44 protein-coding genes (2 of these 44 only partly in view) are annotated in these 57,671 nt (G+C 36.8%); 16 read left to right on the top strand and 28 right to left on the bottom strand.

What is annotated here, in order from left to right; all coding sequences use genetic code 11:
- Positions 1–2,055, bottom strand: partial view of a hypothetical protein gene (locus tag EQG63_RS04080; RefSeq protein WP_129434697.1) — the beginning only. 2,472 nt of this gene lie to the left of the window's left edge; the window shows 2,055 of its 4,527 coding nt (coding positions 1–2,055); it begins with the start codon at positions 2,053–2,055; its stop codon lies off the left edge, out of view.
- Between the two features lie 11 nt (positions 2,056–2,066).
- Positions 2,067–3,749 (bottom strand): hypothetical protein, encoded by a 1,683-nt coding sequence (locus EQG63_RS04075; protein ID WP_129434695.1) that lies wholly within the window; start codon positions 3,747–3,749, stop codon positions 2,067–2,069.
- A 240-nt stretch (positions 3,750–3,989) separates the two neighbouring features.
- Between EQG63_RS04075 and EQG63_RS04070 the strand changes: the two genes are divergently transcribed.
- A complete protein-coding gene (locus EQG63_RS04070; protein ID WP_129434693.1) occupies positions 3,990–4,694 on the top strand; it encodes a LytR/AlgR family response regulator transcription factor in 705 nt (234 codons plus the stop codon).
- Positions 4,691–6,748: a tetratricopeptide repeat-containing sensor histidine kinase gene (locus EQG63_RS04065; RefSeq protein WP_129434691.1), complete on the top strand. Its 2,058-nt coding sequence runs from the start codon at positions 4,691–4,693 to the stop codon at positions 6,746–6,748. The genes EQG63_RS04070 and EQG63_RS04065 overlap by 4 nt, the downstream gene beginning before the upstream one ends.
- Here EQG63_RS04065 and dnaE read toward each other — a convergent pair.
- Both dnaE and EQG63_RS04055 read right to left on the bottom strand, forming a co-directional pair.
- Positions 6,735–11,276 carry a DNA polymerase III subunit alpha gene (dnaE, locus tag EQG63_RS04060; RefSeq protein WP_129434689.1) on the bottom strand — a complete coding sequence of 1,514 codons (4,542 nt, stop codon included), beginning with the start codon at positions 11,274–11,276 and terminating at the stop codon, positions 6,735–6,737. The two genes, EQG63_RS04065 and dnaE, sit on opposite strands and share 14 nt — an antisense overlap.
- 182 nt (positions 11,277–11,458) lie before the next feature.
- Positions 11,459–12,865: an APC family permease gene (locus tag EQG63_RS04055; RefSeq protein ID WP_129434687.1), complete on the bottom strand. Its 1,407-nt coding sequence runs from the start codon at positions 12,863–12,865 to the stop codon at positions 11,459–11,461.
- Between the two features lie 86 nt (positions 12,866–12,951).
- Between EQG63_RS04055 and EQG63_RS04050 the strand changes: the two genes are divergently transcribed.
- Genes EQG63_RS04050 through queG form a run of 4 tightly spaced genes read left to right on the top strand, consistent with a single transcriptional unit; the run spans position 12,952 to position 15,481 of the window.
- Positions 12,952–13,179 (top strand): (4Fe-4S)-binding protein, encoded by a 228-nt coding sequence (locus tag EQG63_RS04050; protein WP_129434684.1) that lies wholly within the window; start codon positions 12,952–12,954, stop codon positions 13,177–13,179.
- Positions 13,176–13,478 carry a GNAT family N-acetyltransferase gene (locus EQG63_RS04045; protein ID WP_129434682.1) on the top strand — a complete coding sequence of 101 codons (303 nt, stop codon included), beginning with the start codon at positions 13,176–13,178 and terminating at the stop codon, positions 13,476–13,478. The genes EQG63_RS04050 and EQG63_RS04045 overlap by 4 nt, the downstream gene beginning before the upstream one ends.
- Before the next feature lie 51 nt (positions 13,479–13,529).
- Positions 13,530–14,552, top strand: a complete 1,023-nt coding sequence (gene ruvB, locus EQG63_RS04040; RefSeq protein WP_129434680.1) for a Holliday junction branch migration DNA helicase RuvB — start codon at positions 13,530–13,532, stop codon at positions 14,550–14,552.
- Positions 14,553–14,554: 2 nt separating this feature from the next.
- A complete protein-coding gene (gene queG, locus EQG63_RS04035; RefSeq protein ID WP_129434678.1) occupies positions 14,555–15,481 on the top strand; it encodes a tRNA epoxyqueuosine(34) reductase QueG in 927 nt (308 codons plus the stop codon).
- Between the two features lie 79 nt (positions 15,482–15,560).
- Here the strand turns inward: queG and lepA are convergent, their stop codons facing one another.
- From lepA to EQG63_RS04010, 5 genes are all read right to left on the bottom strand, one after another.
- A complete protein-coding gene (gene lepA, locus EQG63_RS04030) occupies positions 15,561–17,357 on the bottom strand; it encodes a translation elongation factor 4 (protein ID WP_129434676.1) in 1,797 nt (598 codons plus the stop codon).
- Between the two features lie 236 nt (positions 17,358–17,593).
- Entirely contained in the window at positions 17,594–17,845 is a 252-nt protein-coding gene (locus tag EQG63_RS04025; protein ID WP_129434674.1) for a hypothetical protein, read from the bottom strand.
- A gap of 97 nt (positions 17,846–17,942) precedes the next feature.
- Positions 17,943–18,437 (bottom strand): DoxX family protein, encoded by a 495-nt coding sequence (locus EQG63_RS04020; RefSeq protein ID WP_129434672.1) that lies wholly within the window; start codon positions 18,435–18,437, stop codon positions 17,943–17,945.
- Positions 18,438–18,466: 29 nt separating this feature from the next.
- Positions 18,467–19,132 (bottom strand): GIN domain-containing protein, encoded by a 666-nt coding sequence (locus EQG63_RS04015; protein ID WP_129434670.1) that lies wholly within the window; start codon positions 19,130–19,132, stop codon positions 18,467–18,469.
- A 120-nt stretch (positions 19,133–19,252) separates the two neighbouring features.
- Positions 19,253–20,461 carry a helix-turn-helix domain-containing protein gene (locus EQG63_RS04010; protein WP_129434668.1) on the bottom strand — a complete coding sequence of 403 codons (1,209 nt, stop codon included), beginning with the start codon at positions 20,459–20,461 and terminating at the stop codon, positions 19,253–19,255.
- A 106-nt stretch (positions 20,462–20,567) separates the two neighbouring features.
- Here EQG63_RS04010 and dusB point away from each other — a divergent pair, with 106 nt between their 5' ends.
- Positions 20,568–21,545, top strand: coding sequence for a tRNA dihydrouridine synthase DusB (gene dusB, locus EQG63_RS04005; protein ID WP_129434666.1), 978 nt, complete (start codon positions 20,568–20,570; stop codon positions 21,543–21,545).
- Here the strand turns inward: dusB and EQG63_RS04000 are convergent.
- Together EQG63_RS04000 and trpS are read right to left on the bottom strand one after the other, a co-directional pair.
- A complete protein-coding gene (locus EQG63_RS04000) occupies positions 21,542–22,756 on the bottom strand; it encodes a TCR/Tet family MFS transporter (RefSeq protein WP_129434664.1) in 1,215 nt (404 codons plus the stop codon). The genes dusB and EQG63_RS04000 overlap by 4 nt on opposite strands.
- 12 nt (positions 22,757–22,768) lie before the next feature.
- Positions 22,769–23,737, bottom strand: coding sequence for a tryptophan--tRNA ligase (gene trpS / locus EQG63_RS03995; RefSeq protein WP_129434662.1), 969 nt, complete (start codon positions 23,735–23,737; stop codon positions 22,769–22,771).
- Positions 23,738–23,812: 75 nt separating this feature from the next.
- On the opposite strand from trpS, the gene EQG63_RS03990 reads away from it, so the two are divergent.
- Positions 23,813–24,574 (top strand): lysophospholipid acyltransferase family protein, encoded by a 762-nt coding sequence (locus EQG63_RS03990; protein ID WP_129434660.1) that lies wholly within the window; start codon positions 23,813–23,815, stop codon positions 24,572–24,574.
- Between the two features lie 63 nt (positions 24,575–24,637).
- Here the strand turns inward: EQG63_RS03990 and EQG63_RS03985 are convergent, their stop codons facing one another.
- The 5 genes from EQG63_RS03985 to EQG63_RS03965 form a co-directional block, all read right to left on the bottom strand.
- The gene (locus EQG63_RS03985; protein ID WP_129434659.1) at positions 24,638–26,548 is read right to left on the bottom strand and encodes an outer membrane beta-barrel protein; all 1,911 of its coding nucleotides are present in this window, start codon (positions 26,546–26,548) and stop codon (positions 24,638–24,640) included.
- Complete coding sequence (locus tag EQG63_RS03980) at positions 26,545–27,084, bottom strand: RNA polymerase sigma factor (RefSeq protein WP_129434657.1); 540 nt, start codon at positions 27,082–27,084, stop codon at positions 26,545–26,547. The genes EQG63_RS03985 and EQG63_RS03980 overlap by 4 nt, the downstream gene beginning before the upstream one ends.
- 16 nt (positions 27,085–27,100) lie before the next feature.
- On the bottom strand, positions 27,101–27,514 hold the full coding sequence (locus EQG63_RS03975) for a hypothetical protein (protein ID WP_129434655.1): 414 nt from the start codon (positions 27,512–27,514) through the stop codon (positions 27,101–27,103).
- A 95-nt stretch (positions 27,515–27,609) separates the two neighbouring features.
- Entirely contained in the window at positions 27,610–28,614 is a 1,005-nt protein-coding gene (gene recA / locus EQG63_RS03970) for a recombinase RecA (protein WP_129434653.1), read from the bottom strand.
- A 131-nt stretch (positions 28,615–28,745) separates the two neighbouring features.
- Positions 28,746–35,393, bottom strand: a complete 6,648-nt coding sequence (locus EQG63_RS03965) for a choice-of-anchor D domain-containing protein (RefSeq protein ID WP_129434652.1) — start codon at positions 35,391–35,393, stop codon at positions 28,746–28,748.
- 232 nt (positions 35,394–35,625) lie between these two features.
- On the opposite strand from EQG63_RS03965, the gene EQG63_RS03960 reads away from it, so the two are divergent.
- A complete protein-coding gene (locus EQG63_RS03960) occupies positions 35,626–36,102 on the top strand; it encodes a regulatory protein RecX (RefSeq protein WP_129434650.1) in 477 nt (158 codons plus the stop codon).
- Positions 36,103–36,108: 6 nt separating this feature from the next.
- Here EQG63_RS03960 and EQG63_RS03955 read toward each other — a convergent pair whose 3' ends face one another.
- From EQG63_RS03955 to EQG63_RS03900, 12 genes are all read right to left on the bottom strand, one after another.
- The gene (locus tag EQG63_RS03955) at positions 36,109–37,284 is read right to left on the bottom strand and encodes a beta-ketoacyl synthase N-terminal-like domain-containing protein (RefSeq protein ID WP_394343566.1); all 1,176 of its coding nucleotides are present in this window, start codon (positions 37,282–37,284) and stop codon (positions 36,109–36,111) included.
- A gap of 54 nt (positions 37,285–37,338) precedes the next feature.
- Complete coding sequence (gene bioA / locus EQG63_RS03950) at positions 37,339–38,613, bottom strand: adenosylmethionine--8-amino-7-oxononanoate transaminase (RefSeq protein WP_129434648.1); 1,275 nt, start codon at positions 38,611–38,613, stop codon at positions 37,339–37,341.
- A gap of 11 nt (positions 38,614–38,624) precedes the next feature.
- Positions 38,625–39,245 (bottom strand): dethiobiotin synthase, encoded by a 621-nt coding sequence (gene bioD, locus EQG63_RS03945; RefSeq protein ID WP_129434646.1) that lies wholly within the window; start codon positions 39,243–39,245, stop codon positions 38,625–38,627.
- A gap of 51 nt (positions 39,246–39,296) precedes the next feature.
- Positions 39,297–40,439, bottom strand: a complete 1,143-nt coding sequence (locus EQG63_RS03940; RefSeq protein ID WP_129434644.1) for an aminotransferase class I/II-fold pyridoxal phosphate-dependent enzyme — start codon at positions 40,437–40,439, stop codon at positions 39,297–39,299.
- A 38-nt stretch (positions 40,440–40,477) separates the two neighbouring features.
- On the bottom strand, positions 40,478–40,954 hold the full coding sequence (locus EQG63_RS03935; RefSeq protein ID WP_129434642.1) for a hypothetical protein: 477 nt from the start codon (positions 40,952–40,954) through the stop codon (positions 40,478–40,480).
- 79 nt (positions 40,955–41,033) lie between these two features.
- Positions 41,034–41,315 carry a F0F1 ATP synthase subunit epsilon gene (locus EQG63_RS03930; RefSeq protein ID WP_129434640.1) on the bottom strand — a complete coding sequence of 94 codons (282 nt, stop codon included), beginning with the start codon at positions 41,313–41,315 and terminating at the stop codon, positions 41,034–41,036.
- A gap of 11 nt (positions 41,316–41,326) precedes the next feature.
- Positions 41,327–42,838: a F0F1 ATP synthase subunit beta gene (atpD, locus tag EQG63_RS03925; protein ID WP_129434638.1), complete on the bottom strand. Its 1,512-nt coding sequence runs from the start codon at positions 42,836–42,838 to the stop codon at positions 41,327–41,329.
- Positions 42,839–43,018: 180 nt separating this feature from the next.
- Positions 43,019–44,569, bottom strand: a complete 1,551-nt coding sequence (locus EQG63_RS03920) for an SGNH/GDSL hydrolase family protein (protein ID WP_317125540.1) — start codon at positions 44,567–44,569, stop codon at positions 43,019–43,021.
- Between the two features lie 45 nt (positions 44,570–44,614).
- Positions 44,615–47,422: a TonB-dependent receptor gene (locus EQG63_RS03915; RefSeq protein WP_129434634.1), complete on the bottom strand. Its 2,808-nt coding sequence runs from the start codon at positions 47,420–47,422 to the stop codon at positions 44,615–44,617.
- Between the two features lie 273 nt (positions 47,423–47,695).
- The gene (gene glmS / locus EQG63_RS03910) at positions 47,696–49,543 is read right to left on the bottom strand and encodes a glutamine--fructose-6-phosphate transaminase (isomerizing) (protein WP_129434632.1); all 1,848 of its coding nucleotides are present in this window, start codon (positions 49,541–49,543) and stop codon (positions 47,696–47,698) included.
- Positions 49,544–49,553: 10 nt separating this feature from the next.
- Entirely contained in the window at positions 49,554–51,188 is a 1,635-nt protein-coding gene (locus EQG63_RS03905) for a DUF4270 domain-containing protein (RefSeq protein ID WP_129434630.1), read from the bottom strand.
- Positions 51,189–51,192: 4 nt separating this feature from the next.
- On the bottom strand, positions 51,193–52,002 hold the full coding sequence (locus tag EQG63_RS03900; RefSeq protein ID WP_129434628.1) for a glycogen/starch synthase: 810 nt from the start codon (positions 52,000–52,002) through the stop codon (positions 51,193–51,195).
- A 107-nt stretch (positions 52,003–52,109) separates the two neighbouring features.
- Between EQG63_RS03900 and panC the strand changes: the two genes are divergently transcribed.
- The 7 genes in view from panC to EQG63_RS03865 are tightly spaced (at most 44 nt apart) and all read left to right on the top strand, a layout consistent with a single transcriptional unit that may run on beyond the window.
- The gene (gene panC, locus EQG63_RS03895) at positions 52,110–52,958 is read left to right on the top strand and encodes a pantoate--beta-alanine ligase (RefSeq protein ID WP_129434626.1); all 849 of its coding nucleotides are present in this window, start codon (positions 52,110–52,112) and stop codon (positions 52,956–52,958) included.
- A 14-nt stretch (positions 52,959–52,972) separates the two neighbouring features.
- Positions 52,973–53,323, top strand: coding sequence for an aspartate 1-decarboxylase (panD, locus tag EQG63_RS03890; RefSeq protein ID WP_129434624.1), 351 nt, complete (start codon positions 52,973–52,975; stop codon positions 53,321–53,323).
- Positions 53,324–53,325: 2 nt separating this feature from the next.
- Entirely contained in the window at positions 53,326–54,288 is a 963-nt protein-coding gene (locus EQG63_RS03885) for a lysylphosphatidylglycerol synthase transmembrane domain-containing protein (RefSeq protein ID WP_129434622.1), read from the top strand.
- A 44-nt stretch (positions 54,289–54,332) separates the two neighbouring features.
- Entirely contained in the window at positions 54,333–55,631 is a 1,299-nt protein-coding gene (locus EQG63_RS03880; protein ID WP_129434620.1) for an alpha/beta hydrolase, read from the top strand.
- Positions 55,632–55,640: 9 nt separating this feature from the next.
- Complete coding sequence (gene radA / locus EQG63_RS03875; RefSeq protein ID WP_129434618.1) at positions 55,641–57,002, top strand: DNA repair protein RadA; 1,362 nt, start codon at positions 55,641–55,643, stop codon at positions 57,000–57,002.
- Positions 57,003–57,011: 9 nt separating this feature from the next.
- Positions 57,012–57,527: a hypothetical protein gene (locus EQG63_RS03870; RefSeq protein ID WP_129434616.1), complete on the top strand. Its 516-nt coding sequence runs from the start codon at positions 57,012–57,014 to the stop codon at positions 57,525–57,527.
- Positions 57,528–57,545: 18 nt separating this feature from the next.
- Positions 57,546–57,671 carry the start of a transglycosylase domain-containing protein gene (locus EQG63_RS03865; RefSeq protein ID WP_129434614.1) on the top strand. The gene runs 1,842 nt beyond the window's last position, so only the first 126 of its 1,968 coding nucleotides appear in the window; the start codon lies at positions 57,546–57,548; the stop codon falls past the right edge of the window.

The following is a 57,671-nucleotide window of genomic DNA, read 5'->3' as shown; positions in this document are numbered from 1 at the left end:
TGACGAACCGGTTTGCCAAATAAAGAAATTAGAATACCATTTTGTAGTGACTTGAGCTGTCGATTTCCCTAAATCTTGATCAATTTTAAACAATTTTGTGGTAGTATCTTCAGAACCTTTTAAATCGGCTTTGAAAGAAATCGATTTAAATTGTAAATGAAATTCCCCTTCCGAATTTTTATCGGTGTACAGTTTTACTTTATCTGTAGAAAAGGCAAATGCTTTACTGGCTGGCATATCTATAGATCCGCTTACAACTGCCCAAGTATAGGTTTTCGTTTTAGGGTAATACGTAATTGGTCGGATTTTCAAATCTTTAAACCAAACTATAGCTTCTGGTCCACCTTCCCAAAGTAATATTTTCCCTTGTCCTGCAAAAGAATCCTGATTTTTATCGGATACTTTTGTAATTTGAATTACATAACCATTAATTGCTAAGGCTTTTAGATTGACTAATTCTGAAGTATCTTCTACAAATTCAACATAATCAGGCAAACTACTGTCAATTGTTTTTCCTTTGTCTACCGCTACAATTCTCCAGGCCATCATGTTTTTTGATTGATCCACCTGAGTTTTTAAACTAAACTTAGTATCTGTAAAAGGTCCGATAGCACCATTAAAATCGGTATCGGAAAACAATTTTTCACTTACTTCATTCTTGTTTTTGATGTATTTCCATTGAATAAAGTACTCTTTAACTGTTTTTTTCTTTGAAGCGGTCCATTCATAGGTCATGTTTTCACCCCCAGAAATTTGTTTCCCGTTTATTGGTGTGATTAATTTAATTCGGTCTGTTAAAGGTGCATCTACGATTTCATACACTGAAATAGCACTTTTATCAATAATTTTATCCTGAGCATCAAGTCCAACAATACGCCAAGCTACTTTTCCATTACCCGCTGTGAAATAAGGAGGTAATGTTAGTTTGGTATCTAAACCAACTATTTTACTGGCAAACCACCCTCCTGGTTCTGCAAACCAACTTTCCGAAAGAGTATTCCAATTGGTAATTTTAACCTCTTGAGAAATCCTATCTGTAAATTGTATCTGATACTTTTTAACTGGTTGAGTAGAAGCGGTCCAGGAAAACTCCAAACCATAACTGTTATTGATTTTTTCTCCTTGAGTCGGTGTTAAAAGTTTTATAGTGTTAGCTACTGGAGTTGTTGTTACAACAACAGGCTGCACTTCTTTGTACTCAAAACTACACACTTCACTATTTCCTTTATTTTGTGTGTTTAATGGCGTTCCACTTCTTACGCCAGCAGGCAATAAGGTAACGCGCCAAGCATATTTTTTCCCTTTTTTTAATTGTGGTTGCGCCGGACCATATACAAATGAAAAGGCAGTTGTGGTTGTTTCAAAAAAAGCAGGGGTAGTTGCACTGTTCATCGCTTCGTTTGGATTACGTGTCGCAGGAATCAACTCAACAATTTTAAGTTTATACTGACTTCCGGCCGGAGCTCCAGCTGAGGGTAACCATGAAAAAATAACATTTTGAATGGTTCCAGCCATAATTGGCTCGTCACATCTTGGTGTAATTAATTGTGGTGGCGTAATTTGCTCTATACGAATTAAATTACTACACCCTAAAGGCTCTGGGCTGCTCAAGACTTGTCCAGAATTGTAATCTAAAACCTGGACACATAAGGTATAATTTCCTTCTGGAATTCCGGACCCTCTAAACAGTTCATTTTTGCTAATTCCTGTTACAGTAACCGAGTTAAATTCAAGATAATTTCTCAAGTCTAAACCGGTTAACATTTTTGACTGATACGCGGTAAGCTTTAACGGTGTAGCTGGTCTGTAATTGTCTGAAGTGGCAACTGTAATACCATTATCACCCGTAATTGTTGCTTTTAACTTTACATTGGCATTCTCGTACGACAGAAGCGTCAGCATTACTTTATTGGAACTATTCACATAATCGGGCAAATAGGTCGAATAAGGTGGTAAAACTTGCACCGTAACATTTACATTAGATGATCGCTGTGCCCAAACAAATTGCGTTAGAAGCAACAAAACGAAGTTTAAAAGTTTAAAAATATTTCTCATAATTCTCTAGTTTAAAATGTATAGGTATACCCCAAATCTATATTGTACTCCTTAAATGAAATTCCTGTGGTAGTTTTTGCTGTATTATCGAGATAAGCAGCTCTTAATGTCAATCCGTGATGGGAGTTGAAAGCATAAGTATCTTGTAACGTGATATTCAAAATATCTGCGAATTGAGCGCCGTTTAACTTTTGCTGTGTCCCATTTGCCGACAAGTTCACATTCATTTTATTCTCAAAAAAAGGTTTCGATACATTCAAACCGACCCCATTCAAGCGATTGGCATTTGCATCGGAATCGAAAATGGAAAGCAGGTAATTCACTCCTACCATAAATCCAGATTTATTAAAAATGAAATTGCTATTATAGTTCAAATTATCCACTTGATATTCTGTTAGTTTCGCAGTATTGGGGTTTTTATCAGTCATCCATTGACGGTTCGCCATCAGCGTATGGAAATGGGTTAATTTTTCCTTTACGAAAGTCAATCGCGGCATCAAAACCATATTTTGAGACACATACGATTGTTGTGTAGCTTGATTAGGAATCTTCAATCCTTTTCCTTGCTCGCCCGAAAAGTTCGCATACATGGCATTCAAACCAAATTTTTCGGAAATCGTCCAATCGATTCCCATGTTCCCAATAAAACGCTTGGTCGTAAATGACTTTTTATTCATCAAATTATCGCGTTGCTGACCTGCACTACTTGAAATTTTCAGCTTGTTTTTGAATAAATAAACTGAAGGTTCTAAAGTGATATTTTCGACATCAGTCTGAAAATAATACGCTCCCATACTTTGGAAATCAGGTTCTACACGACGGTATTTCCCTTTAATTTTATAGGTTTTCTCCTCATATCGTACTTCCGTTTGGTAGGCGTTATACCATTGCGTTGAAGTATTGACGTTTAATAATGACTTGTATTTTTCTAGAGTCAAATTTTCATTTTCTCCGAATCCAATAGCATTCACATCTCTGGTATACAAACTAGAAGCTACATCAAAATCCCAAAACAAATGATTGGTAAACTTCATTTTGGAAGAAACCGCTGCCACTATATTTTCACCAGCCAATACTTCTGATTGCTTCGGAATGGTTCGCAACGAATTTTTATCATCCTGTCCTTTAAGAAAAATCAAATCTACATGACTTGTTTCGGTGCCATACCCTAATTTCATGGCGTACCCTATTCTTTTATAAGAAGGCGTAATTGCTTCTGGTGAAGTTAAATCCTCCTCAACCGCTCGATTTAATCTTCCGTACAGCGCACCAAATCGGAATTTCCCCGGATTCAATTCTACACCTACTCCCATAGCCGTTTGTCCAGCCCAAGAAAAGGGAGACCAAGTCAAATTGGTATACCCTAAATGCACTTTGGCCCATTTATAACTTGGGCTAATGCAAAACTGATTAAACGGTTGACGGAAGGAACGCTCTTGTTCGCTTACCGTAAAAGAAAATGGAATTTCTATTCCATACAATTTTAACATTGGACTTCCGGTTACATACCAAGAAAAATCTTTTCGCCTCGGATCCAGACCATTGACATTGTAATACGATCCGAAAACAGAAAAAGTACCAGTTAACTCCACCGGTTTTTGTTCTGCAATATTTTCCAGGTCTTGTGAAAACAATTTTGAGCTAATTCCGCAAGAAAAAAGAAAAAGGACCATTATCCATTTCATCTCTTTCATAATTTTTTGTTTGTTTTGATTCAAAAAAATCGACAAAAAGCAAATAAATCCGATGAACGACATTTTTTATAAGTATCAGTGTTTATAAGACTTAACAATTGCTTTTAACAAAATTTTAAGCCAAATTTGCGGTAGGTTTTTGTTCTAAAAAAACACCGATATACAAACGACATTAAAAATAGACGAACGACTTTTTTACCGTATTTCTATTTTTTATATATTTAAAGAGAAACTAAGTTTATGAAGCAAATTAATTGCATCATTGTTGACGATGACGAGATAGACAGACTAATGACAATTTCCAATGTCCGGAAATTTCCTCAATTCAATTTGATTGGGGTGTTTGACAATGCAAAGGAAGCGTTGGAAGTTATCGCCAAAGAAAAAATAGACGTTTTGTTCTTGGATATAGACATGCCTGAATCGAGCGGATTTGAAATTCGGAAAAGTGCCTCTAAAATCCCCGTTTGTGTTTTTATCACGGCCCATCCTGAACATGCTGTAGAAAGTTTTGATTATGAAACGCTTGATTTTATCATTAAACCCCTAAAAAGCGATCGTTTCAAAAATACAGTAACCCGAATCGAAGAATTTTTGGAAATCAAGCAAAAAGCAGAATTATTCGAATCCAGTATTGGTGGGGACACCATATACATAAAAGAGGGTCATGAACAAACTAAAGTCAAACTTCATGATATCCTATATCTAGAAGCCCTTAAAGACTACACGTTGGTGGTTACTCCACAAAAAAGACATTGTGTGCTATCTAGTATTGGCACTTTATTGAAAGAAACTCATTTTCAGTCGTTTGTTCGAGTGCACAGGAGTTTTGCTGTACAAAAACAATACGTAAAAAAAATAAGTTCCCAGGAAATTGAACTAAACAATAGCATTTCAATTCCTGTAGGAAGAAGTTATAAGGATAATTTAAGCTTGATCGCATGAGAAAAATCGTCTTGATTTTACTCTTTCTCCCTTTATTCAATTTCGGGCAAATCCGAAGCAAGGAAATCATTCGCTTGTTAGAAGAATGCGAAACCATCAAAAAAAATGAAAACTACCGAGATCTGATTGCTGTGGCGAACAAAGGGATTTCACTATCCAAAAACGACACTTATCTACTCGCCCGATTCAATTTTTACAAAGCCTATGGTTTTGAATACGATAACAATCAGTATGCAAAAGCCATTCCTTTTTTTGAAGCCTCTTGGAAATATGCCAAAACACATCAGAACTTAAAAGAAGAAACTTTAGCCATTATGCGCTTGAGTTATTTGTATTATTCTACTAAACAATTTCAAAAAAGAGAAGACCTTATCAAATACATCAAACAGATTCTAGACACCACTCGAAATGTGTATACACAAGGTATCTTGAATGGAAGTTTGGGTGAATATTACCTAGACAAATCTGAAATCGAACCTTTTATTGGCTACAAACTCAAAGCCATCGAATACCGAAAAAAATTTCCAAAAGATGATGCCAGCAACATTGTCAATATTGGCATTTCGTATTCTCAAATTGGACAAGCGTATATCAAGATGAAACAATTCGACAAAGGAATTGAATATTCAAATTACGCCAAACCTTATATGACAGAATCCCCTAATTCCTTGGCTTTTTTATACAATGACTTTATAAAATGTTATACAGGAAAACAGAATCTGGACAGTATAACCAAATATTACAAAAGCATTTATAAGTTGGTCTCCAAAGAAGATTCATTGCATATCAGTGTCAGCTCGGCCAACCGCTACATGGCCGAATATTTCATTGCCAAAAAAAATATTTCTAAAGCTTCCTTTTTTGCTCTAAAAGCCCTTCGATTTGCCGAAAAATCGAATGACGACGAAATTTTAATGGAAGCGCGGGTAACACAAGGAAAATTGCTTTTCAAACAAAAACAATTTGAAAAAGCCATTGAAATTTTAAAGCTAGCCGCTACTCATGCTTATGAATTTGACAAAAACTCTTTCATAATCATCAATCAATTATTATCCGAAAGTTATTCCCAAATTGGTGATTGGGAACAAGCCTTCAAATACCAAAACATTTATACTAAAGCCAATGAGGCTATGCTAAACGAATCGGCAAAACAAACCATAGCGAATGCCGAAGCCAAATTTCAAAACCGAAACAAACAAGAGAAAATCAACTTACTATCCGCCGAAAATAAAGTCAAAAATTTAGAAATTGAAAACACCAGAAAAACGCAAATTTATCTTGGTTTTGGCTTTTTATTGTTACTAACAATTGCTGGTTTGTTGTATCGTCAAAATAGAAGTCGAAAAAAAACCAATCAAAAATTGGAAACCTTAAATTCAGAATTGGATTTGGCCAATAAAAGTAAAGTGCGCTTTTTAAATATTTTAAACCATGATTTACGCGGTCCAATTGCCAACCTGATCGGATTTCTTCATTTACAAGAAAATCATCCCGAATTATTAGATCAGGAAAGTGAAAAAAGATTAAAGCAAAAGACCACAGAAGGTGCAGAAAACCTTTTATCTTCAATGGAAGATCTTCTGTTGTGGAGCAAAAGTCAAATGGAAAATTACAAACCACAACCTAAAGAAGTGAATGTTAACTCGTTATTTTCGGATACCGCCAAACATTTCTTCAATATTGATAATATAGCGATTACCTATCACAATCCACAAAATATCGAACTCTATACCGATGAAAATTATCTAAAAACCATTCTTCGAAATCTGACGGGAAATGCCATCAAAGCATTGGAAAAAACAGAAAACCCAAGCATAGAATGGAAAGCGTATACCGCCAACTACAAAACCTATTTATCGATTACTGATAATGGTCCTGGAGGAAATAACAATCAATTTAAAGCTTTGTATGACGACACTCAAGTCACCGGAATAAAAACGGGCTTAGGTCTTCATTTGATTCGCGATTTGGCTAAAGCCATAGATTGTGAAATCACTTTAGAAACACAAGAAAACAAAGGAACTACTTTTATCCTTTGCTTTAATTCAATTTAAAATTCAATTGCATTTTTTCTAATTCCTGTAGCAGTTCACTCGAAATTTTAATTTTTAGTTTGCGACTGTTCATCGAAATTTTATTCACCACACGGGTTTCTTCTACTTCGGTTAACACCGCTGGTAAACTTTCTGGAACTTCTTCGCTATTTTCTTCATTTGTTTCTCCCACTGCATCCTCTATCATTTCTTCCAATTCAACGGGTTCCGAAGCGATTTCAATTTGCTTTTTAAAAGTCTCTAATTCCATGATTTCAAAGGAAACGGTATTGTCGCCTTTATTGGCTTCAAAAACCGAATTTAATCGTGCAATTAAATCTTCACGCAAATCTTTTATATCCAAATGGATCACTATTTTTTTGGCAAAACTCGTCAATACATCGGCTAACATTTTGGCTTCCAAAAACTGCATTCTTGGATCACTTTTTTTGCCGGTTTCTCGATTCAACCATCCGTCTTTTACATTAATTTTGAAGAAAACGAACTGATTTTGCACTAAAAAGTGTCGGAATTTTAAGTATTCTTCATCAAAAATTCGGAATTCAAAACTTTCGTCATAGCCTTCCAAATTGAAGGTTGCCCAGCCTTTTCCGTTTTTAGCGGTACGGTGTTGTACATTGGAAACAATTCCTCCAAAAGTCAGGTTTTTGCCTACAAAAGGTTCCAGATTTTTTAAAGAATCTAATTTGGTATTGCAGAAATATTTCATTTCAAATCGGTAATCATCCAACGGATGTCCTGAAATATAGATACCGACCACTTCTTTTTCTCGAGCCAGTTTTTCCATGGTATGCCATTCTTCACAAGGCGGAACCATTGGTTCTGCAATTTGCACTTCCGAAGCATCTCCAAATAAACTGACTTGTGAAGAGTTTTCATTTTCTTGTGATTTGGCACCGTATCGCATCGCTTTTTCCAAAAACGTAATATTATCACCATCATGATGAAAGTATTGCGCGCGGTGTGTATTCGCAAAACAATCGAAACCACCTGCCAAGGCTAAATTTTCAAAAGCTTTTTTATTCGCGGCACGCAAATCGATACGCTTGGCCAAATCGAAAATCGATTTATAAGCCCCTTCTTTTCTTTTTTCAACAATCGTATTTACAGCACCTTCTCCTACTCCTTTTACGGCTCCAATTCCGAAACGAACGGCGTAATTTTCATTCACCGTGAATTTATAATACGATTCGTTTACATCAGGTCCAAGCACCGCTAATCCCATACGTTTACATTCTTCCATAAAAAACGAAACCGATTTGATATCGTTCATGTTATTGGAAAGTACTGCGGCCATATATTCTGCTGGATAATGCGCTTTTAAGTAAGCCGTTTGATACGCAATCCAGGCATAGCAAGTCGAGTGCGATTTATTGAAGGCATAACTCGCGAAAGCTTCCCAATCCTTCCAGATTTTTTCTAAAACGGTGGCATCGTGACCTTTTTCTTCGGCTTGTGCGATGAATTTAGGCTTCATTTTATCTAAGACAGGCTTGTCTTTTTTACCCATCGCTTTACGTAAAACGTCGGCATCACCTTTTGTGAAACCAGCCAACGATTGCGACAAAAGCATTACCTGCTCTTGGTATACTGTAATTCCGTAGGTTTCTGCTAAGTATTCTTCACAAGCATCTAAATCGTAGGCAATAGGTTCTAATCCATTTTTTCTACGAACGAAAGACGGAATATATTCTAAAGGTCCCGGTCGATACAAGGCATTCATCGCAATTAAATCTCCGAAAACCGTAGGCTTCAAATCCTTTAAATATTTTTGCATTCCAGGCGATTCGTATTGGAAAATCCCTACCGTTTCACCACGTTGGAACAATTCGTATGTTTTTTGATCGTCAATTGGGAAGGTATCCGGATCGAGCTGAATTCCAGTACGATACTTCACTAATTTGACGGTATCTTTTATCAAGGTTAGGGTTTTCAGACCCAAGAAGTCCATTTTTAATAATCCCGCGCTTTCCGCCACCGAGTTATCAAACTGTGTCACGTACAAATCGGAATCTTTCGCCGTCGTTACGGGAACGAAATTGGTAATATCATCGGGCGTGATAATCACTCCACAGGCATGAATCCCCGTATTTCGAAGCGATCCTTCCAATACTTTTGCTTGCTGAATGGTTTCTCCCGAAAGTTCCCCTTCGTTGGCAATTGCGATTAATTCTTTTACGCGGTCAAATTCATCCGAACGCAAAGCTTTTTTGACATCTTCCTCCTTTTCAGATAAGAAACGGGCCAAATTCCATTTGGACGGCATCATTCCTGGAATCAATTTCGCAATTCTGTCGGCTTCAAACAATGGCAAATCCAACACACGAGCAGTATCTCGAATGGCCGATTTAGTTGCCATTTTACCATAAGTAATAATCTGCGCTACTTGATTTTTTCCGTATTTATTGATTACGTAATCCATCACACGACCACGACCTTCATCATCGAAGTCGATATCGATATCGGGCATGGACACACGATCCGGATTTAAGAAACGCTCAAAAAGCAAATCGTATTTAATCGGGTCGATGTTGGTAATCCCTAAGCAATACGCCACAGCCGAACCTGCCGCCGAACCACGGCCTGGCCCCACGGATACATCCATTTTTCGGGCTTCGGCAATGAAATCTTGCACAATTAAGAAATAACCCGGATAGCCCGAATTTGAAATGGTCAACAACTCAAAATCCAATCGTTCTTGTATCTCAGGCGTAATTTCTCCATATCGTTTTTGAGCACCAACCATGGTCAGATGTCTCAAATACGCATTTTCCCCTCGAACGCCACCATCCACCTCATCTTCTGGGACTAAAAACTCATCGGGAATATTGAATTTAGGAAGTAATACGTCTCTGAATAACGAATAGGCTTCCACTTTATCAATAATTTCTTGAATCGTAATTATCGCTTCCGGCAAATCGGCAAAGAGCTTTTTCATCTCATTTTCCGACTTGAAATAGTATTCCTGATTCGGTAAACCATAACGATAGCCACGACCTCGACCAATTGGTGTCGCTTGCTTCTCCCCCGAATCTACACAAAGTAGAATGTCATGCGCGTTGGCATCTTCCTTGTTGGTATAATAGGTATTGTTAGTCGCAACGAGTTTGACTTGATGTTTTCTGGCAAAAGCAATAAGGGTTTGGTTTACGCGATTTTCATCTTCTTGATTGTGACGCATGATTTCGAGATAGAAATCGTCTCCAAATTGTGATTTCCACCACAGTAAAGCTTCTTCCGCTTGGTTTTCGCCAATATTTAAAATCTTACTTGGAATTTCTCCGTAGAGATTTCCAGATAAAACAATAATGTCTTCTTTGTATTTTTCAATAATTTGCTTGTCAATTCTTGGCACATAATACTTCCCTTCCGTGTAAGCAATGGATGCCATTTTTATCAAATTTTGGTAGCCATTTTTATTTTTTGCCAACAAAACAATTTGATACCCGTTGTCTTTTTGCGTTTTGTCTTGATGATTGTTACACACATAAAATTCACAACCTACAATCGGTTTTATTTCCGTTTCCGTAGGTGGATTTCCATTAGCGATTGCTTCTTCGTTTTTGGCTTTGGCCACTTTGTTGTGATTAAAAACCGCACTCACAAAATGAAAAGCTCCCATCATATTTCCGATATCGGTCATAGCAACGGCTTTCATTTTGTTTTTTGCTGCTGCTGCCACTAAATTTGGAATAGCAATGGTCGATTGTAATACCGAAAATTGCGTGTGATTGTGTAAATGCGCAAAAGAAGCGTGTGCTAAATCCTTGATGTCTTCTTCCGAAACTGGAAGGACAACTTCTTCTTCTTGGATTTGTTGTAAGCGTTTGCGAATTTCATCGGAAGCCGCTTTCAGATTAATGTGTTTTAATCCGATTAACTGTATTTCTTGTGGATTATGCTCTCGAAAATTAACGAAGTATTCCTCCGTAACATCAAGTTCTTCTTTGGTAAAGACCTCTCGCTTGATCAATTCAAGAAAACAACGGGTGGTTGCTTCCACATCGGCAGTAGCATTGTGCGCTTCTGCAAAAGGTTGGTTGAAAAGATACTGATGTAATTCGGTTAAGGTTGGCAATTTGAATCTTCCACCACGACCTCCTGGCAATCTTAATAATTCTGCTGTTACTTCAGTACAAGTGTCTAACACTGGCATTTTGACCATGTCGGAACCAATTCCCGCACGATGAAATTCACAACCCATGATGTTGACGTCGAAACCTACGTTTTGACCAACGATATATTTGGTTTTGGAAAGTGCAATATTGAATTTTTCGAGAACTTCCTGCAAGGAAATTCCTTGTTCTATGGCTAATTCGGTAGAGATACCGTGAATACGCTCGGCATCATAGGGAATATTAAATCCTTCCGGTTTGACCAAATAATCTTGATGCTCGATAAGATTTCCCATCTCGTCGTGCAATTGCCAAGCAATTTGTATACAACGCGGCCAGTTATCGGTATCGGTAATAGGTGCCGACCAACTGCGTGGTAATCCGGTGGTTTCGGTATCAAATATTAAATACATCTATCTCGTAATTAGGCAAAAAGGCAAAAGCCGTTAGTAAAAATAACAACTTCCCAAAAGTACGTTTTAGATGTGTAGAAATCAAAAATTGTTGTTAACAAATCGACACTTTTGAATAACAAAAAACAGGTCAAAAGCAGCTTTAAAAGTTGTTTTTGACCTGTTTAAATTACTATTCGAATCTATTCTTTTCCTTTTGTAAGGTAATACACTGGAATTCCGGCCAACATAATTAACACACCCCAACCACAAGTACTGGTTCTGTCTATCAACAAGGCCACACAAATAGCAATCGCTACAAGAATATACAAAGCTGGCAAAACAGGATAAGCAAAGGCTTTGTATGGACGCACAGCATCTGGCATTTTTCTTCTTAAAATAAAAATTCCGTATATCGTTAAAATGTAAAAAATAATTACAATAATCATTACAAAATCCAATAAGTCCCCATATTTCCCTGTCAAACACAAAACAGAAGCCCAAACACATTGTATCCACAATCCCCAGCCGGGAACACTTGCTTTATTTAAGTTCGCTGCTTTTTTGAAGAACAAACCATCTTTAGCCATAGTATAATACACACGAGAACCCGCCATAATCAAACCGTTATTACAACCAAAAGTTGAAATCATGATCATTACCGCAATGATAACCGTTCCGGTTGGTCCAAAAATATGTTCAGAAGCTACGACAGCAACTCTATCCGAAGGCGCAAAGGCAATTTCTTGCAAGGGCATTACTGCCAAATACATCACATTCGCTAAAACATAAATGATACTCACAATTAAAGTCCCAAGAAACAAACTCAACCCAACATTGCGTTCCGGATTTTTAATTTCCGCAGAAATAAAAGTCACACCGTTCCAAGCATCACTTGAAAACAAAGAGCCTACCATCGAAGCCGCTATAGCTGATAATAAAGCAAAACCCCCTATTTCACTCCAAGTATTGGTGTCTTTATTAAACGACTGTGCCGTCCAAGCATTGGCCCAATTGGCATCCCAAACATCACTTTTCGCCGCCATAAACAACCCAAATACAATCAATCCGAAAAGCGAAGCGATTTTAGTTATGGTGAATATCTTCTGAATGATTTTTCCATTTTTTACCCCGCGACTGTTGATGTAGGTCAGAATTACAATTGTCACAATTGAAACCAACTGTGCCGCGCTTAACTTGAACGAGCCTGCTTCAAAGAGAAAATTATTTTCACTAAACGCGGGAATTAGATACGCCGCAAATTTGGAGAAAGCTACTCCCACAGCCGCAATCGTTCCGGTTTGAATTACTGCAAAGAAACTCCATCCGTATAAAAAAGCAATCAATTTATTATAGGCTTCTTTTAAATACACATATTGTCCACCCGCTTGAGGAAACATCGAACTTAATTCGCCGTAACTTACTGCAGCGGTCATGGTAATCAACGCAGACACAATCCATATTAACAACAACCAACCGGCACTTCCCACATTTCGGGTAATATCGGCACTTACTATAAAAATACCTGAACCTATCATGGAACCTACTACTAGCATCGTTCCGTCTAGTAAGCCTAATTCGCGTTTAAAATGTTGTTTTTCCTCTTGCATAATTTTTTAGTTAGTTTCGATAAAGATATAAAAACATCATTTATATCCCATTTTTTTGTAATTTTAAGATGAAATACTTTTTAGTTATGGAAAATACAAAAGAATACACCAATGGAGAGGTTACTATTGTTTGGAAGCAAGCGTTATGTACCCATTCGGCCAATTGTGCACGTGGCTTGGCTTCTGTTTTTAAGCCGAAAGAAAAACCTTGGATTCATCCACATGGCGCCACATCCGAAGAAATTATCGAACAAGTTGCTAAATGTCCTTCAGGAGCCTTAACAGCCTATTATAACAAAGACAAAAAAGAATGAGTACTACAGAAAATCAACTGATTTTAAATCAAGAAAAGAAACGTTTTGAATTAGAAGTAGAAGGTAAAATCGCTTTTATTGAATATATTTTGAACAACGAAAACATCATGTTCTTGACCCATACCGAAGTTCCAATTGGACTAGAAGGCAAAGGAGCTGGCTCGGCGATTGTTTTGAAAACCCTCACGTATATCAAGGAAAAAAAATACACCCTAGCCCCGCTTTGTCCGTTTGTAGCGGCTTATGTGAAACGTCATCCCGAATGGAAAACTATTCTGGCAAAAGGGTTTAATGTTTAATTTAGCGTTTTTAGAATCTGCAAACTAAGCACTTTCTTCTATCTTTGCTACATGAATGAAAATTTAAACCCAAATAAAGAGCGTTTTTCTTCTGAAGAAGTCGATATCGAAAAGGCCTTGCGTCCCCTTTCGTTTGATGATTTTTCTGGGCAAGAACAAGTTTTGGAAAACCTAAAAATATTTGTCCAAGCTGCCAATCTTCGTAATGAAGCTTTGGATCACACCCTGTTTCACGGTCCGCCGGGATTAGGAAAAACCACTTTGGCTAATATTTTGGCTAATGAATTGGGGGTTGGAATTAAAATCACTTCTGGTCCTGTTTTAGACAAACCCGGAGATTTGGCTGGCCTATTGACCAATTTAGAAGAACGGGATGTTTTGTTTATCGACGAGATTCATCGACTAAGTCCGATTGTGGAAGAATATTTGTATTCGGCCATGGAAGATTTCAAGATTGACATCATGATTGAATCGGGTCCGAATGCGCGTTCGGTTCAAATCCACTTAAATCCGTTTACATTGGTTGGAGCAACCACAAGATCGGGGCTTTTAACCGCTCCAATGCGTGCTCGTTTCGGAATTCAGAGCCGTTTGCAATATTATAACACCGAACTGTTAACGACTATCGTACAACGAAGTTCTTCCATTTTAAAAATGCCAATTACCATGGAAGCCGCGATCGAAATTGCAGGCAGAAGTAGAGGTACACCTCGTATCGCTAATGCTTTGTTACGCCGTGTTCGTGATTTTGCTCAAATTAAAGGAAATGGTAAAATTGACATTGAAATTGCTCGTTTTGCTCTAAAAGCCTTACATGTCGACGCACATGGTTTGGACGAAATGGACAATAAAATCTTAACTACGATTATTGACAAATTTAAAGGAGGACCAGTTGGCCTAACTACATTAGCCACTGCTGTTTCTGAAAGTGGCGAAACGATTGAAGAAGTCTACGAACCTTTTTTAATTCAAGAAGGATTTATCATGCGAACTCCTCGCGGTAGAGAAGTTACCGAAAAAGCCTATCAGCATTTGGGAAAAATTAGACCTAATATTCAAGGGGGACTGTTTTAAAAATGATACAGCATAAAGAGAAATACACGCAAATAATAAAAGCCGAATCCAAAAGACTCGGCTTTCTTTCTTGTGGGATTTCTAAAGCGGGTTTTTTGGAAGAAGAAGCACCGCGATTGGAAAATTGGCTGAACCATCAAATGCATGGTCAGATGGCCTATATGGAAAATCATTTCGACAAAAGACTCAATCCTACATTACTAGTTGACGATTCGAAAAGTGTGATTTCATTATTACTCAATTATTACCCTGCAGAAGTACAAAATCAAGATTCTTATAAAATTTCCAAATACGCCTACGGACAGGATTATCATTTTATCATCAAAGACAAACTCAAAGATTTATTGCGATTCATTCAAACCGAAATTGGCGAAGTCAGCGGAAGAGTGTTTGTCGATTCGGCACCAGTTCTAGACAAAGCTTGGGCAGCCAAATCGGGCTTGGGTTGGATTGGTAAACACAGTAATTTATTGACCAAACAAGTCGGTTCCTTTTATTTTATTGCCGAATTGATTCTTGATTTAGAATTAGAGTACGATCACGCAACTACCGACCATTGTGGCTCTTGCACCGCCTGCCTAGATGCTTGCCCCACTCAGGCCATTGTGGCACCGTATGTCGTTGACGGAAGCAAATGTATTTCCTATTTCACCATCGAACTGAAAGACAATATTCCGACAGAAATGAAAGGAAAATTGGACGATTGGATGTTTGGTTGCGATGTTTGTCAAGACGTGTGTCCTTGGAATAAATTTTCAAAACCACACAACGAACCACTTTTTAATCCCAACCCTGAAATTGTCTCTTTTTCGAAAAAAGACTGGGAGGAAATCACCGAGGAGGTTTTCAAAAAAGTATTCAAAAATTCGGCCGTAAAACGAACAAAACTAGAAGGATTACAACGAAATATCAGGTTCTTAAAAGAATAAAACTAGCATATCTTTTAAGACAAAACAAAACCCAACAACTTTCGTCATTGGGTTTGCTATATCTAAATCGTTAAAAAGCTTAATCGTTCAGTTTTAATACTGCCATAAATGCTTCCTGTGGAATTTCTACATTTCCAACCTGACGCATACGCTTTTTACCTTTTTTCTGTTTTTCCAATAATTTACGTTTACGCGAAATATCTCCACCATAACATTTAGCGGTCACGTCTTTACGCAAGGCTTTAATGGTTTCACGAGCGATAATTTTAGCACCAATCGCCGCCTGAATCGGAATATCAAACTGTTGTCTCGGAATCAATTCACGCAATTTTTCAGTCATTTTTTTACCAATATTATAGGCGTTGTCTTCGTGAATTAAGGCTGATAATGCATCTACCGTTTGTGCATTCAAAAGCACATCCAGTTTCACTAATTTCGACGTACGCATTCCAATCGGAGTATAATCAAACGAAGCATACCCTTTCGAAACCGTTTTCAATCGATCGTAGAAATCGAATACGATTTCCGCCAACGGCATGTCGAAGTTTAGCTCTACACGCTCGGTCGTTAAATACGTCTGATTCGTAATTAATCCACGTTTTTCAATACACAAACTCATTACGTTTCCAACGAAATCGGCTTTGGTAATGATGGTTGCTTTGATATATGGCTCTTCTACTCGATCCAATCGAGAAGGTTCTGGTAAATCGGACGGGTTGTTCACGATAAGCGGCGTTTCTGGATCCTTTTTAGTGTAGGCCAAATACGAAACGTTAGGAACAGTAGTAATGACTGTCATGTCGAATTCACGCTCTAAACGCTCCTGAATAATTTCCATGTGCAACATTCCTAAGAATCCACAACGGAAACCAAATCCTAAAGCTGCTGAACTTTCTGGTGTAAAGACCAAAGACGCATCGTTCAATTGCAATTTTTCCATAGAAGAACGCAAATCTTCGTAATCTTCAGTATCTACAGGATAAATTCCAGCAAAAACCATTGGTTTTACATCTTCGAATCCTGTAATCATATTGGTAGTCGGCGTTTTAGCATCGGTGATGGTATCCCCCACTTTTACTTCTTTTGCCTCCTTAATTCCCGAAATCAAGTAGCCCACATCACCTGTAGAAACTACATTTTTCGGTACTTGGTTTAATTTCAACGTTCCAATTTCATCGGCAAAATATTCATTGCCTGTGGCCATGAACTTAATTTTTTGCCCTTTTTTAATTTCACCGTTTTTCACACGGAAAATAACTTCAATGCCTCGAAACGGATTGTAAACCGAGTCAAAAATCAAGGCTTGCAATGGTTCTTCCGGATCACCTTTTGGCGCAGGGATTTTTTCGATAATCGCTGCCAAAATATTTTCTACACCAAAACCAGTTTTTCCTGAAGCATGAATAATATCTTCCAATTTACAACCTAATAAATCGATAATATCATCCGAAACTTCTTCTGGATTGGCACTTGGCAAATCGACTTTATTCAAAACTGGAATAATTTCCAAGTCATTTTCTAAAGCCAAATATAAATTAGAAATCGTTTGTGCTTGAATGCTTTGAGCGGCATCTACAATTAACAATGCGCCTTCACAGGCAGCAATAGAACGCGATACTTCATACGAGAAATCAACGTGTCCCGGAGTGTCAATTAAATTTAAAATATAATCTTCTCCTTTATAGTTGTACTCCATTTGGATGGCGTGACTCTTAATGGTAATCCCACGTTCACGTTCCAAATCCATATTGTCAAGTAATTGTGCTTTTTCCTCACGAGCCGTAACGGTTTGCGTGGCGCCTAATAAACGGTCAGCCAACGTACTTTTACCATGATCAATATGTGCAATAATGCAAAAATTTCTAATATGCTTCATCTTCTGTCTGTATCAATTTAGGGCGTGACCCTTCGGGTCGGGCTTTTCGCAGTGCGCGGCACTTTGCTACAATCCCTCACTCAATTCTCTTTGTCGTTAATTTACCGGACAGCCACTGGCTGTCCTCCTCTTAATATCAAATCTCACGCTTTAATCTGCAAATATAAGGTAAAAGTTTGACAGTTGAATTGGAATTAATTTTCAGATAATTGAAAAATTTAGAATTGCATGACTTTTTATCTTTTATTGTATTTAGCGTTAAAAAAAGTGGTGTCTTTTTCAGAAAAAACAACTCTTCGATTCTCCTCATTTTGCAATTCTAAAGTGTCATTTACTACAAATTTTACTTCCGTAAATTTATAAGCCATATCACCAGTTATAATAGCTTGATATAAGCTGTCTTTTTCAATCTCTATCATTTTGGTATCCTCCTCCCAAGACAAAGGCTTGTCGTTTCCTCGAATTCCAACTTTTTTTAAATGTTTCATGTCAGAGACATCTAATGTAAAAACGATTGTTTTTTTATACGTTTTTTGAACACAATTACTTAAAAACAAGCAAAGCAGCAGTACTATTATTAACGATTTAATTTTCATGATGTGTTTTATTTTTAGTGACTAAATAATCCATTCCAAATCTTCCTGAACCCAGGATTAAATAGAACATTCCCACCCAAAGAAATCCCATTGCCGCAAGACAATTCCACAATCCGTTGTCGATTTGCTGCATAAATATCGCTACTAACATGGTGCAAACAATAAGAAATGATGCTATTCTTGTTTGAAGTCCAAACAACAAAAACAAACCGCCAACCGCTTCAGCAAATGCGCCCATCCATGCAAAGAATACAGGTGCAATTGCAAATATTCCTCCATACTTTTCCACATCATTTGGGAACCAAAAAGCGACCTCAAAAAGACCTAAATTTGTATCCACTGGCGACCAAGGCATCCCAAATTTGGAGGCCCCAAAATCGAAGGCAAGCAAATAACCACATACTATTCGCGGTAGTGCTAAAAATAAATCTTGCGCCCAATGTTTCAGTATTATGGGTTGTGATAATTTTAAAAAGTACTTCATAATTTTTTGTTTTAGGATAAGAATAAAATTTATCGAACTACTAAGTTTCCGTTCCCTGATTTTTTAGAATTACATGAAAACACAGCTTTCCCCGAATTAATTATATCTCCATTACCAGACAATACAGCCGTTAATTCTTCCGAAACATTCACCAATGTATCGCCATTACCAATGCTTTTTACATAAGCTTTTTTTGTACTTATAGTTTCTGCAAATACTTCCCCATTACCCGTTTTTTCGATTTCTAAAAAATCGGTTGTGCCTTCTAATTTTACATCTCCGTTCCCAACATTTTCTAATTTAAAATAACTTCCCGTAACATTTTTTACCACCAATTGACTATTCCCTTTATTAGAAATAAGACTTGCTATTGGCATTGTAATTTTGATTTTCACATTTGTATTTTCCACATACAATTTGTTGTTTTGATTTTCTTTAAACAAGATTTTCAAGTTCTTTTCTACTGGGTTGTATTCGACTCCTAAAAGCGGCATTAAGTTGTCATCGATTGAAATCAAGACACTCCAAGACTTCCCTATTAACACTTCTGTTTTGCCATTAATATCCTCCAAAAACACTTTATCAAAGTTGCTGTATTCGAACGATTTTGTAATGGTGTTACCAGACCCTCTGAGTTGGGCATTTGCAATAGTCGTTGTAAACACTAACGCAATTGCTACAATTAATTTTGTCATATGTTATTTTTTTGAGAAACTAAAAAGTTTCGGTTAATTGAATGACACAAAATTGTGGTAATTGAAAAAGCCGAGCGCTTCAAATTATGATTTGAGACACGTTTTGTTAAGAAGCTCCGTTTATATTTTGGAAATGTTTTCGATATACTCTTTAGGAGAAAGAGAAGTGTGCTTTTTAAAGGCGCGATTGAAAGTCGCTTTTGAGTTAAAACCACAATCAAAAGCAATTCCTAAAAGTGTAGTATTTTTATGTTCGTTGTGACTAATTTTTTCTTTCACAGCATCTACACGATATTGATTTATAAAATCATTGAAGTTCATTTGAAACCCTTGATTGATAGTCTTGGAAACTATTCCAGAGTTAGTTTGCAATTTTTTTGCCAAATCAGTAAGGGTTAATTCTGGATTCTCATATAATTTTTCCGATTCGAGCAATGTTTCCATTTTTATTTTCCAAGAGGCAATTTCAGGGGATATTTCATTTTCAAATGTTTCATAAGAAATATCGATTATCGTTTCTTCAAAAGAATTATTTTCTAATAACAAGATTGGATTTTTTTCAAAAAAAGACATTTTGAAAGGAATAGCCGACTGAATTGGATTGGAGTAACCCGTTATGGCAATATAATGCATCACAATAGAAAAGAACAAGAAAAACCACCAATTGCCCTTATACGATTCCAAAACAGGATACACCAATTTAAGAATATCGAATACTATTGGTAAGAGTAACATTATTAAAAAGGCCAAAAGATAGGTCTTGATCCATTTGAAAACAATCGTATCGGCATAACTGACTACTTGAAAAATGAGTTTTCGATACACATTATAATAGCGAAGACTTAGTATAAAATAAATAATCATGGAAACCAACCCCGCTTTTTGATACCAAGAGTCGAAGTCTTTATCGGCACCATTAGCATAAAAATAGTATCCCTCAAAAATATAGGTATCATACATCCAAATCCCTAAGGAATACAGCAAGTAAATTATACCCGGTAGCAAATGTAGCGCTTCTTTTTTGTTAAATACAAATGAAGAATTGAGCAAACTTTGTGTGTAAAAATAAATTATTGGACCAATGAAAAACAACTGTTGAAAAGGCATGTAAAACAGAAAGTCCCTGTAAGGTTGGTTATCATACCAGCCCGCAAAACCAAGCATCCAAGGAGCAATATACAGACTACACAAAAAAATAAAAAAAGCCAACCAATAGTTCGATTTTATTTCGCTATTCATCGCTTTTACCAGTAATAATACACTATAAAGTATCCCTTGCGAGAAAGAAATCAACAATAAAGAACTGTAAAAGCCAAATTGAAAAATCATCGATTCGTTTTTGTAAAAATAACGATTAAATGCGAACGTCGTTTTCCAAAAATATTAAATTTTATAACTAAAGATTCTTGCCTATCTTTGCAAAAAATTAGAACCCATGCCCAAAATCGGCAACATCGAATTACCTGACTTTCCGCTCTTACTTGCACCTATGGAAGATGTGAGCGATCCACCATTTCGTCGTTTGTGCAAAATGCATGGCGCCGATTTGATGTATTCGGAATTTATTTCATCGGAAGGATTAATTCGTGATGCGATTAAAAGCCGTCAAAAACTCGACATTTTTGATTACGAACGCCCGGTTGGCATTCAGATTTTTGGTGGCGACGAAGAAGCCATGGAAATGTCGGCCAGAATCGTAGATACAGTACATCCTGATTTGGTGGATATCAATTTTGGCTGTCCAGTAAAAAAAGTAGTTTGCAAAGGCGCTGGCGCTGGTGTTTTAAAAGATGTTGATTTAATGGTACGCTTAACCAAATCGGTAATTAAAGGAACTAGTCTACCGGTGACAGTGAAAACACGTTTAGGCTGGGACGAAAGTTCGATCAATATCGATGAAGTAGCCGAAAGATTACAAGATGTTGGTGTACAAGCCCTAACAGTTCATGCCCGTACACGTGCTCAGATGTACAAAGGACATTCGGACTGGTCACACATTCAACGCATCAAAGAAAATCCAAGAATTACGATGCCTATTTTCGGAAACGGTGATATCGATTCGCCAGAAAAAGCATTGGAATACAAAAACAAATACGGTCTCGACGGAATGATGATTGGTCGTGCCGCTATTGGTTATCCGTGGATTTTCAATGAAATCAAACATTACTTTAAAACAGGCGAAAAACTAGCTGCACCAACCATAAATGACCGAGTAGAAGCCGCTCGTAACCATTTAATTTGGTCGATGGAATGGAAAGGCGAACGTTTGGGCATTGTAGAAATGCGACGTCATTACACCAATTACTTTAAAGGCATTTCGCATTTTAAAGAGCACCGCCAAAAATTAGTCACTCTCGACGAGCACAATGCTTTGTTACAGGTTTTTGATGAAATTATGCAGGATTATGCTTAATGATGTTTTTTTAGCGAATAATACGCGATAATTGTACTCAATAACATTCCGAAACCTCCTAAAATAAAGGGAGCCCCGGCAAATTTGAAAGGAGCATCATTGTGTGTAAAATAATAAAACACCAAGGACATTAACGGCGGACCTACAATAGCCGAAACACTAATTAGGCTCGTTAAGGTGCCTTGTATTTCTCCTTGCTGGTTCGCAGGTACTTGCGAAGCGATAACCGCTTGTAATGCTGGCCCTGCAATTCCGCCCAAACAATACGGAATTAAAAAAGCAAACATCATCCAACTTTGTGTGGCAAATCCGAATAAAAACATGCCAAGTGTATAAAGCGCCATTCCGACATAAATACTTTTTACATCGCCTATTTTAGGATTTACCCAACGTATTAATACCCCTTGTACTAAAGCAACCAATATCCCTACAACACCAAGTGAAATACCAACCATTTTTTCATCCCAATTGAATTGGTAGATGGTAAAATAACTCCAGTTACTTTGTACAGCATGAGAAGCAGTATGCAAAATAAAAACAGCAATAACTAGTCCGATTAACTTTGGATATTCCTTTAAACTTACAAAAGACCCGATTGGATTGGCTCTTTTGAGTTCGAATTCTCTTCTGTTTTTTTTAGAAAGCGATTCGGGAAGAATAAAATAACCGTATAAGAAATTTAACAAACACAATGCGGCGGCAGCATAAAATGGAATTCTGGCGCCATACTGGCCCAATAATCCGCCCATAATAGGTCCGATGATAAACCCAAGTCCGAAAGCCGCTCCAATCATTCCAAAGTTTTTGGCACGATTCTCATCGTTACTAATGTCGGCAATATACGCCGAAGCCGTTGTAATACTAGCTCCTGTAATTCCGGCAATAATTCTTCCGACAAACAGCCACGTAATGGTAGGCGCGAAAGCCAGCAATAAATAATCCAAACTAAACCCAAAAAGAGAAAGCAACAATACCGGTCTTCTCCCATATTTATCACTTAAATTACCAACTAAGGGTGAAAATAAAAATTGCGTAATGGCATAAGCAAAAGTCAACCAACCGCCTATTTTGGCTGCTTCACTTACATCACCATGAATAAGTTCTTGAATTAATTTTGGAATCACCGGAATGATAATACCCAACCCCATGACATCAATCAATAAGGTTATGAATATAAAACCTATCGCGGCTTGCTTTTCGCTTTTTTTCATAAATATAGGGGGTTAGAAACCCAATTTGGTTCTAACTCTTTTTAGAACATCATTGGCCACTATCGAAGCTTTTTCGGCACCAATATGTAAGGCTTTATCCAATTCAGGAAGATTATTCATATAATAATTGTATCGTTCACGCTCGGTAGCAAACTTTTCTGTAATCAATTCAAATAACGCTTGCTTGGCATGTCCATAGCCGTAATTTCCACCTAAGTAATTGGCACGCATCACTTCAATTTGCTCGGGAGAGGCTAATAATTTATACAACGCAAAAGCATTGCAAGTATCGGGATTTTTAGGATCCTCCAACGGAGTACTATCGGTCTCGATGCTCATAATTTGCTTGCGAAGTGCTTTATCATCCAAAAAGATATTAATAAAGTTATTTCTAGATTTACTCATCTTTTCGCCATCGGTACCGGGAACCAACATCGTTTCTTCTTGAATTTTTGCTTCTGGCAAAACGAATGTTTCTCCCATTTGATGGTTAAAGCGAGAAGCCACATCCCGCGTAATTTCTATATGCTGTAATTGGTCTTTTCCTACCGGAACAATATTGGCATCATATAACAAAATATCGGCCGCCATAAGCATCGGATACGTAAACAACCCTGCGTTTACATCTTCCAAACGGTCGGCTTTATCTTTAAACGAGTGAGCTAATGTTAATCGCTGAAACGGAAAAAAACAGCTCAAGTACCACGACAATTCGGCTGTTTGAGGCACATCACTTTGGCGGTAAAAAACTACTTTATCGGTATCCAAGCCACAAGCCAACCATGCTGCGGCCGTGCTATAGGTATTTCCTCTTAAGGTCTCTCCTTCTTTAATTTGTGTCACCGAATGCAAATCGGCAATAAAAAGAAACGATTCGTTATTTGGTTCATTTCCCATTTTGATTGCGGGAATTATTGCTCCTAATAAATTTCCTAAATGCGGTGTTCCAGTGCTTTGTACTCCTGTAAGTATTTTTGCCATTATAATATAAAATGCTATTTTTAGCAAAGTTAATCCTTTTATCCTTTTTTTAAAGCGATTGCTTACATTTGACCTATGAAAGTTTTTAAAATTATATTTTGGTGTTTGTGGCGGGTTTGGTTTTATATCCTAATGATTGTACCCATCATTTTCATGTCTCCACTATTAGTAATCTCGTTGTTAAAAGAAGAATGGTACCCTTACTTTTTTAAATTGGCTCGTTTTTGGGCACATTTTATTTTATACGGAATGGGTTTTTACTATAAAATTGAAGCCGAGCAAGAAATTGAACCCCATAAAAGCTATATGTTCATTGCCAATCATACTTCAATGACCGATGTGATGTTAATGTTGGTTACTGTAAAAAATCCGTTTGTATTTGTAGGCAAAAAAGAGTTGGTTAAAATCCCTATTTTCGGTTTTTTCTACAAAAGAGCCGCTATTATGGTCGATAGAGACAATCCGAGAAGCAGAACAGCAGTTTACGAACGCGCGCAAAGAAGAATCAAGCAAGGCATGAGCATTTGCATTTTCCCGGAAGGCAAAGTACCAGATGACGAAAGTGTGGTGTTAGATGAATTTAAAGGCGGTGCTTTTAATTTGGCAATCGATCATAAGTTACCTATTGTTCCTATGAGTTTTTATGACAACAAAGAACGGTTATCATATACCATTTTTAGCGGAAGTATGGGTGTATTACGCGTTAAAATTCATCCGTTTATTGAAACCAAAAATTTAATCCATCATGATAAAAAAGTGTTGAAAGCGCAAGCGCGAGATTTAATTCTAAACGATCTTTTGAAGGACGAAAAGTATATGAAAGCAAGTACCAAATAAAAAAGTGTCCTGGCAAGACACTTTCTCATTGTTGCATACACAACACAAAACTTAACTAATTTATTAAAATCTGTAACTAACTCCGCTGTAAAGACCAATTATATAAGGCTTAAACCCGCCTGAATCGGTATGGAAAGTAAAAAGTTGGTATTTTAATGTAGGCTCGACACTGGCTTCAAAAGATTTAAAGAATTTGTATTTGAAACCCAAACCGATATTCGTACTAAAGTGGACAACATTCAAATTATTTGCTTCACCTAAATCGGAACTAAACTTCTCGGAAACCAGTGACACTTGATTTTTGTTTAAAAACAAAGTACTCAACCCTGTCATCACTTGAATTCCGAGTTTTTTATCTACAATTTTATAGGAAACTTCAAATGGAATTTCAACATAACTGATTTTTTGATTCAAATAGCCTTCTTTTTTGTTTTGAAGCACTTCACTGCTATTAAAAGATGCATCTCTACTATCTACAATTGTGGTAAATAATGCCGATTGGTTTACAGAAACATTTCCTAATCCTCTGGCATGTGGGTCACCACCGATATTTAGAGTAGAATAGTAAGCGATATCATTTGTATTGTAGCTTAAATCCAAATTATTAACACTGGTTCTAAAGTAAAACTTGTCCGACAATCTTTTTTCCAAACCAATACCAACACTCACTGTATTATTATAAGATTTAGCGTTATCAACAAATTTTTCATCAATCGGTGAACCGTTTTTAGCAAACATAAATATAGGTGCAATTGTTGGTTTTATAAGCCAATCTGATTTTGTCTTTTCTTTTTTCTCCTCGGTATTTTGAGCCAATTTTTCCTTTTCCTTTTCTCTTAATATTTTTTCCAAAGGATTTTCCTCGATGGCTTTAATTTTCGAAGAATCGATTGCTACCACTGCCGTTGATTTGCTTGGCGTTATGGTTGTATTGTTTTTGATAACTTCATCAGAAGTATTGTTTTTTTCAATTCCAACCATTGAGTTGTTATGTTTTTTTACAAAAGGTTCCTTTTCAGTGGAAATAGAAGTCTTCTCAATGGTAGTCTTCTCCTTGTCTTGAACAACGTCTTTATCATTATTGGCTACAGAAGAATTGTTCTGAATTTTATAATCGGAAGTAGATTTTACCCCTTTTTTGTTTCCTGCTTTTTCGGAAAGATTTTCATCCGTTATGTTGTTTTTGGATGCGATCGCAGTATTGTTTTTGTTTCGTTTGGCCTTCGAAGACTTTTGATTTTTTACAAAACGTTCCTTTTCATTGGAAATAGAAATGTCGGTAGCCGAAGTTTTTTCGCTTTTTTGAAAAGCTTCATTTTCTTGAATCGCTAGAGAAGAGTTATTTTGAATTGGAGTTTCGGATTGGGTTTTGGATGCTTTTTGCTTTTTGTTTTTTTCATTAGAAACAAAAACCTCATTCGAATTATTGAAATATTTAAACGATGGCTGGATGTTTTTATTAGAATTGAATGGTGTTGTTTTCTCTTTTTTAGTATTCTGTGAAGAAGATTGAGCCGAAGAAGTAACAATTAGATTGGATGTATTTTCGTAATTGCCTTTATTATTTCCTTTTACCACTTCATTGTTTGTTGAAGCCACAGCGGAAGATTCCTGCGTCGTCGATACTTGCTCTACATCGCTTTTCGTGGAAGTTATTGCTGTGTTTTCGCTGCTAGATGCTTTAGAATTGTTATTTGTTTCTTGAACGACAACGGTTTCGTTTTTATTCCCTTCCAAATTCAAAGTCCAAGGAGTAAAGAAAGAAGACTCATTATTCAATCCCCAAAAGCCTAACACTAAAGCAGCGGCAATTCCGGCTGCTTTAGCATTAAACCAAAAAGGAAAAACTCGTTTTTTGTTTTCTTTTTGCTCCAATCTTGCGGCAATGTTATCCCAAGCTTCAGGAGCGGGATTCACCTCAAAATCTTTAAATTTTTCTTGAAATAATCGTTCTATATTTTTTTTATCAGTCATTTTACTGAAGGTATATTGTTTTGATTTAAACCATCTATTTTATCTTTTAAAATCATTTTAGCACGGGCTAAATTTGATTTACTTGTTCCAGTTGAAATGCCCAGCATTTCTGCTATTTCTTTATGCGAATAATCATCTAAAACGTACAAATTAAAAACCAACCTATACCGGTCGGGTAATTCTTGGACTAGTTTTAATAAAAATTCTAAACTTAAATTATCATCTTCAATTTCTATATTGGCATCGTCAACAACATCATTAACCAATTCTAAAAATACCGTTTTCCGATATTGCTGTAAAACATAATTAATCATTAAACGCTTGGCCCAACCGTCAAAAGAACCCTTTTGACTGTATTGTTCTATTTTATCAAAAATAAGTAAAAATCCTTCTTGGAGATTATCTTGAGCTTCTGCATAGTTTTTGGAATACTTCAAACACACAGCAAACAACTTACCTGCATAAAGCTGATATAATTGGGCTTGCGATTTGGTATCTTTTTCTATACATCCTTTTATGATTAAAGGTAAACTCAAGTCTTACTAAATTAAATTAGGGAATAACGGGTATTTCAATTTCTTCAAATATATCTGATCCATTCGTGTTTTTACCTTTCCAAAGTTTGAAAACGTAAACATCTTCAAGAGTTGGTTTGAATCGTAATATTTTAACCATCGGATTCACTGGCGAAGCACCACAATCACTTTGTTCCACGACGCTAGTTTGCACTGCAATAATTCGTTCATTTCTGTCTTTTTCATAATAGAAGCCATCGTAAATATAACAATTCGTTGGTCTATTGAACTGAATAGGCAACTCATATATGCTGTCTCTTTTAAATTCTGCGGGCAATGTTGCTGTTTCCACAGGCAATAATTCCAAATGAAATCTAGGGTTGTCATCACCTCCCAAGTCACAATTGGAGAATGAAAACGCTACTATCAAAAGCATTAGGTATTTTTTCATAAAAACAAGAGTTATTTGTTCTTTCTAATTAGATGCAAATTAGAATAAAAGGTTGCGTGACAAACAAAAAAATGCCCAAAATTTGGGCATTTTTTTTAGTTATTATTTTCTTTAATTAATTCCTTAATTTTTAGTTCTAGTTCATCAGCCAATTCCGGATTGTCTTTAATTAACGCTTTTACCGCATCACGACCTTGTCCTAATTTGGTGTCGCCATAACTAAACCAAGAACCCGCTTTTTTAATGATTTCGAATTCTACCGCTAAGTCAAGAATTTCACCTGTTTTAGAAACTCCTTCTCCATACATGATGTCGAATTCGGCAGTTCTAAATGGAGGTGCTACTTTGTTTTTTACCACTTTTACTTTGGTTCTATTTCCTAAAACGGCATCACCATCTTTAATTTGTGCCGCACGACGGATATCCAAACGAACCGAAGCATAAAATTTTAAGGCATTACCTCCAGTAGTCGTTTCAGGGTTACCGAACATTACTCCAATTTTTTCACGCAATTGGTTAATGAAGAAAACCGTACAATTCGTTTTGCTAATAGTTGCCGTTAATTTTCGAAGTGCTTGCGACATCAAACGAGCGTGCAATCCCATTTTAGAATCCCCCATCTCTCCTTCAATTTCACTTTTTGGAGTTAAGGCCGCTACCGAGTCAATTACCACAATATCAATAGCGCCAGAACGGATTAGATTTTCAGCAATTTCTAAAGCTTGTTCCCCATTATCAGGTTGCGAAATGATTAAATTATCAATATCTACTCCTAATTTTTGAGCATAGAAACGATCAAAAGCATGCTCCGCATCAATAAATGCTGCAATACCTCCCGCTTTTTGAGCTTCGGCAATAGCATGTAATGTTAAGGTTGTTTTTCCCGAAGATTCTGGTCCGAAGATTTCAATGACTCTTCCACGAGGATATCCATTTACTCCTAAAGCTAAATCTAAACCTAAAGAACCTGAAGGAATGGCTTCCACTTCTTCTACGGCTTTATCGCCCATTTTCATAACGGTTCCTTTTCCGTAGGCTTTGTCTAATTTATCTAAAGTAAGTTGTAATGCTTTTAATTTGGCTTCTTTTTCTGTGCTCATCGTATCGCGTATAAAATTATATTCAGTAAAAATAAATGTTTTTTATCGATTTCATGAAACAAGTTTTCAACAAAAATAAAATCCCTCGATCTATAGTAGATTGAGGGATTTATATTCGATTTTTTTTGTATTTAGAAAATAATCTTCTTCATTAGTGTTTGACCATTTTCCAACTGAATTTTAATCAAAAGTGTTTGGTTATTTCTTCGGATAGATGTTTCGGTAATACTGTTGGCATGTACCGCATTCTTAACCGCAACAGATTGCCCTAAAACATTATACACTTCATAATTCGCTACTTTGATAGCATTCGATTCGATTTGAATTTGGTTATCTGTGGTAGTTACTGTTACCTCATTTGATTTCAGTTCTGAAATCGTTTCTTGTACTTCCTCTTTATCTTTAAAGCGAAGCACAAAACGATCGTTACTAATTCCTTTTACAGACACAAACTGATAAGGAGATTGTGTTAAATCATGAATACTTCCATTTAACTTATCTTCCACATAAATTTTTTGCTTTTTGTTGGCAAAAATTCCGTCTACTTGATTAATCGCAATTGTATACACTCCATCCGTTGGTAATTGAACACCTAGAGGCACACTGTCATTTTTGTCAAATGGTAATTTTCTGGCTTGAATATCAAAAATCACATCGTTGATTAAAGAATAAAAGTTAAAGCCTTTTTTATACCCTGTTTTGGCATCAAAATAAAAATCATCTCCATTTGTTGCATTTTTTACATAAGCAATAACTTGTGTAACTGCAGCTTTATCAGGATTTACAAGATCCAGCCAAATACGATTTTTTTCTGTTTTAATATCATTTTCGTTAAGCTGATTCGGACCTCTAAAAAACTGACTATTATTATGAGCCGTGCTTCTATGTTCGTTTCTGAATTCAAGGTTCGCAATAGCACCTAAACTTTCCTTCATTTTTACAAAAAAGGCTTGTCCTGAGGCTATTTTACCACCAAATGCTGCCGGTGGAATAGAAGCGGTTCCGTTATGTTTCACATAGTCGGTTCCAACATAATTATACACAAAGGTTTGATAATACGGACTACTTGCTGGAGCAATAGCCGTTAAATGTCTCCATAAAGAAACCGAACCATCTTCAAGAACACCATTATTCGTAGCAATAAAGGCTTGTACATCTATTGCGGAAGGATAAGGGTTTCCAACTAAATTATTGTTATCATCAAACTGCGTTATGGTAGCATTGGTTCCAACAAATGGCGCCGTTATAGTTCCTTTATTGATTGTCCTATTAATTATCGCAGTATTAAATAAACTCCCTGTAAAGGTTACTGTTTGTGTTGTACTAGCGTCCGGCACTCTAAAAATATAACCTTTCCCTAATTGCATTGTGGTATCCGCAGTAGAAATCCAGTTTCCTTGTCCAAATCCTACTGGGTTTACAATATCAGCATCCCACTCGTAAAAACGACTGTTTGGAATGGTTGAAAAAGGCGCCGATGCAACTGGAGAGGACCAGTACACATAATCGTATAATTTTAAAGGAACTACATTACCAGCCACTCTAATCATCGATTGAGTACCTATTCCTGTATAGGTTCCTGAATTGCTAATTTGCACTAACGATCCATCATCTTGTATGGTAAATGTACCGTTATTAATGACGTTATTTTGCACTTCAACATAATCATTTGCGGCAACTGTCAATGTAAAGGTTGGATTAATTGTTAAATTACAACAGCTAATATCTCCTGAAGAGTTTGTATTGTAATTTCCATTGATAATGGCTGCTTTAGTTAAATCAGGAGTTCCGTTAGACCATGCAGATCCATTCCAAGTGGTAATATCCAATTTTAATTGTGCCGCATCTGAGGCAACAGAACAAGTACCATCTTGTGTTACTAAGCTATAAAATTGATAACCATTTAAAGTTCCCACCGCACCGGTAAGATTTAAAACCGTAGATGCCATTCCAGTTGCTGTTACCCCTGCAAATGATCCTCCGGCTACCGCTGTCCATCCTGCAGAAATTCCATTGTTGTAATACCATTGGTAGGTTAACGACCCTCCTCCTGAAGCAGTAGCTGCTACGGTAAAACTTGCAGAACTACCACAACCACCAACATCTGATGGACTGGTATTCACTGTTGGTAAGCTACTAGTTAAAGTAAAAGGAACTATATCTAAATTAGCACAACTTTCATTCAAATTGGTTGTCCAATCTGCTGGATTAAACACAGGAGACGGTCCAGCAGCAGCAAGATTTCTAGTGATAGAATATCCCTTTTCGTTTGGACAATGAACAATATCTACTGTAATATCATTTTTAGTTAATCTGATTTCATCATTCTCATTAATTCCGTTGGCTTTACTAACAAATTCAAATCCTAGCGCTCCACAAGCAGAATCAGAACCTAAATCGGCCAAATAAATTCCTCCTGCAGGAATAATTCCAGAAATATCAACAGTTCTTAAACCATTAGTTGTACCAATATCTCCGTAACGAACAAGTTTATAATTGGCTCCTGCGGCATTCAAATCAATTGGACTTCCAGTAGGATTGTACAATTCCATATACCAGGAATTTAAGGCTAAAGAATCGTATACTTCTGAAATAATTAAATCGGTTAAGTTATTCCCTGAGGTACACGTACCACTTTGTTTAATTTGCGTAAAGTTAGAAGTAGTTACATTGCAACCTCCTTGAGTAACTGTTATTACACCAGTAGTTTCACCCGCTGGCACAGTTGCTATAATTGTAGTCGCATTTACAAATACTACTGTAGCGGTAATTCCATTAAATTGAACCGTTGTTCCTGCTGTAAATCCTGTACCTGTTATCGTTACATCAGTAGCCGTTGGACCAGAAGTTGGTGCAAAACTCACGACAGAATGCGTTGGGGTACAAGGTGATGTTATCGTAATGGTATAATCTTCCACTTCTCCATCAAAACCAGACAAACAAGGCGAAGAATCTCCGTCGTAAGTAGCAATTACTCTCATTCGGGTAACTCCTAAAGTTGCTGTCATTGGAATCGTAATACTTAATGGTGAATTTGAAGTCAAACCACTTGCTACGTTTGTTGCAGAACCCAAATCAAAAGCTTCTCCAGCATCATTAAAATCTAAATCGTGATTAAAATCGATCCAAGCAAACGCTAAAACTGTAAAATTTCCATCGGTATTGATTCGTGTAGACAACGGGTACGTTGTCCCTCTTTGTAAATTTGTTGAAATAGCCGTGTAATCATTATAACCAGCTGGTTTAGCCGTAGTATTGTTGATGGTATTTATGGTAACATTCGTGATAGAAGTATTAAATGCCATATTTCCAGTTGACGTACAGTATGCTGGTGTAGGAGTACAACTCACACTCACGCCATTCGACCAAATTAATCCGTTTCTTGTAAATATTTTATAATAATAAGTAGTTCCTGCGGTTAAACCGGTAACGGTAACCGTTGTTCCCACTCCTTTGTACACACAGAAACCACCATCAAATGCTGTTCCTGAACCAAAAACAGTATTCGCGGTATAAGCACCACCATTTCCAGTTGGAGTAGCTGCTGTAAACGGACTACTACTTACAAAAACAAATATTCCAGTAGCAGCATCGCTACATCCTGTCGGTGCTGTCCAAGAAACGGTTGAAGCATCGCCAATACAACTTGAAGTTGCAGCTCCGGTTACATTCACTGGTGTCGCTCCAACAATTGTTTGAGTACCTCCTGCAAAAGCTGTTCCTGATTTGTTACCTGCTGCAAAAGTTACATCGGCAGTAGTGATAGCACTTACTGTAATAGTATTCCCCACAGTAGACACACATGGAAGATCGGTAGTGATAAAGAAATAACCTGTCGTTCCTATATTAATAGCTTGCGTTAGCGTTGTAAACGTGTGTGCGCCTGGACCTAAAGTGGTAGTTATAGTTCTAATTGAAGTATCTGTTCCTGAATTAAAAGTAGCATCTGTTGAATACCATAATTGAAAATTAGTAACATTACCTGCTACATATCCTGCTTGGGTTGTAAACGCCACACTATTTAATTGTGCGTTAGCATTGGTAACTGCTAAATTAAAAGCATAGATTACTTGATTGTTCACATTCTGCGTAATATTTCCTGCTGGTACTGCTGGGTTAATTGAACTTAAAACAATATTGGCTATAGGTGCACAAGTTGATGAGTGAGCACCAAGAAATGAGAAAGTATCTATAGGAGAACTTGTCCATTCCGTCGACGGATTAAAGACATTTGAACCATCGTTATCTCCAATCTGAATGGTAGAATTTCTTACCAAAGTTTGATCTAAAGTTGAAACTCCTCCAGATAACCATTGAGTTCCAGGATCGAAACCTATTTGTCCAACTACATCAATCACAACAGTTGATTTTCTCAAAGCGACTGCATCATCCCCATTAAATGTTAAAGTTCCAGATGTTTGTTGTGCAAGTCCAAGAAGTGTTGCGCCTGCTGATGAATTAGCTAGTAGGAAAGTTCCATATGCCGGAACCGAACCAGTTAAAGCAATCGGAGTAGCCGTTACAGAACCATTAGCATATAGCGAAATATCATAATTACCTGTCAATGTAATTGGTGAAGCGGTTGGATTATAAATTTCGATTGCTTTATTATTACTACTCCCTTCAATATATTCTGAAATAAATAAATCTCCACAACTACTGATTGGTGCAATAGCTCTACTTATAACATCAAAATTATAAGTCGCTTCATCAGTATCATTATTTGTGACTAAAACCGTATCGGTAAAGTTTCCTGCTGCTGCACTATTAAAAGTTACAGTAAAAGTCGTCGAACCTGCCGGTGCAATAGTTGCTGGCAAAGTGATGCCTCCTACTGTGAATACAGTTCCGGAATTCATCGTTAGCGCCGTCACTGACAAATTACCCGTACCTGTATTTTGTATGGTATAGGTTTTTACAATATTTGAAGAGGTAAAAGTTCCTCCAAAATCTGTATCATCAGTTGTAACCGGTGTTGTATCTCCATCAGCAATATTTACTGCATTTCCTTGAATATTTATTTCAGGAGTTAATCCAGTTGTTGTACAATTTGTCGAAGGAATTGTTACATTAACATTATAGTTCAGTGTAACCGCAACACTTAGGTATGAATTGTATGGTATTAGTGAAAAATAATACGTAGTTCCTGCTGTTAAACCGGTAACATTATAAGTTGTGGCTGCACTACTGATATAAGTCACAACAGTTGTATTTGCATCAAGTGAAGATCCTGCTGTATGAAAAATTCCGTCAGTTGGCATTCCGGTAGGAACTCCTGTGGTTGATTGTAATAAAATATACCCTGCAGCATTGGTGATAGTACTGGCAGCCGAAAAACTCAAATTAATTTGTGAACTTGAAGCTGTTGTACACGTAAAAGTCGCCGCATGACCCGTTGGTTCAAGTGCTCGGGTATAACCAGTCCCTACCGCTCCAGGAACATTATAACAATTTCCTGTGGTATTGTATTCGTAGGCTCTTACAGAATATTGCGCTCCAGGCGCCAAGCCTGTAATTGTTCCTGATGTAGTACCGGCTCCTCTAAAAATAACTCTATTGTTTGTATTGATTTGTCCCGCAGCACCCCACGCTAAATTAGGTGAATAGGGAGTCCCATTGGTTGGAGCAGCAACAGCCGCATCGGAAACCACAATCATAGTTCCATTTCCATTTCCAGCGGTCCAATTCACGTTAAAACCATCTAATGTTTCACCGTTGGTGGTTACTGCCGAAGCTTGTGTTCCTGGAGGAGTACATCCTGCAGGTGTCCACTGCGCATACAAGGTAATATCTGCTGCAAAACTATAATTAGCTCCATCTGCATAAACCACTGGACCACCAGGCGCTGTACCCCAACCGGCAAAAGTAAAGCCAGCATTTGTATAGGTATTGGTAGTAAGTGCTGTAGTAGTACTTGCTGTTTGATTAGCCATTGTCCCAGTACCTCCATTAGCGTTAAAAGTTACTGTATATATTGGCGTTGGAGGCAAAGTATTTGAATATTCCAAATCATCAATATAAAAAACAGCACTGTTGGTAGTGCTAGATTCTGCAAAAAATCCAAATCCAGACATATTAACACCAGATGCTAAAGTTCCAGCTCTTGCCCACCCGCCCGCAGGTGATATTTTAGTTCCTCCAACCCATAAATCCCATTGTTGTGAATTTAAAGTATAAGTAGTTCCTCCTGTATAATATGTTGTTGAAGCTGCTCCATTATTGGCATAAATTTCAATTGCTTGATCTGTGTCTTTAGCCAACCCTGTACCAGCTACGGCGTTATTTACACCTGCAGTCCTTCTGGTTATAGTACTTATAGCCCCCGCTGCATAAGCAACTGTAAAAGAGGTTATTGAATTATTATAATGACTAGTATAGCCCTGATTATCATTAGCCAAAGTATTTATACCTAAAGAAATGTTTAGATTCCCTGTACTTGCAGATGTAGTTCTAATTTTTGCTTTCAAATACGCAACCGTTGAAGGTGTTGTCCAATCGTAAACACCAAATTTGTTTGTCGCAGTTGATGTTGAACTTTGCATTTGCAATTCTGAACCGGTCCCCAATGAAGTTCCTGGATTCGCAAGTGTAAATACCCCTCCAGCTGCTCCAGTTCTTACTCTGTAAGTTCCTCCACCTGCAGGAGTTGAAGTTAGAAAAGTAGTACTAATTGTATTTGTAGGATGAGTTCCTGTCCCTGTTCCAAAGTCATAAGTCCATACTTGCCCCAGTCCGGCAACACTAAACAACAACGAAAAAATAAGTAATTTAATTTTCATATAAAACTATTAATTTTATTTCCCTGTGAATTTCAATGATTTAAAGCTGAAAAAAAGGGATTCAAATTTAGTGCAAAATTATTTTAAAAAGAGCATAAAGCTGTAATTTATTGTTATTTAATCGTTAATTTTTGCTTTTAACCGACATTATTCGTGCTTACTCCTTGTTTTTAATGAGTTTTTGACACTTCTGATTTAAATGAAAAATATGCTAATTTTGTAAGAAAAATTTGTGTCACATTCCATCTCCATACCAGAAATCACAAAAAAGCTAGAATATTATTGTAGTTATCAGGAACGTTGTCATAATGAAGTGATTGACAAACTCAAAACCTTCTATTTAACTTCCGAAGAAAGAGACACTATAATTGTTCATTTGATTCAAGAAAATTTTTTGAACGAAGAGCGTTTTGCCTGTAGTTTTGCCCGAGGGAAACACAATATTAAAAAATGGGGAAAGGTTCGCATTGTAAACGAATTGAAGTTTCGAAATATTTCCAAATACAACATTGACAAGGCTTTAAAAGAAATTACTCCCGAAGGCTATCTTAACACTTTTTACGAATTAGCCGAAAAACAATGGGAATTCATCAAAGAAACCAATCCTCAAAAAAAGAAAAAGAAATTTTGCGACTATTTGCTTCGTAAGGGTTGGGAAAGTCATCTGGTTTTCGAAAAGCTGAATGAAATCACCAATGACAATGAATAATTGAGATTACTTGGTTAACAAAATAGAAACGGCATTTCCTCCAAAACCAACCGCATTTACCAATACTTTTTTAATTTTTTTTCTTGCAATCTGTGGCTTTGCAAAGGGTACTCCGATAAATTGTTGGTGTTGTAGCATTAATACCGCCAACTCTACACTCAAAATTCCAGACGAACCAAAAGTATGTCCGATTTTCCATTTATTGGTGGTCAGCATCGGAAGTGCTTTTCCAAATACTTTTTGAATGGCTTTGTATTCGGATAAATCGCCTTTAATGGTTCCTGGCGCATGCATCACAATAGCATCCACTTCAGAAGCATCTATGCCTTTTAATGCCATTGCCATCGATTTTTGAAAACAATCGGCTTCCGTTGAAATGGAAATACTGTGTTCTAAAATATCGGTGGCGTAGCCCATTCCTGAAATATAGGCCAAAGCATTTGCTTTTTCGCCGACTTCCAAACAAGCCATGGCTGCTCCTTCGCCTAAAACCATCGAGTTTTTGGTTTTTTCCAAATCAAACGATCGGCAAGGAAATTCCGAATCCAAATTCGAATATATTTTTAAAGCTTGCATTTGCGCAATGGTAAACGGCGTTAAGGGTGCTTCACTTCCACCCACCAAAAACTTATCCATCATTCCCGACTGCAACCACGCGATACCATTTAACATGGCGTGCAAAGCTGTAGAACACGTAATGGAATGCGAAACTTCCGGACCCGTTGCTTTTAAATCGTGCGCAATCCAAGAAGAAATATTCCCTAATGTAGTCGTGGGCGATGCTAAGGTTGCCGTTTTTCCGGTTTCTACAAATTCTTGATGGTGTTTTTCGAATAGTTCGGTGGCCCCACGAGAGGAACCAATATTGATTCCGAAAATATCGTTGGATGTCCAACCCGCATTTTTTATCGCTTGACGGGAAGCCAAAATACCGTACAAAACAGAATTGTCTAGCGATTTGTATTTGATTTCAGAAGTTTTTAATTGTGCTATCAGTGCTAACAACGCTTCCGGAATGGCCGCCACAGAAACGGTTTGATTGCCAATTTGCTTTTTTGCAATCAACGAAGTCTCCTTCAAGTACTCTTCCCAAATCGATTCGGGTTGATTTCCTAAAGAAGAAAAAGAAGATAAGGCGGTTATAGCAATCGGTTTCAAAATACTGTTTTTATGTAACGGCAAAGGTCGCAAAGTTTTTCGCAAAGTACACCAAGCAATGTAAATCTTATTGCAATTTTAATACACTTCTTCTAATGCTTTCTCAATGGCTTGATAGACTTTTTCCAATTGGTCATCCGAAATGATATACGGCGGTAAGATGTACACGATGTTTCCTACTGGGCGTAAAATAATTCCGTTTGCAATGAAAAAAGTATAGAGTTTGTTTCGAAAGTTTCCATAATAGGATTCAGCACTATCGGTTTTAAATTCCATGGCAAAAATCACTCCGAGCACTCGCGTCGTTTTCACTCTTGGATGTTGTTCTATTTTCTGTTGAAATGCCAAATGACGTTTATTCACTCGTTGGATATTCTGATGCATGGCTTCCGATTCCAACAATTGCATACTGGCCAAAGCAGCTGCACATCCTGTAGGATTTGCCGTAAAAGTATGTCCGTGAAACAATGCTTTATTAACATCGTCATCGTAAAAACCTTCAAAGATTTGTTGGGTAAACGTCGTAATCGCCATCGGAATCGTCCCTCCAGTTAAGGCTTTCGACAAACACATCATATCGGGTTGGCTCTTTAGATAATCACAGGCGAAATTTTTTCCGGTTTTTCCAAAACCTGTCATCACTTCATCGGCAATCGTAAACACTCCATGCTTTTGACAAAGCGAAATCAATTTATCCAATTCCGAAGCTTCATACATGACCATACCTGCCGCACCTTGCACAAGGGGTTCGAAGATAAATCCTGCAAAATCATTGGTTGCCACCAGTTTTTCCAACGCTTCTAAACTCGTCTTTTCATTTCCTTTGGTGGGAACGGGAATCCGAACCACATCAATCATCGAGCCTTGAAACGCTTCTGTAAAAAAAGAAATACCGCTTGTTGCCATAGCAGCAAACGTATCGCCGTGAAACGCATTTTCGAAAGCAATTATTTTAGTTCGCTTTTGTCCTTTATTGTAAAAATACTGCAGGGCTACCTTTATAGCGATTTCCACAGCCGTCGAACCATTGTCGGAAAAAAACAGTTTCTTTTGATTGTTGGGTAAAATTTCCATTAACTTTTCAGCGACTTGAACCGCAGGTTCGTGAGTGAAACCACCGAAAAGCACATGTTCCAAAGTCGTCAATTGTTTGTAAATCGCATCGGCAATAAACCTATTGGAATGCCCGAAAGGATTCACCCACCACGAGGCAATCGCATCGATGTATTGGTTGTTATTTTCATCCCACAACAACGCGCCCTCACCTTTTGTAATGGCAATGTGCGATTGTGCCGTTTTGTGCTGCGTATAAGGGTGCCAATTGTATTGGCTATCTCTTTCTGATAAATTCATTTTCGTTTGATTTATGCTAAACTTAAAATAGTTTCACGGAATAAATCGGCGTAATATTTTACTACATTTTGGTCAAAATACGGCTCTTGATCGATTCGACCGATACATTTTAACCCTGTTTTATTCAAAATTATGGATTCGGTCGCCTGGTTTTCATCTCCGGAGAATACAATTCCAGCCAGTTTAATGTTTCTATTTTGCAACGCTTCAATGGTCAGCAACGTATGATTGATACTACCCAAGTAATGTCTGGAAACCACAATCACTTTATAGTCTTTCTGAATCAAATCGATTACACAATCTTTTTCATTCAGTGGAACAAAAATACCTCCTGCCCCTTCGATTACTAAATGATTTTTGGTTGTGGGGGCGACAATTTTGTTCAAATCGATCGTTATGCCGTCCAATTGTGCCGCAAAATGTGGACTCGCTGGTGTATGGAGCTGGTAACTATTCTCATGGATAACCGTTGTCGTGTTTGAAATATACTTTTTGATTTTATGGCTGTCTGAATTGTCTAAATCGCCTGCTTGTACCGGTTTCCAATAATCGGCCTCTAAAGCTTCGGTAATGATGGCAGAAGCAATAGTTTTACCGACATCGGTTGATATACCTGTGATGAATAGTTTCATGTGATTTGTTTAACCGCAAAGTTCGCAAAGATTGAGCAAAGTTCACAAAGATTAAAAAATTAATTTCGAAAGTGTTTCCAATACTAAGGAGATTTCTGCTTTCGAATTGTATGCATGCAAACAAAAACGCAATCGTTCTTGTCCTTCCGGAACAGTTGGCGACAAAATAGGTTTGACATCAAAGCCTTTTTCTTGGAATTGTAATGCTATGGTCTTTACTTTTTCGTTACCCGGAATAATGGCGCATTGAATGGCCGATTTACTATAGACAAACATGTTTTTTAAGCCGAGTAGCATCTTTTGTTGATTGAAATGTACACTATTTTCTTTCAATTTGAGAATGGCATCGGAATCCAATTCCAATTGCTGATAGGCGATCAAAATAGTCGCCACGGCATGCGGCGAAAGTCCAGTAGTATAAATAAAACTTCGGGCGAAATTGACCAAATACTGTTGTAATTCTGAACTACCTAAAATAGCTGCTCCATGACATCCTAATCCTTTTCCGAAAGTCATAATTCGGGCGAAAACACGATTCTGAAATCCTAAGCTTTGTAGCAATCCTTCTCCTTTTTCGCCAAAAACACCCAATGCGTGCGCTTCATCGACCACCAAATAACAGTTGTACTTTTCACACAACTGCACCATTTCTTCTAGATGGGGTGAATCACCATCCATCGAGTACACCGATTCGATAGCTACATAGATTACCGTTGATTCGTTTTGACTGCGTTTTATAAGTCTTTCTAAATCCTCTACATCGTTATGTTGGAATTTATAGGATTTGGCATTAGAGAGTTGAATTCCATCGCGAATGGAGGCGTGACATAATTCGTCGTACAAAATTACATCATTGCGCTGCGGCACAGCGCTAAAAAAACCCACATTGGCATCATAACCCGAATTGAAGATTAAAGCGGATTCACATTCATGAAATTGCGCTATAACATCTTCCGTTTTTTGATACAGACTATGATTCCCAGAAATTAAGCGTGACCCGGTGGCTCCGTTTATTTTGAAGTGATTATCGACCAAGAATTGATGCGTTTGATCAAAGATTACTTCTGATTTTGAAAAACCCAAATAATCATTGGAAGAAAAATCGATTCGATTAGCAACCACTGGCAAACTGCGTAAAGCATTGTTTTGCTTTCGCTGTTCTAATTTATGGGATAACGATTTTGGAAACCTCATACAACAAAGGTAAAGTATTACAAACGTAGAATATTACATTATAAAAAAACAACTCCAATTTTCTTGACGTTTTTGAGTTCGTCAACCTCTATAAACAAACAACCTTTGGTGTCTTTTATTTTGAAATTAAAGTCGGCCGCATAGATTTTTTTGATTTGTTCGTGTTTGGCAACCACCTGATCAAAAGTAGAGCCAATAGTTAATCCGTTCAATTTCCATTTTTTATTGGTGATGGTAATGTTTTTGATTACGCCGCTTTGCATTTCAATGACCAAACCATCGTAATTGAGGGTAAATATCGGAGCTTCGTCTTTTTCATAGACTTGCTTATCAATCGTTGTTGCTTTGCCAATAATGGCTTGTATTTTATCGGGATCGGATTTTGTACAAGTGTTGATGCTTTTATTAGTTTTGGCATTTTGCAAAGGCAGGGTACAAGCAACTTGTTGTGCGGAGATAGTGGTTGCACCAAACAGCATAAGTGCCAAAAGAAGGTAGGTTATTTTTGATTTCATATTTCTACATATTATCAATCTAAAGTATAAAAAAAGCCAAACATTTCTGCTTGGCTTTCTACTTTTATTTTGAATCGTCTTAGTCGGCTAAAACAATTACTTTATTATCGTTCATTTCGATAGTTCCAGAATTAATTGGCAACCAAAATGTTTGTTCGTTTACTTTATTGAATTTTGCTTTAAATTCTTTGGCAATTTTCAAATCAGAACCTACAATTTTTACGTTTCCTTCTTTTAATAATGACACGATTGGCGCGTGATTATTTAACATTTGGAACTCACCATTTACTCCAGGAACGGCTACCGAAATAACTTCTCCTTTAAATAAAGTGGCTTCTGGTGATACTATTTCTAAAATCATATTTTAATTGATTAAGCTTCTGCTAACATTTTTTGTCCAGCTTCGATAGCATCTTCGATAGTACCTTTAAGGTTAAACGCTGCTTCTGGAAGGTGATCTAATTCACCATCGATAATCATGTTAAATCCTTTGATAGTATCTTTAATATCAACCAATACCCCAGGGATACCTGTAAATTGCTCTGCAACGTGGAAAGGTTGTGACAAGAAACGTTGTACACGACGTGCTCTTGATACGGCTAATTTATCTTCTTCTGATAATTCTTCCATACCTAAGATCGCGATGATATCTTGTAATTGCTTGTATTTTTGTAGAATTTCTTTTACTCTTTGTGCACAGTCGTAGTGCTCATCCCCTAAAATTTGAGGAGTTAAGATACGAGAAGTAGAATCTAACGGGTCAACCGCTGGATAAATACCTAACTCAGCAATCTTACGAGACAATACGGTTGTAGCATCTAAGTGCGCAAACGTAGTTGCTGGCGCTGGATCCGTTAAGTCATCCGCAGGAACGTAAACCGCTTGTACCGATGTAATAGATCCTTTATTTGTAGAAGTAATACGCTCTTGCATTGCACCCATCTCAGTAGCCAATGTTGGTTGGTAACCTACCGCTGATGGCATACGTCCTAAAAGTGCAGATACTTCAGAACCCGCTTGTGTAAAACGGAAGATATTATCTACAAAGAAAAGTACGTCTTTCCCTTGGTCTGAACCCGCTCCATCACGGAAATATTCTGCAATAGATAATCCTGATAATGCTACACGAGCACGAGCTCCAGGTGGCTCATTCATTTGTCCGAAAACGAAAGTCGCTTTTGAATCTCTCATTCCTGGTTTATCAACTTTAGATAAATCCCATCCTCCATTTTCCATAGAGTGCATGAAATCGTCACCATATTTGATAATTCCTGACTCTAACATCTCACGAAGTAAGTCATTCCCTTCACGTGTTCTTTCACCTACTCCTGCGAATACTGAAAGTCCACCGTGACCTTTTGCAATATTGTTAATTAACTCCTGAATCAATACCGTTTTACCTACACCGGCACCACCGAATAATCCAATTTTACCTCCTTTTGCATAAGGCTCAATTAAGTCGATTACTTTAATACCTGTAAATAAAACTTCTGATGAAGTTGATAAATCTTCGAATCTAGGTGCTTGTCTGTGGATTGGCAATCCGTTAGTCCCTTCTTTTGGTAAATCTCCTAAACCATCGATAGCATCTCCTACTACGTTGAATAAACGACCGTAAATGTCAGCACCAATTGGCATTTGGATTGGAGCACCTGTAGCCGTCACATCTGTCCCTCTAGACAAACCGTCTGTAGAGTCCATAGAGATCGTACGAACCGTATTTTCTCCAATATGAGATTGAACTTCAAGTACTAAAATAGTACCATCTTTTTTAGTGATTTCTAATGAATCGTAAATTTTTGGTAATTCAGCATCGGCAGTATTAAACACAACGTCAACTACTGGACCAATGATTTGAGCAACTTTTCCTATTACTTTAGACATGCTTATGTATTTATTAAATAGCTATTTAGTTATCAAAAACAAAGTGTTTTTTCAAAGCGCAAAGATAAATGTATAATTGTGAATTGCAATATAAAATTTTGGTTTTTTTAATGAATATGAATAAAAACAAAAAACCACCACTTAATGTGATGGTTTTAAAGTTATTATATTTTCAACTTACTATAGAGAAGTTGGATATTGTGTTGGGTATAAGCCCAAATCAATTGGTCTAAAAGTAGCACCATATTTAACATTAATTGCTTCTAAAAAGCTATTTGCAATTAAAGCATAACCTCTAGCACCTGGATGAACACCATCTAAAGAGAAAGCTCCTCCTGTTAAAAACGAAGCCGACATGTGATAGTTACCAAAACGATATCCACCGTTCACTAATTTTGCCATAATCGCTTTAGCATCAACAAAAGCCAAATTATGATCTTTAGCTGCATTAGCAATAGTTACATTATAAGCATCTGTAGCCACTTTGATAGCATCCAATTCCGAAGGAACTAACAAATGCTTGTCTTGTAATGGATATGTTACACCAAATTTATTCAATGGTGCTGGTGGAGGGAAACCTAAACCAGAGTTTGAAGCAGTTGGTGCAGTACCGATTACAGATTGTGTTGGCAACAAAATCAAATCTTTATCTGTTGCTTGTCTAGCTTGACCAAATACCATTCCGTAAAAGGCAGCATTTGCAGGCCCCAAAGAAGGCGTAAACAATGTTGTTAATTGTGATGAAAGATTTACTAAACTTTCGTCTTTAATTAACAATTTATTTTTCCCACCTGAAACAAACAAAGCAATTCTACTTGCTGAATTAGCATCAGCAGAAGTACATAAAGGATGCGATAAAGCCCCTTTTAATGGTCCATATAATTGTGCATTTAAAGCAGTAATTGTTGCTTCACCTACTGCAGCGTCTCCAGCTCCTAAAGCTTTTGGCGTTAAAGGATTGTAAGGAACTGTCGTAAAGTGAGGTAAATTATTTACATAAGGTAAATTAGCTACAACACCTTTTTTACCACCCGCTGACAGTTGTGTTGCCAAATCGTTATATGCAGCTTCAAAATTTGCCGTTGGAGTAATTGGGTTTGAACCATCACCACCAGACAACGCATATCCTAAAACATCATTACCTCCAATCCATAAAGAAAAGAAAGTTGGGTTTTGAGAAAGCGCATCAGCTAAAACTGTAGTACTTGGTGCCGAAGCAAAACGTCTAAAGTAAGGGTTTCCTGCAGAACTACCGTAACCAGCAGCTAACAAATGAAAACTTTTAGCACCTGGGATTCCAAAATTATTAAAAGGACCCGCTAGTACCGTAGTCGCTTCTGTAGTTTGAGTTCCTGGAGGAGAAACCAAACCGATATTTGGAGTAGAGGCATCGAAAAAACCTTTTAGTACTAAACGCGGTGCAAACTGAGAAGGATCTCCAGGGAAAGGAGCACCTCCAAATAATAACCCACCTGTGTTATCATTCATATAAGGAACTTTAAATGATCCGCCTCCAACTTGAGCAAATTGCTTCGCTAATAAACTTGGATAGGAATTATCTTGTCCTTTAGCAAACAATGCACCATCACTAAATCCTGCTGCAAATGAATCCCCTAAAGCAACATACTTAGAAAAATTTGCTGACCCTGGAGTTACTGGAATTTCAGCAACCGTATCGTCATCTTTATCACACGCTACAAAGGTTAAGGAAACCAAGAATAGCCATTTCATATTTTTAATCATATTTTTTACTTTAATAAGTTATACCTTGATTTATTATGGATTAATTGTCCAAGAAGCATAATATTGTCTTCCGATCATACCTGCTCCAGGTACTTGAATATAATCTTTTCCTGCAATATTTGCACCACCTACTTTAACCACTGATTTCAAGAAAGGAATAGAGTAATTAATTTGCGCATCAAACACAACATTTTCAGGAACGACTGCATCTACGAAAGACGACTCCCATAAATATTCAGTATTCCATCTTACGTTAGTATTGAAACCAAAGTTTTTAAACAATTTCTCACTTCCAAAAGATCCTTTGGCTCTGTGTTTTGGTGTGTTGAAACCAGCAATAAAATCTGGATCAGCTGCTTGATCAAATTCAAATCCTGAGTAGTTATAACTACCTCCGACATCAAATTTTCCAACTTTTCTATTCACCCCAACACCTACTCCGTAAGAATCCACTTTTACATCAGAATTCGTGTAAATTTGGAATACTCTTCTATCTCCAGCAGCAATTGCAGCAGCAGCTAAAGGAGTTCCAAAACCATAATAAGGTGTAATTACTCTTTCTTGACTTAAGAAATCATTGTACGTATTGTAATATCCAGAAATATCAACTGATAATTTTTCAATGATTGTTCTATATCCCAATTCCAAAGCCTGTACTCTTTCTGGTTTAACTAAACCAATGTTTGCTACTACTAATTTACTAGGATCACCTGTAGCAGCTACTTCTTGAACAGATTTTAAAGAATATGATTTTGTATACGCATCAACTCCTGTTAATACAACTGAAGATGGTTGTCCATATGAAGTTTGTCCAAGCGTACTAATTTGTCTTGTTTCAATATAACGAGTTAAGTTGTCTTTTGCAGATCCAATTAAAGCGAATGGCCCTAAATCTAAACCAATGTATTGATCTTGAGTAGTTGGATTACGGAAACCTGTTTGGTAAGAGGCACGGAAATTGTGTTTTTTCTCAGCACCTAAAGCATACGTCATAGAAACTCTTGGAGAGAAATTTCCTTCGAAGTTTTGAGATTTGTCGTAACGAACCGAACCTGTAAATTTAGCTCTGTCGTTTAAGAATTTCTTTTGAATTTGAGTATACGCTCCATATTCAGTATATTTTAATGGTTCAGAAGGCGTATCAGTAAAGATAGTACCATTAGAATCCATAGTGTATTTTCTTGCAGAACCACCTACTTGAATTTCAGCAAATTTTACTTCATTTTTGAAGTTGTAATTTGCATCTGCATGGTGTATTTTTGAGTTGTCTTGGAATTTAGCCCCTGTAATTAAACTTGGATCTGAAGAAACTTTTGCCAATGCTTTTACAAATTCTGGAGATCCTGGCTCAAGTCTTGGTTGTCCCACTGGAGCATTTGCAAATTGTGGTAATAAGTTAAATCCAGCCGTCGTTGGTAAAATATTTTGATCCGCATAATTTCTTCCAATAGCAGCAGCTTGAGTGGCATTGGAACCTAAATAAGCTTGTGACAATTGAAATGCAGTTGCATAATTCGTAAACCATTCTACATCCGATTTTGCTTCTCTATTAATATTCCAAGCCGCGAAACGCATGTCATAAGAATTTCCAGCATTTTCTGCTGTTCTGTAAGCTCTTACGAAGAAATTATCACCTTTAACTTCGAATTTAGTTTGATCCATATAGAAATCTTTCAGCGCATATCTATTGGCACCTTGATAAACTGTATTTCCGAAACCTAATTTGTGTTGTCCAATAATTTCAATTCCTTTTGCGAAATTATTAGAAGAATTTGCCCAAGGGCGGAAGTGTAACGAAGCATCAAATTTTGCATTTTTGATTTTACTATCGTTAAGATCTTGTTCTCTATAACCTGTTCTACTTACTTGACCTACATTTGGAATGAAAGTAGTCACCTCATCACCATATAAGTTTAAACCATCATAGTTTTGATTAACATCATGACCAACACCTCCATCAGTTAAACTTCTGGTATCATTAGCAATCCATTCAGTTGCTTCCATGTATGTGAAGTTTGCTTTTGCTGCAAAATGGTCTGTGAATTTTTTAGCAACTCTTACACCAAAATCATAGAAAGGATTTTCACCCGCTGCATTTTGGCTCGTTCTACCATATTTGAAATACGTAGAAATTCCTTCTTTCGTAAATGGACTTCTAGAGTTCATAAACATAATTCCGTTGAAAGCATTTGCACCGTATAAAGCTGAAGATGCTCCTGGTAAAATCTCTACATTTGCCACATCCACATCAGATACTCCCAAAAGGTTTCCTAATACGAAGTTCAAAGCAGGAGAAGAGTTATCCATACCGTCTACTAACTGCATGAAACGCGAGTTAGCAACTGTTGCAAATCCACGAGTATTAATCGATTTAAAGTTAAAACTACTTGTGTTAAAATGCACGTCTTTCAAGTTTTCTAAACCTTCGTAGAAAGACGGTGCTGTAGTGTTTTTAATATCTTTTAACCCCATTCTTTCGATAGTAACTGGCGACTCTATAATTCGCTCTGGAGCTCTAGAAGCAGATACTACGATTTCATTTAATGAAGTTGATTCTTCTACAAGTACAACAACAATTTCTTGTTCTTTAGAAGCAACTTCCAATGTTTGTGACCCAAATCCCATCATAGAAACTTCTAATGTAAAAGGAAATGCGTTTTGTGTTTTTAATAAAAATTTACCGTCGAAACCAGTAGATGTCCCTGCGCTCGCACCTACGATTTTTACGTTTGCACCAGGAACAGGCTGACTCTTAGCATCCGTCACGGTTCCTGAAATTGTCGTTTGCGCAAAAGTTAATACGCTAATAAACAATGACAAAATAGTAAAATAGATTCTCATTCGTTTTGAATTTTGTTGGTTTAAGAAGCCAAAATACGACTTTTTTTATTAAAATCGTAAAAAAAGGAAAGAAAACTCAACAAGAGTCGCTATTTTAGAAATTTTATCTAAATGATTTTAAGACCGATTTTTAATTTTTATTTAACATTTTGACATTTTAATTAAAAACAAACTAATTATGCGTGCATAATAAATGTTTTTTTTGATTTTACTGCAAAAAAAAGCGAGAATAATCTCGCTTTAAAATGTATTGTAAAAATTAGTTTTGGTAGATTATTCTACGGTAACTGATTTTGCTAAATTTCTAGGTTGATCGACATTACATCCTCTCATCACCGCAATATGATACGATAATAATTGCAATGGAATGGTAGTCAACAACGGAGATAAAGCATCGGAAGTTTCTGGAATTTCGATCACGTGATCGGCCAAATTGCGAACTTGTTCGTCGCCTTTGGTCACAATAGCAATGATTTTACCACTTCTTGACTTAATTTCCTGTACATTACTCACCACTTTGTCATAATGTCCTTGTTTAGGCGCAATAACAACAACTGGCATTTGTTCATCAATTAAAGCAATCGGTCCGTGTTTCATTTCAGCAGCCGGATATCCTTCTGCGTGTATATACGATATTTCTTTTAGTTTTAAGGCTCCTTCTAAGGCTACTGGAAAGTTATAACCTCTGCCCAGATACAAACAATTGGTAGCATCTTTATAAACAGAAGCAATTTCTTTAGCCACCTCATTGGTTTTTAAAGCTTCTTCTACTTTTTCAGGAATTGCTTCTAGTTCCGATAAATATCTATGGAAATCAGATTTTGACAAGGTTCCTTTTGCTTGTGCTAAACGCAAAGCAATCATAGTTAACACTGTAATCTGAGTCGTAAATGCTTTAGTTGAAGCTACCCCAATTTCTGGTCCAGCATGCGTATATGCCCCAGCATGTGATTCTCTAGAAATGGAAGAACCTACAACATTACAAACACCAAACACAAACGCTCCTTTTTCTTTGGCTAATTTAATTGCCGCTAAGGTATCGGCAGTTTCACCCGATTGTGAAATCGCAATGACAACATCTTTTTCGTTAATAATTGGATTTCTATATCTGAATTCAGATGCATATTCTACTTCAACAGGAATTCTGGTAAATTCTTCAAAAACATATTCAGCTACTAAGCCAGCATGCCAAGAAGTACCACAAGCAATAATTAAAATACGCTGCGCATTGGTGAATTTTTCTAAATTATCTTCAATACCCGCCATTTTAATCAGGCCTTCGTTAGAATGCAAACGACCACGGTAAGTATCTTTAATTACGCTTGGTTGTTCGTAGATTTCCTTCATCATGAAATGATCATAACCCCCTTTTTCAATTTGCTCCAAATTCATTTGAAGTTCTTGAATATAAGGATCCACTAATGAATCATCTTTGATTTTGCGAATTTTTAAATCCTTGTGCATACGCACGATTGCCATTTCTTCGTCTTCCAAATAAATAGCATTAGAAGTGTATTCTATAAAAGGTGAAGCATCAGATGCAATAAAAAATTCATTTTCACCAATTCCGATAGCCAAAGGGCTACCCAAACGGGCTACAATAATTTCATCTGGTTTTTGTTTATCAAAAACACAAATTGCATAAGCACCAACTACTTGATTTAATGCAATTTGAACTGCTTTTCCAAGTTTGATATTTTCTTTTTTCTGAACTTCTTCAATCAAATTGACTAAAACTTCGGTATCGGTGTCCGAATGGAACACATATCCTCTATTAATTAGCTCTTTCTTCAGGGGTTCATAATTTTCAATAATTCCGTTATGCACAATAGCTAAGTTGCCAGAATTAGAAAGGTGTGGGTGTGAGTTAACATCGTTTGGAACACCGTGAGTAGCCCAACGCGTGTGACCAATCCCAATAGAACCATTTTGAGTGATTTCCTTCTCTGCTTTGGCTTCAAGGTCGGAAACTTTTCCTTTGGTTTTCGATAATTTTAAATCTTTTCCGTCATAAAGCACTAAACCAGCACTGTCATAACCTCTATATTCAAGTCGCTTTAATCCTTTTATTACAATTGGATAAGCTTCTCTATGTCCTATGTATCCAACAATTCCACACATAATTTATTAATTAATTTGGTTTGGTATAGCTAATTTTAAATCGAACTCTTTTATCGTAATTTGCAACATCGGTTGAAGGTACGTTTCCAAACAATATCGTTCCTAAAGGATTTATTACCGCCGCCATAGGGTATTGGGTAATTATTTTTGAAATGCCTTGAGTGTTTGAAACTGTTTGTGATGTTTTCAGCATAGCATACCTTACTTCATTAATATCTTCCGAAATTACCAATCCCAATCTAACATTTTTTTCTTTCAATTCTGCTAAATCTTTCGATTTTAACAAATTAGCAATATGTTCGGTAACTCTAATTTTGTAGGTCTTTTTATCACTTAAAATTCCGCCAAAAATATACTTTGCTAATTTAGGGAAAGCAGTGTTTATGGAATTGTCGAAATTGTAGTCATACAATCTTTTATTGGTATCAGCGTCATACAAATACACGCGATTCGGATGAAACTTATAACCCGAACCTACACCTGTAGCGGTTTCATTGACTGTAAAAGTCAAGTAGGCATCATTAATTAAAAGGCCTTTCGTTTTACTTAAATTCCAAAGATTTTCTAACTCACTAAATGTAGGAAATAATTCTACGAAGGTCGTTGACCCTTCTCCTCCTTTTAAATACAAGTTTTCATGTCCATTGGTTCCTGCAATTGGTGCAGAAGCGGGTGTAGAATATACATCGTTGGCATGATTAAACAAATTAACATTGTTTGCTGAAAAATTCAAGGTCAATTCTTTCATTGCTTTAACCGAAGGCTGACCCGATATTTTATCTTGTTTGTAATAAATCGTTACATTTCCTTTGGAAAAGTCCAACATCATCATACTTCCTCTACTACCAGAGACTGTTTGCGTTTGAAAATATAGTCCTTTATAAAAATTTTTAAAGGCATCGTTAGTCGCTAAATTAGAAGCACCTGCATTCAAAATCGTTGAACCAAACTTTACAGGATCTAACATCAAACGCATTCTAGGCGCAGCTCTACTTTCTATGTTTTCGGCGGTTTTTGGCATCATTACCAAATTTTCAACCTTATATTTTACAAATTCTTTATCACTTGGTACAAAAGCAGGATTATCGTATACTGGATCTGCTGGGCTTACTTTCGCTGCATCAAAAAGTCCGTCTTGATTGGAATAATATTGCGCACTAGAAGAAGGATTAGAAGCATCAAAATCACTTAAAGTATATCCGTTTCTGAAAATTTTCAGTCCGATTGGATCAATTGTAGTTGCATTGGAATAAATTGAATCTAGTCTATAAGTACTTCTACCCGTTACCTCTAAAGTTCTTTTTCTGCTGAAATAAGGCACTGTCAATACTACACTATCAATTGCAATATTAGTAGTAAAAACAGGAGCTTCTTTTGCTAAATCAAGTTGAGTTACAAAATTTGCTGTAGTCGTTTCAAATTTATCATTTTCTAAATACCCTAACTGATGCACCGGCAACTTATTCGTTTGTACAGGACCTAATTTAGAGTTGTATGCATAAACGGAAAAATCTTCCCCGTCATTAAAATCGTAATTTCTATCCCCTATAACGCTTCCACCAATTGAGTTATAATCATTATCGCACGACACAAAAAGTACAGTAGCAAAAACAACTGCAAGAGTTTTTAAAATATTGGTATTCATTTTTTTAACCTAAGATTTGATTTTTATAAAATTCAGTATATGCCTCGGCATACTTTTCTTTCGGAGCGAAAGGTAGTAAAGGTTTTTTTGAAGCTTCTATAAATTTTGTTAAATTTGGAGTAATGTTTTCAGAGGCAATAACCACTCCATCAGAATGGTTGATAGACGCCATCATAATGTTCTCGAAAGTAGGATTATCTAACTCTTGAATTGCACTTTCGGGCACTCCGTCAAATTGTACTTTTTTACCCATTTCTGGATCCAAAGTCCCTTCGAAACCTTGATTAAAAACAGAAGTTACGATCTTAGTATCGGCAAATAATGCCTCATCTTTATAATAGTGCTTCATGTAAATCGGCAGCATGGCAGCCATCCAACCTTGTACATGAATAATATCAGGAACCCAGTTTAGTTTCTTTACCGTTTCTACCACTCCTTTTGCAAAGAAAATAGCTCTTTCATCATTATCTGAAAACAAAACACCATCTTCATCTGTAAAAGTAGCTTTACGCTTAAAGTACTCGTCATTATCAATAAAATACACCTGAATTCTTTCTTTAGGAATGGAAGCAACTTTAATAATAAGCGGCATATCTACATCATTCACTACTAAATTCATACCAGACAAACGAATTACTTCGTGTAACTGGTGTCTTCTCTCATTCACATTACCATAGCGTGGCATAAAAATACGAATTTGTCCACCTTGGTCATTTATCATTTTCGGTATGTCATACGACATTAAAGAAACCTCATTTTCAGCTAGATAGGGCACTACTTCGGATGATACATACAAAATCCTTTTATCCTCCATGTTTATTTTTTGTTTTGTTTATTGAACACAAATCCATGCAAAATTACAAAAATTTATGAAGATATTGACTAAAATAGTAAGTTTGCATATCATTTAATGATTTTTATATGCCCATTTTTGTTAAACAAAACGAATTAAAATCGCACTTAAAAACTTTTTTAGAGCAAAAAAAGACAATAGGATTTGTTCCTACGATGGGCGCTTTACATCAAGGACATCTTTCTTTGATGACCGAATCATTGGAAAACAATGCGGTTACTGTGGTGAGTATTTTTGTAAATCCGACGCAGTTTAATAATCCCGAAGATTTAAAAAAATACCCTCGAACTTTAGAAGTCGATTTAGAAAAAATAAACGGTTTAAACAAAGACATTATCGTTTATGCGCCTTCCGTTGAAGATATTTACGAAGGAAATACCAATTCTAAATCCTTTGATTACGACGGATTGGAATTCCAAATGGAAGGCAAACACCGTCCCGGCCATTTTGATGGCGTTGGGACTATTGTCAAAAAACTCTTCGAAATTGTCTTACCCACCAATGCCTATTTTGGCGAAAAAGACTTTCAACAACTCCAAATTGTAAAGAAATTAGTCGAAAAACACCGAATGCCCGTCAATATTATTGGTTGTGCCATTTATAGAGAAGCCAATGGTTTGGCGATGAGTTCTCGCAACGAAAGGCTTTCGGCAGAGGAAAGAAAAAATGCAGCGATTATTTACAAAATCATAAAAGAAGCCAAACAATTGTTTGGCAAAAAAAGTGCTAAACAAGTAAGCGATTGGGTCACCAATCAGTTTAAAAAACAATCTCTGTTTACTTTGGAATATTTCGAAATTGCCGATGAAAAAACACTTTTAGAATGCAAAAGAAAGAGCAAATCGAAACAATACAGAGGTTTTATTGCTGTTTTTGTAAACAATATTCGTTTGATAGATAACATTTCATTAAAATAATTTAATTTTGCAGTATGCGAATTCAAGTTGTAAAATCTAAAATACACCGAGTAAGGGTAACAGGTGCCGATTTAAATTATATTGGCAGTATTACTATTGACGAAGCTTTAATGGAGGCTTCCAATATTTTTGAAGGTGAAAAAGTATCTATCGTAAACATTAACAATGGCGAAAGATTGGAAACCTATGCAATTACCGGACCAAGAAATAGTGGCGAAATCACACTAAACGGACCCGCCGCTCGTAAAGTACACAAAGACGATATCATCATCATTATTGCCTACGGTAGTCTTGATATTGCAGAAGCCAAAAGTTTTAAACCTGCCATCGTTTTTCCAAACGAAGAAACCAACTTGTTACAATAATTTTGAAAGCAAAAGTTAGTTCCTATGCTGGCATTATTATTCCTTTATTACTAGGGGCTGGACTCACCTATTACACTTACAATTCTTTTTCTCCTGAGCAAATTGCTCAAATGAAAAGCTATTTTAAAACAGCCAATTACAATTACGTCTTAATCTCCTTAGTAATTGCAGTCTTCAGTTATATTTTCAGAGCCTATCGTTGGAAATATTCCTTAACCGAAATTGGTGTTACGCCAAACTTCAAATTGAATCTATTAGCGGTAAGTGTGGGTTATTTTGTGAATTTGACCATACCACGTTCGGGTGAATTTTCAAGAGCCTTAATTCTGAAAAAATACCAAGACGTTCCTTTTGATAAGGCTTTTGGAACCATTATTGCAGAAAGAATTGTCGATTTATTCTTTTTGTTGGCTTTTGTATTCACGGCGTTAGCACTAGAATTTCACACTCTTAAAAATTTTCTATTATTTTACATTCCTGTTTCAAAACTGATTACTATCCTGATCATTGGGTTGGTTTTATTTTTGACCTTTGTCTTATTGTACAGCTATTCCAATTGGAAATATATTTTACTTTTTAAAACCAAAGTAACAGGATTAAAAGAAGGTATTTTCAGTGTCATGCACATGCCCAATAAATGGAAATATTTGTTTTTTACCTTGTTGATTTGGCTGTCCTATATCCTGATGTTTTACATCACCGTGTTTTCCCTTGAAGCTACCAGCAACATAAGCATCGGAACGATAATAGTTGCCTTCGTTATTGGCGGATTAACCATGTCATTTACCAATGGTGGCTTTGGATTTTTCCCTGTTTTAATTGCTAAAATTCTCTTTTTATACAGCATTCCTTTGGAAGCGGGTAACGCTTTCGGTTGGATAATTTGGACTTCCCAATTACTGATCACTATTTTAATGGGAATATTTGCCTTTTTGCTATTGCCAATAGTGACTCGAAAGAAATAAATTATTATCTTGCTCTTTCTATCAGCAATGTAATAATTTAAGTTATGAAAAATATTTTCCTAAGTGTAGCCTTATTCTTTTCCATCACACTTGTATCTCAAACTACTGTAGACCAGTTTTACTCAGCAAAATTGGGAGCTAAAAGAGAAATCACCGTAAAACTACCCGCAAATTATGATAAAAACCCAGAACGAGTATATCCTATGGTGCTGGTTTTGGATAGCGAATATTTATTTGGCATTTTTGATGGCAATCTAACCTATGGAAAATATTGGGACGATATGCCTGATGTTGTTTTGGTTGGAATTGGACAAAACAAGAACAACGAGCGTTATGACGATTCCGAATTTGATGAAAATACGGGATTACCAAAAGGGAAAGGAGCTGCTTTTTTCGAATTTATCGGCACCGAATTATTACCACATTTAGAAAAAAAATACAGACTTTCTCCGTTTAAAGTCATTGCAGGTTTAGATACGACTGCAGGATTCATCAATGCTTTCTTATACAAAGAAATCCCGTTGTTTAACGCCTACATTTCTATGAGCCCTGAATTAGCTGCTGGAATGGAGCAACGTGTAGCGCAACGTTTAAGCGTTTTAAAAACCCCTATTTTTTATTATCAGGCTACTGCCGATGGTGATTTGAAAAAATTTCAAAAACAAATTAAAAAATTAGACGAAAACATTAAAGCTATTAAAAAAGACTCAACGTCTACTTTGAATTATAAATTTGATGATTTTAAAGGAATTGCACATTATGGCATTGCTCCCAATGCAGCTCCAAGTGCTTTATACCAAATTTTTTCGGTGTACCAACCTATTTCTTCTATCGAATATCAAGAAAAAATTGTTGTATTAAAAGAAGGCTATGTTGATTATTTGAACAAAAAATATGAAATGATTGACAAAGCGCTGGGTGTAAAAATGAAAATGCGTCTAAGCGATATGAAAGCCATTGAAGCGGCTATCAAGAAAAATGAAGCCTGGTACGAATACGAACAATTGGCTCAAATATCGGGTCAGCAATATGAAAAATCAATGTTGTATGATTACCACATGGGCATGTATTGGGAAAAAAGAAACGACCTTAAAAAAGCCATGAAGTTTTATCAAAATGCCTTTATTAAAGAAGAAATTGGCGATTTAACCAAAGACATGATGATGAATAAGGCAGAAGATTTAAAAGCCTTGATGCCCAAAAAAGACAAACTAAAAGGCGGAAAAGGAAAAGACAAAAAAACTGAAGATTTGCTAGAAGAAACACCAGCAGAGACTCCAACAGACGTACCTACAGATGCTCCAGCAGAAGAACCTAAAAAAGAAGAGAAAAAAAGCGAATAATTTAGATACATGGCCAAAATAAAAACGTCTTTTTTTTGCCAAAGCTGCGGAAGCCAATATGCCAAATGGCAAGGTCAGTGCAACGCTTGCAAAGAATGGAATACGATTGTTGAAGAAATTATTCAAAAGGAAGAAAAAGCAAGTTGGAAAACCGAAACTTCTTCGGTTAAAAAGGCTTCTAAACCCTTAAAAATAAAAGAAATCGATTCGGGTGAAGAAATCCGAATGGATACAACCGACGGCGAACTAAATCGTGTTTTAGGAGGCGGATTAGTTCCAGGCTCTTTAACGCTTTTAGGTGGTGAACCGGGTATCGGAAAAAGCACCTTGTTACTTCAAATTTCTTTAAAATTACCCTACAAAACCTTATACGTTTCGGGAGAAGAAAGTCAGAAGCAAATCAAAATGCGCGCCGAGAGAATTACACCCGACAGCGATAATTGCTATATTTTAACCGAAACCAAAACACAAAACATCTTTCGCCAAATTGAAGAAATAGAACCTGAAATCGTGATTATCGATTCGATTCAAACGCTTCATACTGATTATATCGAGTCTTCTGCCGGAAGCATTTCGCAAATTCGCGAAACCACCGCAGAATTGATAAAATTTACCAAAGAAACCAATGTTCCGGTGATTTTAATTGGCCATATCACCAAAGATGGCACCATTGCTGGCCCTAAAATTTTGGAACACATGGTCGATACCGTTTTGCAATTCGAAGGGGACCGAAATCACGTGTACCGCATTTTGCGTTCGCTTAAAAACCGTTTTGGTTCTACGGCCGAATTGGGCATTTATGAAATGCAAGGCTCCGGATTACGAGAAGTTTCCAACCCATCTGAAATCTTAATTTCACACAAAAACGAGGAATTATCAGGAACCGCCATTGCTTCTACTCTAGAAGGCATGCGTCCTTTAATGATAGAAATTCAAGCGCTAGTTTCAACTGCCGTTTATGGCACGCCACAACGAAGTACCACAGGTTACAATGCCAAACGACTGAACATGATTTTGGCCGTTTTGGAAAAACGTGCCGGGTTTCGTTTAGGAGCAAAAGACGTCTTTTTAAACATTACGGGGGGTATTTCGGTAGATGACACCGCCATCGATTTGGCAGTAGTAGCCGCTATTTTATCTTCTAACGAAGACATCTCGATCGATAAAGATTTTTGCTTTGCAGGCGAAGTAGGACTTTCGGGCGAAATTCGTCCCGTAAATCGTGTCGACCAGCGCATTCAAGAAGCCGAAAAATTAGGATTTTCAACCATCTTTATTTCCAAATACAACAAAGTCACTTTGAAAAATACCGCAATCAAAATCAAAATGGTAGCGAAGATTGAAGACGTGGCGAGCGAATTGTTTGGGTAAAATTTATTTATGAAACCCTACTCGGAAATACTACAAACCATCCAAACCTATCACGAATTAGGGGAAACCATCGCGGCAGCTAATTTTGTGATTGAAGCGTATGACATCAAACACCCTAACTTCGGAGAATTTCAATTGCGCGAAAAAGCCGAACCCAAATACATTTTAATGACCACCGAAGGTACTTTTGGTTTGCCACAAGTAATCCGAATTCCGGAAAATACCTTTGAATTTGAGTTTACGTTAATGCTCAACTTAATCGCACACGAAATGATTCATGTAGGGCAAAAAGCCATTGGAAATTTCATAGACGACCGGAACGAACGCGAATGGCAAGCGTATTACGAAATGTTGTTTCACAAAACCTATCCGCAAGTGCCAGATGTTCCCAAACACCAACAGCTCTTCTTTGCCAACAAGGCTTTAGACTATTATGCTAAAATGGGAATTGGTTCAGCATTACAAGAAAAATACGCTTTACAGAAAAAAGAAGTCGAAGATTTTGTAGCTTCGCTTTCTCAATAATCCCAATTCATCCCCACCATGAGAACAAGAAAACAATGGTTTTTTCTGATTCTTAAAATAACACTAGTACTTATTGTACTTGCCGTAGGAAGTATTTATTTCTTCCGTGATACTATTTTGCAACAAGTACTACAAAAAGTAGAA

Origin of the sequence: Flavobacterium amnicola (assembly GCF_004122165.1) — a bacterium.
Classification (GTDB): Bacteria; Bacteroidota; Bacteroidia; order Flavobacteriales; family Flavobacteriaceae; genus Flavobacterium; species Flavobacterium amnicola.
The sequence above is the reverse complement of the archived record's forward strand: the minus strand, read 5'-3'. Positions and strand labels throughout refer to the sequence as shown.

Coding starts and splice junctions, on each gene's coding strand:
- EQG63_RS04075 (WP_129434695.1), bottom strand. CDS start 3,749: ATGAAAGAGATGAAATGGATAATGGTCCTTTTTCTTTTTTCTTGCGGA.
- EQG63_RS04070 (WP_129434693.1), top strand. CDS start 3,990: ATGAAGCAAATTAATTGCATCATTGTTGACGATGACGAGATAGACAGA.
- EQG63_RS04065 (WP_129434691.1), top strand. CDS start 4,691: ATGAGAAAAATCGTCTTGATTTTACTCTTTCTCCCTTTATTCAATTTC.
- dnaE (WP_129434689.1), bottom strand. CDS start 11,276: ATGTATTTAATATTTGATACCGAAACCACCGGATTACCACGCAGTTGG.
- EQG63_RS04055 (WP_129434687.1), bottom strand. CDS start 12,865: ATGCAAGAGGAAAAACAACATTTTAAACGCGAATTAGGCTTACTAGAC.
- EQG63_RS04050 (WP_129434684.1), top strand. CDS start 12,952: ATGGAAAATACAAAAGAATACACCAATGGAGAGGTTACTATTGTTTGG.
- EQG63_RS04045 (WP_129434682.1), top strand. CDS start 13,176: ATGAGTACTACAGAAAATCAACTGATTTTAAATCAAGAAAAGAAACGT.
- ruvB (WP_129434680.1), top strand. CDS start 13,530: ATGAATGAAAATTTAAACCCAAATAAAGAGCGTTTTTCTTCTGAAGAA.
- queG (WP_129434678.1), top strand. CDS start 14,555: ATGATACAGCATAAAGAGAAATACACGCAAATAATAAAAGCCGAATCC.
- lepA (WP_129434676.1), bottom strand. CDS start 17,357: ATGAAGCATATTAGAAATTTTTGCATTATTGCACATATTGATCATGGT.
- EQG63_RS04025 (WP_129434674.1), bottom strand. CDS start 17,845: ATGAAACATTTAAAAAAAGTTGGAATTCGAGGAAACGACAAGCCTTTG.
- EQG63_RS04020 (WP_129434672.1), bottom strand. CDS start 18,437: ATGAAGTACTTTTTAAAATTATCACAACCCATAATACTGAAACATTGG.
- EQG63_RS04015 (WP_129434670.1), bottom strand. CDS start 19,132: ATGACAAAATTAATTGTAGCAATTGCGTTAGTGTTTACAACGACTATT.
- EQG63_RS04010 (WP_129434668.1), bottom strand. CDS start 20,461: ATGATTTTTCAATTTGGCTTTTACAGTTCTTTATTGTTGATTTCTTTC.
- dusB (WP_129434666.1), top strand. CDS start 20,568: ATGCCCAAAATCGGCAACATCGAATTACCTGACTTTCCGCTCTTACTT.
- EQG63_RS04000 (WP_129434664.1), bottom strand. CDS start 22,756: ATGAAAAAAAGCGAAAAGCAAGCCGCGATAGGTTTTATATTCATAACC.
- trpS (WP_129434662.1), bottom strand. CDS start 23,737: ATGGCAAAAATACTTACAGGAGTACAAAGCACTGGAACACCGCATTTA.
- EQG63_RS03990 (WP_129434660.1), top strand. CDS start 23,813: ATGAAAGTTTTTAAAATTATATTTTGGTGTTTGTGGCGGGTTTGGTTT.
- EQG63_RS03985 (WP_129434659.1), bottom strand. CDS start 26,548: ATGACTGATAAAAAAAATATAGAACGATTATTTCAAGAAAAATTTAAA.
- EQG63_RS03975 (WP_129434655.1), bottom strand. CDS start 27,514: ATGAAAAAATACCTAATGCTTTTGATAGTAGCGTTTTCATTCTCCAAT.
- recA (WP_129434653.1), bottom strand. CDS start 28,614: ATGAGCACAGAAAAAGAAGCCAAATTAAAAGCATTACAACTTACTTTA.
- EQG63_RS03965 (WP_129434652.1), bottom strand. CDS start 35,393: ATGAAAATTAAATTACTTATTTTTTCGTTGTTGTTTAGTGTTGCCGGA.
- bioA (WP_129434648.1), bottom strand. CDS start 38,613: ATGAATTTATCAGAAAGAGATAGCCAATACAATTGGCACCCTTATACG.
- bioD (WP_129434646.1), bottom strand. CDS start 39,245: ATGAAACTATTCATCACAGGTATATCAACCGATGTCGGTAAAACTATT.
- EQG63_RS03940 (WP_129434644.1), bottom strand. CDS start 40,439: ATGAGGTTTCCAAAATCGTTATCCCATAAATTAGAACAGCGAAAGCAA.
- EQG63_RS03935 (WP_129434642.1), bottom strand. CDS start 40,954: ATGAAATCAAAAATAACCTACCTTCTTTTGGCACTTATGCTGTTTGGT.
- EQG63_RS03930 (WP_129434640.1), bottom strand. CDS start 41,315: ATGATTTTAGAAATAGTATCACCAGAAGCCACTTTATTTAAAGGAGAA.
- atpD (WP_129434638.1), bottom strand. CDS start 42,838: ATGTCTAAAGTAATAGGAAAAGTTGCTCAAATCATTGGTCCAGTAGTT.
- EQG63_RS03920 (WP_317125540.1), bottom strand. CDS start 44,569: ATGAAATGGCTATTCTTGGTTTCCTTAACCTTTGTAGCGTGTGATAAA.
- EQG63_RS03915 (WP_129434634.1), bottom strand. CDS start 47,422: ATGAGAATCTATTTTACTATTTTGTCATTGTTTATTAGCGTATTAACT.
- glmS (WP_129434632.1), bottom strand. CDS start 49,543: ATGTGTGGAATTGTTGGATACATAGGACATAGAGAAGCTTATCCAATT.
- EQG63_RS03905 (WP_129434630.1), bottom strand. CDS start 51,188: ATGAATACCAATATTTTAAAAACTCTTGCAGTTGTTTTTGCTACTGTA.
- EQG63_RS03900 (WP_129434628.1), bottom strand. CDS start 52,002: ATGGAGGATAAAAGGATTTTGTATGTATCATCCGAAGTAGTGCCCTAT.
- panC (WP_129434626.1), top strand. CDS start 52,110: ATGCCCATTTTTGTTAAACAAAACGAATTAAAATCGCACTTAAAAACT.
- panD (WP_129434624.1), top strand. CDS start 52,973: ATGCGAATTCAAGTTGTAAAATCTAAAATACACCGAGTAAGGGTAACA.
- EQG63_RS03880 (WP_129434620.1), top strand. CDS start 54,333: ATGAAAAATATTTTCCTAAGTGTAGCCTTATTCTTTTCCATCACACTT.
- radA (WP_129434618.1), top strand. CDS start 55,641: ATGGCCAAAATAAAAACGTCTTTTTTTTGCCAAAGCTGCGGAAGCCAA.
- EQG63_RS03870 (WP_129434616.1), top strand. CDS start 57,012: ATGAAACCCTACTCGGAAATACTACAAACCATCCAAACCTATCACGAA.